Source organism: Streptomyces sulfonofaciens (assembly GCF_014656295.1).
GTDB lineage: Bacteria > Actinomycetota > Actinomycetes > Streptomycetales > Streptomycetaceae > Streptomyces > Streptomyces sulfonofaciens.
Window position 1 is genome coordinate 1 of the sequence record NZ_BNCD01000016.1, and the last position, 56,629, is coordinate 56,629.

The window sequence follows — 56,629 nt, forward strand, 5'->3', positions numbered from 1 at the left end:
GGCGTCGGCCTCGGCCTCGCCGTGGCCCGCGGCTTCACCGAGGCCATGGACGGCGCACTCGCCGCCGAGGACACCCCCGGCGGCGGCCTCACCATGGTCCTCACCCTCCGCGCCGCCCCCCGCCGAGCCCCGGCACGACCCGACCTGCCGGCCAGGGCCGTGCCGTGAGCCCGCACCGGCCGGATCCGTGGCCCCGGCCCGCGGACTCGGGTACAACAGCACCCTCACGACAGCGGAACGAAGGAACTGGTAGGTGACGATGACCCGGGTGCTCGTGGTCGACGACGAACCGCAGATCGTGCGCGCGCTCGAACTCAACCTCAAGGCGCGTGCGTACGAGGTGGACTCGGCCGGTGACGGTGCCACGGCGCTGCGGATCGCCGCCGACCGGCACCCCGACGTGATCGTTCTGGACCTGGGCCTGCCCGACATGGACGGGGTCGACGTGATCAGGGACCTGCGCGGCTGGACCAGGGTGCCGGTGCTGGTGCTGTCCGCCAGGCACAGCTCCGACGAGAAGGTCCAGGCCCTGGACGCCGGCGCCGACGACTACGTCACCAAGCCCTTCGGCATGGATGAGCTGCTGGCCAGGCTCCGTGCCGCGGTCCGCCGCGCGGAGCCGCCCGGCGGCGAGGGCGACTCGGTGGTGGAGGCGCACGGGTTCACCGTCGACCTGAACGCCAAGAAGGTGCACCGGGAGGGCCGCGACGTGCGGCTCACCCCCACCGAATGGCATCTGCTGGAGGTCCTGGTCAGGAACGCGGGCCGGCTGGTCGGGCAGAAGCAACTGCTCCAGGAGGTGTGGGGGCCCTCCTACCAGACCGAGACCAACTACCTGCGCGTGTACATGGCCCAACTGCGCCGCAAGCTGGAGGAGAACCCCTCCCACCCTCGGCACTTCATCACCGAGCCGGGGATGGGGTACCGCTTCGAGCGGTAGGCACGGGCGCGTGGGCGCGTGGCGCGTGGACGTACGGACGCCCCGACGGACCGTGCCCCGGTGGGCGGTTAGCGGTGCGCGGCGGACGGAGGTCCGTTCCCGGCCTCCCGCCGGGCCTTCCGTACCGGGCGGACCGTCCCCGGCGGCCGCCGCCCCGGGAGCCTTGCGGGCCGTGCGTCCCCGTCCCCCGTGGCACACCGCCCCGGGTACGCTTCCGGTATGAGTGCTGATCCCCCTTCCGGGAAGCGGGCGGGCCGGCTGCGACGGATGCTCGACCGGCTGGCCGACATCTCCGCCTCCCAGGAGGACCTGGAATCGGAGGAGCTGCGCGAGGACGCCGAGACCACGGGGTGCACCCGTATCGGTGACAGCCGGGACCGCCAGATCGTCACCGTAACTGGTACCTTGCGCACGGTCACCCTGCGGCCGCGGGCCGGTGTGCCGGCCCTGGAGGCGGAGCTCTTCGACGGCTCCGCCGCCCTGGACGTCGTGTGGCTCGGCAGGCGCTCCATCGTGGGAATCGAACCGGGGCGCAAGCTGATCGCTTCGGGCCGCGTCTCCATGAGCCGGGGGCGGCGGGTGCTGTTCAATCCGAAGTACGAACTCAGACCGCTCGGACGGGAGTAGCCGGTGACGTCCCTCGACAAGCCGACCGACCACGGATCCCCGGGGGACGACCGCGGGGACCCGCGGCCCACCACCGGGTCAGCCGACTCCGCGGGGGCCACCGGATCCGCCGAGGCCAGGGCCGTCACCGAGGCCGCGCTCTTCGAGGCGTTCGGCGGAGTCCGGGGCATGGTGGAGACCGTCATGCCCGGTCTGCTCTTCGTGGCGATCTACACGGTCGACAAGAACCTGAAGGTCTCGGCCATCGCGGCGCTCGCCGTGTCCGTCCTGCTGGTCGTCGTCCGGCTGGTGCGGCGCACCACCGTCAAGCACGCCTTCAGCGGCGTCTTCGGGGTGGCCTTCGGCGTGGTCTTCGCGATGATGACCGGCAACGCCAAGGACTTCTACCTCCCGGGCATGGTCTACACGCTCGGGCTCGCCGTCGCCTACATCGTCACCGCGCTGGCCGGGGTGCCGCTGATCGGGCTGATCCTCGGCCCGGTCTTCAAGGAGAACCTGTCCTGGCGGACCCGCAACCCGGGCCGCAAGCGGGCCTATGCCAAGGCGAGCTGGGCGTGGGGCCTGATCCTGCTCGCCAAGTGCGCCATCCTCTTCCCGCTCTACTGGTGGGCCGACACGACCCAGCTCGGCTGGGTGCTGGTGGCCCTGAAGATCCCGCCGTTCCTGCTGGCGGTCTGGCTGACCTGGGTGTTCCTGGTCAGGGCCCCGGCGCCGATCGACGTCTTCGCGGAGATGGAGGCGGAGGAGCAGGCGGAGAAGGAGCGCGAGCGGGCCCGGGCCGGCGAGCGCCGGGGGGAGCGTTTCGGCGACGTCGTGGAGCCGCAGGCCGACGAGGCGGCGGCCGCCCTGTCGCGCCCCGGCAGCGAGCAGCCCCAGGACGGCGCCGAGGCCCCGCACGGCGCCACCGCCATGGGCCACGCGCCCACCGCGGACACCGCGGGCAACACCGACGACCGGCCGGGCCGCCACCGCAGGCGCTGACGCCGCCGAGCAGGCCCCGGGCCCGGCGGAATCCCGCTCAGCCGCCGACAGGGGCACGCGGAGCCGCGGCACACTGAGCAGCCGCAGCCGCAGCCGCAGCCGCAGCCCCAGCCGCCACGACCGGTAGGCGGTGGCCAGTCGCGTGGTTTCCCCGCGCCTGAGGGGCTGTGCGTGGTTTCCCCGCCCCTGAGGGCTGTGCCCCCAGCGGCAGCCGCGCGCCCCGTCGGAGCCGGTCCCGGCTCGGGCGCTGCGCCCCGCCCGGGGCACGGGAGCCGCGCGAGCGGGCCCGGCGGCCCCGGGAGGGGTCGGCCGATCGGCCCGGCGTACCCGTCGTGCGGCGGCCCTCCCGGGCCGCCGGACCCGGTCAGGGCCGCCCGACGGCGACGCGGGCGTGGCGGACGCTCAGTCCGCCGTTTCCTCCTTGCGCACCGAAAGCAACTCCTCGAGCTGTCCCTCCCGCGCCTGCGCGGCCACGAACAGCAGCTCGTCACCGGCCTCCAGCGCGTCGTCACGGGACGGGACGAGCACGCGATTGCCGCGGATGATGGTGACCAGCGAGGTGTCCTCGGGCCACTGCACCTCCCCGACCTGCGTGCCCGCGAGCGCCGACTCGGGCGGCAGGGTCAGCTCCACCAGATTGGCGTCGCCGTGGCTGAAACGCAGCAACCGCACCAGGTCGCCGACGCTCACTGCCTCCTCCACCAGCGCCGACATCAGACGCGGCGTCGAGACGGCGACGTCCACGCCCCACGCCTCGTTGAAGAGCCACTCGTTCTTCGGGTTGTTGACACGTGCGACGACCCTCGGCACGCCGTACTCCGTCTTGGCGAGCAGCGAGACGACCAGGTTGACCTTGTCGTCGCCGGTCGCGGCGATCACGACGTTGCAGCGCTGCAGTGCCGCCTCGTCCAGCGAGGTGATCTCACAGGCGTCGGCGAGCAGCCACTCCGCCTGGGGCACCCGTTCGACGGAGATCGCCGTCGGCGCCTTGTCGACCAGCAGCACCTCGTGCCCGTTCTCCAGCAGCTCACCGGCGATGGAACGGCCCACCGCACCCGCGCCCGCAATGGCGACCCTCATCAGTGACCGCCTCCCTCGGGCCCCTCGGCGAACGCCGCCTCCACCTTGGAGACCTCGTCCGTGCGCATCATCACGTGCACCAGATCGCCTTCCTGGAGGACCGTCTGCGACGTCGGCAGCATGGTCTCGCCGAGCCGGGTGAGGAAGGCGACCCGCACGCCGGTCTCCTCCTGGAGCTGACTGATCCGGTGCCCCACCCAGGACGGCGAGGTGTGCACCTCGGCCAGTTGCACGCCGCCGGTCGGGTCGCGCCACAGCGGCTCGGCGCCCGAGGGCAGCAGCCGGCGCAGCATCTGGTCGGCGGTCCAGCGCACCGTGGCGACCGTGGGGATGCCGAGCCGCTGGTAGACCTCCGCGCGCCGCGGATCGTAGATCCGGGCCGCGACGTTCTCGACGCCGAACATCTCACGCGCCACGCGTGCCGCGATGATGTTGGAGTTGTCGCCGGAGGACACGGCGGCGAAGGCGCCCGCCTCCTCGATGCCCGCCTCGCGCAGGGTGTCCTGGTCGAAGCCGACCCCGGTCACCCGGCGGCCGCTGAAACCGGAGCCCAGACGGCGGAAGGAGGTGGGGTCCTGGTCGACCACGGCGACCGTGTGCCCCTGTTGCTCCAGGGTCTGGGCGAGAGCGGAACCCACTCTCCCGCAGCCCATGATCACGATGTGCACCAGCCTCTACCCCGCAGTCCTTCTCATCCGGCTGACCTGCGAAAACAACCTGCTCACCGTTCCTTCTGAAGTCTGCCAGGCCGTCACGAGGCATCCGCGTACGGCGTTGCCGGGAGACGAGCTTATGACGCCGGCACGTTGTTGCCGTCATCGGCGGGGCGGGGCGCGGGACCCGGCCGCGCCGCGCGGGCCGTCAGCGTCGCCGCGGCAGAGCGTGCAGGTGCACCTCGTCCAGCACTCCGTCGGCGACCCGCAGGGTCATATAGGTGCAGTACGGCTGCCGCCGCCGGTCGGTCGGCGACCCGGGGTTCAGCAGTCGGAGGCCGCCCGGCGCGACGGCGTCCCACGGGATGTGGCTGTGCCCGAAGACCAGCACGTCCAGGTCGGGGAAGCGCTCCGCACAGCGCCGCTCACGCCCCTGCGCGCCCCCGGTCTCGTGCACGACGCCGAAGCGCAGCCCGCCCAGCTCCGCGCGGGCCACTTCCGGCAGCCGCGCCCGCAGATCGGGCCCGTCGTTGTTCCCGTGGACGCCGATGACCCTCCGTGAGTGAGCGGTCAGCCGGTCAAGCACCGAGACGTCCACCCAGTCACCCGCGTGCAGTACGGCGTCGGCACGCGCGGCCTCGGTGAGGAGCGCGGCGGGCAGCTCCCGCGCGCGCTGCGGCACGTGCGTGTCGGCGGTCAGCAGCAGCCGCATGTGCGGCCACCTCCTTTCCGTCATCCCACTGTCACCCGTGAGCGGCGCACCGGCATCCGGATCCGCACGGCCCGTGCACCAGCATCCCGGAGACCGTGCGGGTCCGGTATCCCGGACGATGCCGGCGCCGGCGTGCGCGCGTCCTTTTTCCCGGGGGGCGTGCGCCCACAGGTGGTGATCCCATGGAGAGGGGGGAGGGGGTGTCCGGGCGCCCGTTCGAACGCATACGATCCTCTGCGTGTCCAAACTGACCGACGTGCCCAAACGGATCCTCATTGGGCGCGCACTGCGCAGCGACAGGCTGGGAGAGACCCTCCTCCCGAAGCGCATCGCCCTTCCCGTCTTCGCGTCCGACCCGCTGTCCTCAGTGGCGTACGCCCCCGGCGAGGTGCTGCTCGTCCTGTCCATCGCGGGTGTGTCGGCGTACCACTTCAGTCCCTGGATCGCCGTGGCGGTCGTGGTGCTGATGTTCACGGTGGTGGCCTCGTACCGCCAGAACGTGCGCGCCTACCCCAGCGGGGGCGGCGACTACGAGGTGGCCACCACCAACCTCGGCGCCAAGGCGGGCCTGACCGTCGCCAGCGCGCTGCTGGTCGACTATGTACTCACCGTAGCCGTCTCGATCGCCTCCGGCATCGAGAACCTGGGCTCCGCCGTCCCCTTCATCGTCGAGCACAAGGTGCTCTGCGCGGTGGTGGTGATCGTGCTGCTGACGCTGATGAACCTGCGCGGCGTCAGGGAGTCCGGCAAGCTCTTCGCGATCCCCACCTACGTGTTCGTCACCGGTGTCTTCGTGATGATCCTCTGGGGCGCCTTCCGGGGCCTGGTGCGCGGGGACACGATGCGGGCGCCCACGGCCGGCTTCCACATCGAGGCCGAGCACCACGGCCTGGCCGGTCTCGCCCTGGTCTTCCTGCTGCTGCGCGCCTTCTCCTCCGGGTGCGCGGCGCTGACCGGTGTCGAGGCGATCAGCAACGGCGTGCCCGCCTTCCGCAAGCCCAAGAGCAAGAACGCCGCCACCACGCTGGCCATGATGGGCCTGCTCGCCGTCACCATGTTCTGCGGCATCATCGCGCTGGCCATGACCACCGGCGTGCACATGGCCGACGACCCGGCGCACGACCTCCTCGACCACGGCGTGCCGCTCGGGGCCGGCTACGAACAGCACCCCGTCATCTCGCAGGTCGCGGCGGCCGTCTTCGGCGACGGCAGCTTCCTCTTCGTGGTGCTCGCCGCGGCCACCGCGCTGGTGCTCTTCCTCGCCGCCAACACCGCGTACAACGGCTTCCCGCTGCTCGGCTCGATCCTTGCGCAGGACCGCTTCCTGCCGCGCCAGTTGCACACCCGCGGCGACCGGCTCGCGTTCTCCAACGGCATCCTGGTGCTCGCCGGCGCTGCCACCCTTCTGACCGTGATCTACGGCGCGGACTCGACCCGGCTGATCCAGCTCTACATCGTCGGCGTCTTCGTCTCCTTCACCCTCAGCCAGACGGGCATGGTGCGGCACTGGAACCGCCACCTGCGCACCGAGAAGGACCTGGCGGCCCGCCGCCGGATGGTCCGGGCGCGCGCCATCAACACCTTCGGCGCCTTCCTCACCGGTCTCGTCCTGGTCGTCGTCCTGATCACGAAGTTCACCCACGGCGCCTGGGTCGCGGTGCTCGGCATGGTGATCTTCTACGCGACGATGACGGCCATCCGGCGCCACTACGACCACGTGGCCGAGGAGATCGCCGCTCCCGAGGGGCCCTCCGAGGACACCATGCGCCCCTCCCGGGTGCGCTCCATCGTGCTGGTCTCCAAGATCCACCGCCCCACGCTGCGCGCGCTCGCCTACGCCAAGCTGATGCGCACCGACAGCCTGGAGGCGCTGAGCGTCAACGTCGATCCCGAGGAGACCCGGGCGCTCAAGGCCGAGTGGGACAGGCGCGGCATCGACGTCCCGCTGAAGGTGCTGGACTCGCCGTACCGCGAGATCACCCGGCCGATCATCGACTACGTCAAGGGACTGCGGCAGGACTCGCCGCGGGACGCGGTCAGCGTGATCATCCCCGAGTACGTGGTGGGCCACTGGTACGAGCACCTGCTGCACAACCAGAGCGCGCTGCGGCTCAAGGGGCGGCTGCTGTTCACGCCGGGGATCATGGTGACGTCCGTCCCGTACCAGTTGGCGTCCTCCGAGGCCGCCCGGCGGCGGGCCCGCAGGCGCCAGGAGTGGAGCGCGCCCGGTGCCGTTCGGCGCGGGCCCGTGGAGAAGCGGCCCAGGGAGTCGACGAGGGAGACGACGGGCCGGCACTGAGGGACTTCCCGGCTTCCCCTCCGTTCTGTCCCTGGGCGGCTCCCCGTCTGTCCTCAGCTCCCGGGGCGCCCCTGTCCGTGCCCGGGCGCGTACCTGTGTCGCCTCGGGCACGCCCCTGCCCGGCCCAGGGCGCACACCTGTCCGACCTCGGGCATCCCTGTCCGGCCCCCGGTATGCCCCTGCGGTCGGGGCGGGGCCCGCCGGGGCCGTAGACTGGACGGCCGTTGCCCCTTCCCCCCTCAAGTGCTTGGAGCCGTCCCGCCATGCAGGCAGAACCGAAGACGTCGCTGGTGGGGGAGGAGTACGAGGTCGAGATCGGTCCCGTGGCCCACGGCGGGCACTGTGTGGCACGGACGGCCGAGGGCCAGGTGCTCTTCGTCCGGCATGCGCTGCCCGGCGAGCGGGTCGTGGCCCGGGTCACCGAGGGCGGCGCGGACTCGCGCTTCCTGCGGGCCGACGCCGTACAGGTCCTCGACCCGTCCAAGGACCGCATCGAGGCCCCCTGCCCGTACGCGGGCCCCGGCCGCTGCGGCGGCTGCGACTGGCAGCACGCCAAGCCCGGAGCGCAGCGCCGGCTGAAGGCCGACGTGGTCGCCGAGCAGTTGCAGCGGCTCGCCGGCCTCACCCCCGAGCAGGTCGGCTGGGACGGCACCGTCGTACCGGCACCCGGCGACAAGGTCCCCTCCGGCCAGGTGCCGGCCTGGCGCACCCGGGTGCAGTACGCCGTCGACGAGACGGGCCGCCCCGGCCTGCGCAGGCACCGCTCGCACGAGGTCGAGCCGATCGCGCACTGCCTGATCGCCGCCGAGGGCGTCAGCGAGCTGGGCATCGAGCGGCGCACCTGGCCGGGCATGGCCACGGTCGAGGCGATCGCCGCCACCGGCTCGGGCGACCGCCAGGTGGTGCTCGCTCCGCGGCCCGGCGCTCGGCTTCCGCTGGTCGAGCTGGATCGGCCGGTCTCGGTCCTGCGGGTCGACGAGCACGACGGCGCCGTGCACCGCGTCCACGGCCGCCCGTTCGTGCGGGAGCGTGCCGACGACCGCACCTGGCGGGTCGGCGCCGGCGGCTTCTGGCAGGTCCATCCGAGGGCGGCCGACCTGCTGGTGGAGGCGGCCATGCAGGGGTTGCTGCCGCGCAAGGGCGAGACCGCCCTCGATCTGTACTGCGGCGTGGGCCTCTTCGCGGGCGCGCTCGCCGACCGGGTGGGCGAGAAGGGCGCGGTGCTCGGCATCGAGTCGTCGAAGCGGGCGGTCGAGGACGCGCGCCACAATCTGCGGGAGTTCGACCGGGTCCGCATCGAGCACGGCAAGGTCGAGCAGGTGCTGCCGCGCACCGGGATCACCGAGGCGGACCTCGTCCTCCTCGACCCGCCCCGCACGGGCGCCGGCAGGGGCATCGTCACCCACCTCACCACCCTGGGCGCTCGACGCATCGCCTACGTCGCCTGCGACCCGGCGGCCCTGGCCCGCGACCTGTCGTACTTCCAGACGGCGGACCGACCGTACCGGGTGCGGACGCTGCGGGCGTTCGATCTGTTTCCGATGACGCACCATGTGGAGTGCGTGGCGATTCTGGAGCCCGTCGGAAAGGGTCGCTGACCTGCGGTTTCAGTGGGTGCGCATGATGTGCTTCATGTGCGTTGCGGGCGATTTCTTGACGCTGACGCTCTCAGAGGTATCTTGACGCTCGTCCTGATGGGGTGTCAGGTGGTTGGGGTGCTGGTCGGGATCCCTGGTGGTGCGCCCGATCGAGCAAGATCGCTCGGAATGTGCAGGACCATGCAATCCTGCCGTGCCCGGCACAGGGGCCCTTCACAGGGGAAGTGCACATGGCGTTTATGGTGCTTGCACCGCTGGAAGACGGTTCAGCTCGAAGCGGCCGCGGGTATGTCGGCGGCCGGACTCCTGGGGCTCGGCGTTGGTCCAGCGGCGGGAGGCCGCGAACACGTCGATCAGATCGCGGGGTGCTCCGCGGTGGGCGAGGGCACGGACCTTGGTCCCGATCCATTCTCCTCCGCCAGCACGGGCCCCTACGGGCTCTGGGCAACCGGGCGCCAGAGATCCAGAAGATCTCCCTCTGGATCGACCGGGACCGGCCCGCTGGCGATTGTCATCACCTCGCTGACAGATACCAGTGCGGTATCATCCCTGTATGGCGATGACACTCCGGCTTCCCGACGACCTTGACGCGAAGCTCACCGAGCGTGCTCGTCGTGAGCATCGCAGCAAGCAGGAACTCGCTATCGAGGCCATCCGCGACGCCCAGAATCGGGCCGAGCTGAACGTCGATGGCGTCTTGGCCGAGCTGATGGACAGCGATGCGGAGATCCTGGACTACCTGAAGTGACCGAGGTGCGTTACATCCAGATCGACGAGATCCTGGCGATCGCTCGCACGGTCAACGGTACCGAGCATGGCGTGCGTGACATGGGACTCCTGGTCTCAGCGATCGAACGGCCCCGGACCCACGTGTTCGGGGCCGAGCTGTATCCCACGCTGCACGAGAAGGCAGCGGCCCTGCTGCACTCCGTTGCCCGCAATCACGCGTTGATCGACGGCAACAAGCGCACCGCCTGGCTCGCCATGCGCGTCTTCCTGCGGTTCAACGGCGTCAGCGCCAGTATCGCACCGCCGCACGTCTCCCTTGCCGGTCCGTTCGTCGAGGAAGTCGCGCAGGACGACATCGACGTACCGGCCATCTCCAAGCGCCTTTCGGTCTGGTTTCCTGTCTCCTGAGGCTCGACGACGAGAGGATCGGGCGCGCGCGTGGCCGGCCCTCTCGCGCCGCCCGGCTTGGTCATGGACGCAGCCGGATCGGGCGGTACAGGACAGGGCCTCGCGCAGTCCTCAGGCCATGACGCACGTTTGACGCTCCAGGGGTCACCGGCGGTCAAATGCCTCGGAAACGTTATCTGACCTGGGGTTTCTTCCGTCTTCCGCTGCGGTGACACGATTGCGACGACGCACCATGCGGAGTGCGTGGCGATTCTGGTGCCGGTGAAGCAGGGCGTTCGACTGCGGGCCGGGCGCCCGCGAGTGCGCCGGTCCCGTGGTTCGAAGTCCGTTACGCACGTCCTACGACAAGTAGGAGGTGGGCGGGTAGCCTGTCCGCAACGACGGCGAAGGAAGGCGGACGGCGGGGTGGCGGGCCGAGGAGACGAGGGAGCCCAGGGGGCGTCCGGCAGGCGGGCGCGCGGGGAACTGGAGAGCGACGTGCTCGCCACGCTCTGGGCGGCCGGCGGTCCGCTGACCGCGCGGGACGTCCGGGAACGGCTGCCGGGGGACCTGGCCTACACGACCGTCCTGACCATCCTGTCCCGGCTGTACGACAAGGGCATACTCGTACGGCACCGCGACGGCCGCGGCTACGCCTATGAGCCGGCCCGCGACGAAGCGTCGCACACCGCCCAGCGCATGCACTCCCTGCTGGAGGGCGGTTCCGATCGTGAGGCGGTGCTGGCCCGTTTCGTGTCGGAACTGTCCGAGCAGGACGAGAACGTGCTGCACCAGTTGCTGTCCGGGCACGGCGGCACACCTCCCGAGGCCGAGAGCAAGCGCTCCCCCGGGAAGCGGTGAGCCGGTGCTGGTCAGCGTCTATGTCCCGTTCCTCGTCACCGCGGCACTCGCGGTGCTCGCGCCCCCCGTGGCGCGTCGGCTGCCCCCACGCCCGGCAGCCTGGGCGCTGGCCTGTGCCGCGCTGGTAACGGCAGCCGGATGGGCGGGGTCCCTGGCCCTGCTGGCCTTCACCGGCGTTGCGCAGATTCCGCAGATCGCGGCGGAGGGCCGCTGGTCCGTGGCCGTGCTGCGCTCCGAGGACCCCGTCTCTTTCGTTGTCGCGGCCGGCAGCACCCTGGTGCTCACCGCAGGCGTCGTCTCGCTCGGTGTGGCCGCCGTCCGGCAGGGGCGCCAGTTGGTCCGGGCCCGTCGCGAGTGCGCACGGTTGCCCGGGCGGACGGAGCTGGCCGTGATCGACGACGACGCCGCGCTCGCCTTCGCGCTGCCCGGGGCACCGGGACGGATCGTGGTCTCGCGCGGGATGCTGTGCTGTCTCGGCGACGAAGAGCGCACGGCCCTGCTCGCCCACGAGCGGGCGCATCTGCGAGGGCGTCACCACATCTTCCGGTGCGTGTGGCGGCTCACCGCCGCCCTGAACCCGCTGCTGAGGCCGGTGGCCGTTGCGGGCGATTTCGTCCTGGAACGCTGGGCCGACGAGGAGGCGGCCGAACGGGTCGGTGACCGTGCGGTCGTCGCCCACGCCGTCGGGCGTGCCGCCCTGGCGTCCGCCGGCGCGTCCCGTCCCGCCGCCCTGGCGGTGACCGGCGGGGCGGTGCCCCAGCGGGTACGGGCCCTGCTGGGCCCGCCCCCCGCTCGCCGGAGTCTGCCCCTGCTGGTGGGCGGCCTGCTGCTGGTCGCCTGCTGCGCGAGCCTGGCCAATGCCGCGTCCGACAGCGATCGGATGCTGGACAGCGCGCAGGGGGCGCTGTGCTCGGCGCATGCCGGTACCGCCACCGCGGCGCCGGCCGACCATGGGCATGGGACGGACGGCTGCCGCATCGACCGCGATCGCCCGGAAAGCGGAGAGCAGCGCTTCTGACCGGCTCGGAACCGACGCTCACTCCATCGTCGGAGAGGCGCCTTCGTGGTCGCCCGGGCGGGACCGGGAGGAGCAGGGCGAAGGCGGCCGGTGCACGGCGGGCCAGGAGGAGACGGCTGCCGGGCGAGAGGGCCGGTTCGCGGGCGGGCGCGAGCCCGATGCCCGCTCCCGGCCCGGCGCCGGTGTGCCACGGGTCGAACAGCCGCGCGAAGTCGCCCGCCACGGTCCCCGCGTCGCTCACGAACGAAGGCGAGGCTTCGTCGAGTCACGAAGGCGAGGGTTTCGTCGAGTCCCGTACCGACGGCCATGCGGTGCCGCGGCCGTGCACCAGCGCGTTGTCCAGCAGGACGCCGAGCACCTTGGACACCGGCCCGGCCAGGCCCCGGACGTCCGCGGGCAGGTCCCGGGTGCCGCACTCCGGACGTCGGCCCGCGTCGGCGAGCCACTCGGACGCCCACTCGCAACGCCGTCCAGGGCGCTGAAGGCGGGGATGCGGCGCCGGGGCATCTTCTTCAGGCGTCGGTCATCGCGGATCACCCGTCGAAGCGGCCTGCGGGGCGGGCCGAGTGGCGATGGCGGGTTCGGCCGTCAGCAGCGGCCGCAGCGCCCCATGGCTCAGGGAGCCGATCAGCGGGGTGGCCGAGCGGCGCAGCGCCAGGCTGACGAGGATGGCGATGGGGAACGCGAGGACGGCGGAACCGAGGACGTCGTGCGGGTAGTGGGCGCCGACGTAGACCCGGCTGAAGCCCTCCACCACGGCGAACACGGCAGCAATGGCGCTCAGACGGCGGTCCAGCAGGAGCAGCGCGGCCACGGTGGCGGCGGCCACAGTGCTGTGTCCGCTGGGGAAGGCGTAGTCCGAGGGCGCGGGGCAACTGTCGACGAGGTAGGCGTGGGGCATCGACCGGCAGGGCCGCACCTCGGTCACGATCTTCTTGACGACCTCGGCAGCGGCGAAGGCGGTCACGACGGCGATCGGCGCGGCCAACGCGAGGGCCATCGCCTGCGTGCCGCGGCGCCGCGCGGTCCACCAGCCTACGATCATGAGGATCGCGAAAACTCCCAGCCCGAGGTTGGTCCACACCTCCATCGGGGTGTTGAGCCACTTGGTGTCGCGGGCGAAGTCGGTGAACGCAGTGAACCACGCGCCGTCGATGCGGGATCCGTCGAAGGCCGGTTGCCCGGTTGCGGCCGCGGTCATAGCGAGACGTCCTTCCGTCTGAGCACGTCGAGCGCGTACGGGACGAGTACGAGGCGACCGCCGTTCAGACCTGCGCCACCGCGGGGCTCATACGTGCGCGATGGCGTATCGGTGACATCGCGGTGATGCCAAGGTGATCGCCCGGCAAATCTACTACATCTTGTAGATGTGGATGTGGGGGGGGTGCTGCCGAGTGGTGCGTGCAGGATCGGCGTCCGCCCTGATGGGCAGCCGGTCGGGGCGCCGGTGGACGGGCGCGCTGGCGGCAGGGGGTGGCGGCGTTGTGCCGGGCCGGATGGTGTGGGTGGTGGCGCGGCCGCCTGGTGGACTACTTGCTGAACGGTGTGGGGGCGGGGGACCCGGCGCGTTCGGCGCGCGGTGTGTGCCACGCGATGGCCCTGATCGGCGGGGAGCGTGAAATGACCGGCTGGGGCTGCTGCCAGGAGTGCGGCGATTGTGCCGCGGCGCACGGGGGCTGCCGTGCCGGCTCGCGGTGTCGCGGTGCTGTCGTCCCTCGGCTTGAATGCCACCGGTCATTGGCGCCTCGCCCCTCCGGGGTTCGGTGGGGACTGCGGCCCGTGTGTCGGCCGCAGGCGCCTCACGGTCCGCTCGACCGGGGTGCGGCCGTGCCCGGCGGGTGCGGAGTCGAGCGATGGCGGTAGGCGGCGGTCCGGTCGTGACGACCGCGACGATGGCGGGGCCTGGTACGCGACTTTGTCCAGCCCGCTTGCGCCGAGGGCCTATCCGGCAAGCACCGGCGAGTGTGGCGGGTGAGTCCGGCCCCTCCCTGTGCTGAGATGATCACTTCCTGAATTCTACATCATGTAGTAGCTTCGCCTTGCGGTGCCACCGCGGTCGAATCGTGGCCCGAGTTCGCGCACAGGCGCGGCCTGGGCCTGCCCGCGATGGCGTCTGGGCCGGGGCATGCTCGGCCGCTGCCCCCCTACTCCATCAGGAGGCTGATCGACCGTGCCCCACAGTGACGACCTGGCGCCGGAGTCGGTGGCTTCGCCGTCCGCCGCACCGCCGCAGGGCTCGTACGCTGGGCGGATTGCGATCATCTCCGCCGGTGTCGGCGCGGGCCATGACGGTGCGGCCGCGGGGCTGGCCGCGAGGCTGGCCGAGCACGGGTTCCTGCTGGACCGGCACGACTTCCTCGACCTGCTGCCCATCGGTGCGGGCCGACTGCTGTGCGGTGCCTACCGCTGCCTGCTGACCTGGGTGCCGGAGGGCTACCAGCGCCTGTACGCGGCCACCGACCGGGCTGCACGTCCTGGTGTGATGTGGCGGGTGCTGTTCCGCGCGGCCGAGCAGCGCATGCTGCGGGCGCTCGCGCCGGACACGCGCGCGGTCGTCTCGACCTACCCAGGGGCAGGCCAGGTACTCGGCGCGCTGCGCCGGCGCGGTCTGCTGACGGTGCCGGCCTTCACCTATCTGACCGACTTCTCCGTCCACGCCCTGTGGGTGGCCCCTGGCGTCGACGCTCACCTGGCCGTGCATCCCGTGCCCGCGGCCCAGGCTCACGCGCAGGGGGCGGCCGCTGTCACCGTCGTCGGCCCCGTCACCGATCCGCGCTTCACTCGGGCCACCGCCAGGCAACGCGCCGCCGCCCGCGAGCGGTTCGCCCTGCCCGAGCACGCGCCCCTGGCCCTGCTGGTGGCCGGCTCGTGGGGAGTCGGCCCGGTGCGGCGCGCGGCCGCCGAGATACAGGAGACCGGAGTTGCGGTGCCCGTGGTGGTGTGCGGCCGCAACCAGGCCCTTGCGGAGCAGTTGGGCCGGGACGGCATCGAGCACGCCTTCGGCTGGGTGGACGACATGCCCGGCCTGATGCACGCCTGCGACGTCCTGGTCCAGAACGCGGGCGGCCTGACCTCGTTGGAGGCGTTCGCCGCCGGCCTGCCGGTGGCCAGCTACCGCTGCATCCCCGGTCACGGCCACACCAACGCAGCCGCCCTGGACGAGGCGGGGCTGGCGGCCTGGGTCCGCGACCCGGCAGAACTCGGCCCGGTGCTGGCCGAACTCCTGCACGGGCCGCGTGGCCAGGGCCAGCGCGCGGCAGGGCTCGCCCTGCACCGCTCGGCCCCAGGACCGGTACCCGCCATCGCCGCCGGAACCGGGCTACGGCCCGCGCAAGGCGCGCGGCCCGCACCGGCGCGCTTCCGAGGCAGGCGTCGGATCGCCGTGACGGCGGCCGCAGTGGCGGCCACGGTCTCCCTGGGTGTCGCCGTCCCGCTCGCCCACGGTCACAACGAGACGCCCGCCCGCTTCACCGCTGTCACCCATTACCTGCACGGAGACAGATGATGATCCCGGCCCGCCTCGCCCGTGCCGGCGCGCTCGCCGGGGCCGCAGTTCTGCCCGCGCTCGCTGCACTGCACGCCGCACCCGTGATCTCCACGCTCGGCCCGCTGCGCAACACGGTCATGCCCCGCCTGGCCGGCCAGGGCCGGTCGGACCATGTCGCCCTCACCTTCGATGACGGCCCCGACCACCTGTCCACCCCGCACTTCCTCGCCCTCCTCGACGCGCGAGGGCTGCGTGCCACCTTCTTTCTGCTCGGCTCGATGCTGGTCCGTTCACCCGGGTTGGCGAAGGAGACGGCCGCCGCCGGACACGAGATCGCCGTCCACGGCTGGCACCACCGACCTCTGCTGCTGCGCGGCCCCCGCGCCACCTACGACGACCTCGCCCGCGCCCGCGACGCCGTGGCCGACGCCACCGGCAGGCCACCCGTGCTCTTCCGGCCGCCGTACGGGGTGATGACCACCGCCGCCCACCTGGCCTGCCGCCGCCTCGGCCTGACCCCACTGCTGTGGACGTGCTGGGGCGAGGACTGGCGCAGGCGGGCCACCGCCCGGTCCGTCCGGAACACCGTCCTGCGCGATCTGCACGGCGGCGGCACCATCCTGCTGCACGACTCCGACTGCACCTCCGCCACCGGCTCCTGGCGCACCACCCTCGCCGCGCTACCCCGCATCCTCGACACCTGCCAGGCGCGCGGATGGCAGGTCGGCCCCCTGCATGAGCACGGTGTCCCCGGCCTGCCCGGCCCAGTGAGTTCTCCGCTCGGCGAGACGGCGTCCCACGGCGAAGCCCACGCCGGTTCCGGCCGGAGCGTGTAGCCGGGATCGGGCACGGTGGGATGAGCGGTGCGGGATTCTTGTCGATCCTCTGTGCAGGTAGCCGATGTACAGAGCGACGACATGGGAGGTGTCGCCGCCGTCGTGGGACCAGGCCGGTTCGAGGATGCGGGCCGCGCTGTGCGGGCGGCCGACGTGGCGCACCAGGAGGCGCGAGAGGGCGACCTCGTCGGGGGAGAGGCTCGGGGGCCTGCCGTCGCGGGTGACCTTGCGCGCCGCCCGCCGATCAAGAGGTTCGAGCCCGCGCGGGGAGTCGGGGCAGGGGGCGGACCGGATTCGCGTTGGTCAGCGGGGGCCGCGGCGGGTCCCGTGACGGTGACGCCCACGGCGCCTGGGTCGCGGGCCTGTGCTGCGGGCACGGCGTGCGCGGCCAGGTGGACGTCGCTGCCGGGTGCGCCCCTCAGGTACGGGAGTGGGGCGACGGGTTCGGATGGGTGCTGGGGACATGGGTGCGCGGTCTCCTCCTGGGAGGTGCGGGTGTGGGGGCTGGGTGGCGCAAGACCGGCGGCGACCGTGCCGTCAGGCAGGTCCCCGTCCTCAGCCCGCCCGCAGCAGCCTGGCCGCCCGGCGTGCCACGCCCAGCAGGCGGGCCCGGTGCAGTAGATCGCGGGCGCGGCTGCGGGCGGCGGCGCGCCGCCGGGCGTGGGCGCGTGCACCGCGGGTCTCGCGCAGCGTGGCGAAGAGCAGTTCGTATTGCCGGGCGATGTGCGCGGGGTCGAAGCGTGCGGCGTTCTCCAGGGCGGCGGCGCCCATGGTGCGCCGCCCCGGCTCGTCCTCGACGAGGTGGAGCAGTGCCTTGGTGAACGCGGCCACGTCGCCCACCGGGACGAGCAGGCCGTCCACCCCGTCCCTGACGATCTCGGCGGGGCCGAGCGGGCAGGCGGTGCTGACCACGGGCACCCCGCAGCGCATGGCCTCCACCAACGTCATCCCGAACGATTCCGCCTCCGAGGTGACCGCGACCACGGACGCCCGCGTGAACTCCGGCTCGATCGGTGAACGCACCCCCATCAGCCGAACGGCGTCCGTCAGGCCCAGGTCGTCGATGAGCTGCGCGAGACCGTCGCGCTCGGGCCCGTGGCCGTAGATCCGCAGTCGCCAGTCCGGATGCTTCTCGGCGACTCCGGCGAACGCTTCGATGAGCAGGTCGTACCGCTTTCCCCGGGCCAGCCGGCCCGCCGCGGCCACCACCTTGGCGGTGCCGTCGGCCGTCGGCACCCGCGGCTCGGGGACACTGTTGGGCACCGACAGGACCCGTACGCCCGGGAGCGGCATCCGGCGGCGGTAGATGGCGGCGTCCGCCTCGGTCATGGTGACGAGGGCGTCCAGCGTGCGGTAGTGCGGCGCGAGCTGGGCGCGCAGCCGCTTGCTGTGCGCGTCGTGTCTGAGGTGTTCCTGGGCGATGCGCAGTGCTCCGCGCGGTCCGAAGCGAGCGAGGTAGACGTTGACGCCGGGCCGGGTGCCGATCAGCACGTCGGCATCGCTGCCGGACAGGTAGTCCGCCACCCGGTCGTCGATCAGCGCGTTGTACTGGCGGTGGCGCGACTCGGCGGCCGGGAACACCCCGGAAGGCCGGGTGTACCGCGGATCGCGCAGATCGGCGCTGTCCTTGCGGACGTCCACCAGCGGGACGAGCCGGATCCGCGGGTCGATCGCGAAGCGTGGCTCTGTGCGGTGCCGCCGCATCGAGACGATCGCCACCTCGTGGCGGTCGGCGAGCGCGGTGGCCAGGTTGAGCGTGGTGCGGATCGTCCCGCCGATGCCGTATGTGTCGTGCAGCAGGAATACGATCTTCATGGCCCTCTCCCGGCGGTGCTCCATCCGGGAGGCAGACGCTGCCCACCGGCTGCGCGCCACCTTGCGGCAGCGGGGTAAGCCGGCGGCGTGACCAGGGTGAGAAGAAGGTAAGAGGCCACCGTCACACCACCGGGAGGCCCCTGCACGACGGCCCGCCAGGGCAGACTGGCCGCGTGGAGAACACCGTGCTGCTGGCCGAGGACGACCGGGCGATCCGCACCTCACTCATGCGCGCCCTGGAACTGGAGGGCTACCGCGTGCTTGCGGTGCCCGACGGCATCGAAGCCCTTGCCACGATCCACCGGGAGCGGCCCGACGTGGTCGTGCTCGATGTGATGATGCCCGGGATCGACGGTCTTGCCGCATGCCGAGTGCTGCGCGCGGAGGGCGACCGCACCCCCGTGCTCATGCTCACCGCCCGAGTGGAGACGGCCGACCGGATCGCCGGGCTCGATGCGGGCGCCGACGACTACGTGGCCAAGCCGTTCGAAGTGGAGGAGGTCTTCGCCCGGCTGCGGGCGCTGCTGCGCCGCGCCGCACCGGATGCCGGTTCCGTCGATCACGGCCTCGTCGAGGCCGCCGACGTGCGGCTCGACCCGTCGGCGCGGCGTGCCTGGCGGGGCGGGCGGGAGCTGGATCTGACCCGTACCGAGTTCGACCTGCTGGAGCTGCTGGCGCGCAACGCCGGGATCGTGCTCGACCACACCACCATCTACCAGCGCATCTGGGGCTACGACTTCGGCCCCGGCTCGAAGAACCTCACCGTCTACATCGGCTACCTGCGGCGCAAGGTCGACTCGCCCTCCCTGCCGCAGTTGGTCCACACCGTACGCGGCGTCGGCTACACCTTCAGGGAGCCATGACAGTGACCGTTCCCCGCCTCAGCCTACGGACCAAGGTCGCCCTGTCCTTCGCCCTGCTGGCTGCCGCCGTCACCGTGCTCGTCGGCTACCTCGGCTACGAGGCGGCGGCCCGTCTCGTCCGCGTCGACCAGCAGAACATCTTCTCGAACGTCGTCCAGGACGTCCGCACCCAGGTCAGCCAGCAGTCACTGTCCGCGCGGGACTACGGCTCCGACGCCGACCACGACGGCCCCCGCGACGAGCTGAGCCGGCGGTTCCGCGCCGACGTCCAGGTACTGGGCCCCGGCGGTCGGACCGCCGACCGGGGCCAGCCGCCCCTTCCCGTGTCCACCGCCGATCGGGCCACGGCCCGCCAGGCCGCCGCCGGCCACACCACCCAATCGGAAACCGACATCCAGGACGAGCGGTACCGCATCGCCACCGTGTCGTTCGGCCAGGGCCGGGGCGCGGTGCAGGTCGCACAGCAGCTCAGCGACACCGAGGACCTGCTGAGCTCGCTCCTGCAGCGCACCATCCTCCTCATGACCGTCGTCGTGCTCGGCGCCGGCGCCGTGGGATGGTGGCTGGCCCGCCGCATCACAGGCCACCTGGTGCGGCTGACCGCAGTGGCGGAGGACGTCGCCCGGACCCGCCGGCTCGATGTCGCCGTACCGGTCGGCACCCAGGACGAGGTGGGCCGCCTCGGCCGCGCCTTCGACGACATGCTGGGCCGCCTCGCCCGCGCGGAGGACGACCAGAAACGCCTGATCCAGGACGCCGGACACGAACTGCGCACGCCCCTCACCTCACTGCGCACCAACGTCTCCCTGCTTCGCCGCCTCGACGAGCTGCGGCCGCGCGCACGAGCCGAACTCGTCGACGACATGGTGAGCGAGACCCGCGAACTCACCGACCTGGTCAACGAACTCGTCGAACTTGCCGCCGGACAGCGCGACGCCGAGGAACCGGTGGATGTCATCCTCGGCGACGTGGTGGCCGAGGCCGCGGCACGCACCCGTCGCCGCACCGGCCGCACCATCGTCATACGCGCCGACGACACCGTCGTCCGTTGCAGGCCCGCTGCCCTGCAACGCGCCGTCTCCAACCTTCTGGAGAACGCAGCCAAGTTCGCCCCCGCGGGCCACGACCCGATAGAAGCCGAGGTCAACGGCGGCGAGGTACAGGTCAAGGACCGCGGCCCCGGCATCCCCGCCTCGGACTTGGCCCGCGTCTTCGACCGCTTCTACCGCGCCCCCGAGGTCCGCAGCCTCCCCGGATCCGGCCTCGGCCTCGCCATCGTCCGCGAAGTCGCCCAGAGCCACCGCGGCACGGCTTTCGCACGCAACCGGGACGGGGGCGGGGCGGTAGTAGGTTTCACGGTGGGGAGCGAAGCGCGTTCTGACTGAGACAGGCGGAGCCCCGGATGATTCGCTGGGAGGGACGGGGGAGGCGGGCGGCCTGCTCGGCTCGTGCCGCCGTCAGGTGACGGTTCCCGGCTCCGCGCCCGCGGGTCGGCCCCGTATCGCTCGCGCGTCGTCGTGGGGGCTCCGTGCGGGCCGGGGTGCTGCCCGGTAAGGAGCACCATGGCCCGGTCCGGCAAGCGCCGCGTCGAAGGAGGCCATGAGCCGGCATCCGGGACGGGTCGCATCGGCCCGGCCCCCTTGCCCGCGGACCGCCGCACCTCCAGCACGCCCAGGCCCGCCGGCAGTCGGGCGTGGGCAGGGCAACCGGCAGCCTGTTCCGCCAGGTCGTCACCACCGACCCGGTACCGGCGAGTGCACCGTTTCTCGCGGGTGCCCGTTGTTGCGGAGCACGAGATGGGCATCGAACCGGCGCCGGCGTCCACGTCACGGGCCGGCAGCCCCGCGGCCTGCGGCCGGAAGTGCGCTGACTGCAGACCGGGTGACAACTCGTGCAAGACGGGTGTCAGGGGCCAGGGGGGACCGTGAAGGTGTTTACCAGGGACGTGATCTGGCCACTCTCATTGACTTCGGCGGTCTCGACACCTGCGACAGCGCTGATCGTGCCATCGGCGGCACGGCATGATGCAGCCCAGTCAGCGTGCAAGCTGCCATCCGGGTTCTCGGTGGTCTGCCAGACATGCCTCAATTCGGCGTACGTGCTGACGAAGTGACGGTAAAAAGAAAGCAGCGCCTCGCGGCCCCTGATCGTCTCGCCGAAGAGGTTGACGGTGGCGTCGCTTGCGAAGATCCGGTCGAATTCCTCCTCCAGGGCGGACGGGTCGGTGACCGCTCGTTCGGCGAAGGCGATATAGCGATCGAGAGGTGTGCCGAGTGTTGCGGGCATGCGGTGCTCCTTCGTTGTTTCCTCTTGGCCGGACAGAGGTCCTGTGGCTGCGAACCACGGAATGCAGGGTGCGCTCGTTATCCTCGTGTGTGCGTCGCGACCAGCTCTGATGACGTGGAGAGCCGCCCGGGAGGGCAAGCGATGTGCCGGTCGATGCTCAGGCGTGTCACCGCTGCGGGCGAGGAAGTCGATGGGGTCGGTGAAGGCGGCTCGTCATGGTGTCGATCGCGGAGTCGATCAAAAGCCCCGGGCGCGCTGCGGTGCAGCGCAAGAGCTCCGCTTCCCTGAGGAACGGCTTCCCGCCTGTCCGGGGCGGTCTGGTGGGAGTGTTTGTCCGTCATACCTTGGCGATATCTCTTTCCTTCATCTGGAATTCGGTTGCCCGCGTCTTCAGCCGCAGCGCGAGCGGCCCGATGAAAGGTAGGTTCCTGGTGAGCAGGCCCCGCAGGATCTTGCCGGTATGGCTCTGCGGAACGAACATGTTCAGGCCCAGCGGCAGTGAGTGCTGGTGGTACTCGATGAAGGGGCGCAGGTGCGCTTCCCACGCGCCCAGGGCGGCTTCGACGGAGTCGGGGTGGCGCTCGATCATGGTGCCGAGCAGATCGGCCCCGGCCAGCGCGCTGGATGCTCCCATGCCGGTGTAGAGCGTGGGGCACCAGGCGGCGTCGCCCACCACGACGACCCGGCGCGCGTGCCAGTGCGGGAGGACGGACTGGTGCACGCTGTCGAAGAGGAGGCCATCGGCGTGCTCGAACTCGTCGAGGAGCTGGCCCAGCACCGGCCCGAGGGGCTCGGGTCCGAAGGCCCGGCGGACGGAGTCGGCAGGTGGGAGCTTGAATTCCCGGTCGATGTCGGTGGTCCGATAGCTGAACAGGGCGGACGGGGGGCGGCCGGACAGGGGGAAGGTCCACGCCGACCGGCCCGGTTCCGTAAGGGCGATGGCTTCGTGCGGCTCGAAACCGTGCACGTGCTCCTTCATGAGGAAGGCTGCGATCATGTGGTTCACCGGCCGTAGGAATGCGCTGTGCGGGCCGAACACCAGCGATCGGACCGTGGAGCGCAGGCCGTCGGCGCCCACCAGCAGATCGAACCGCTCGGTGCGCACCGTGCCGGCCCCGGCGTCGCGGAGGGTGACACGGACGCCCCCGTCGTCCTGCTCCACCGCGGTCGGTGTGGTCGAGTAGCGGATCTCGGTGCCCGCAGGCAACGCCTGATGGAGCGCCGATTCCACATCGCCGCGCAGTAGCACACGGGGCTCGTGGGGGAGGTCCGTGAAGCCGAGGCCGGGCTTGCGCCGGGCGTGCCGGTCGATCTCCAGGCTCACCTGGTTCGCATGGGCCCGGCTCCTCAGCGCGTCGAGCACGCCAAGGCGCCCGGCCGGCGCGGCGCCGGCACCGAAGAGGGCGATGAAGTAGCCACCGTCCCGGCGGGCGGGCGCGCGCTCGATCACGACGGTTTCCCATCCGGCCTGCTGGAGGCGGATGGCGCTGGCCATGCCGGCGATGCCGAGCCCCACGATCAGGGCACGCCCTCGGTTCCTTGTCAGGGCTGTCACCGTGGAGTCCTCTCCTTGCTCTCGTGTCCGTGAGATTGGTCCCCCGGGCCGCGTCCACGGTGCGAGCCGGCAACGCCGCGTCCGCGTGTGTGCTGGTACGGCGGACGACGTCCGGAGCGTCAGGTCGGCTCTGCGGGTCCGGAATCCGGAGCCAACCTGACAGGCGTCAGATTACTCGTAATCTGACAGCCGTCAAGAATGAGGCGGAGTCAGTGCGATGCCGGGCCGGGCCACCGTGGGCATACCGTTCACGGACAGGGCGCGTTCGCCTCACGAACGACGGCGGAAGAGGCGGACTAGTCTCGGTGCGGACGACAGAGTGCAAGGGAGGGCCCAGTGATGCCGGAGGTGAAGGCGGGTGCGCGGCGGCCGGGCCGTCCGAGCGCGGACACGCCCCCCCTGCCGAGTGAGCGCGAGATCCTGGCGCGGGGGCTGGAGGCGTTCGCCGACCTCGGTTACGACCGGGCCTCCGCCCGGGAGTTGGCCAGGCGTCTTGGCGTGAGCCACAACTTCATCCACGACAGATACGGATCGAAAGCGGCCTTCTGGCGAGCGGTCGTGGACGACGCCTTGGGGGCGCAACTCTCGCTGCTGCCGTCCGACGACCCCGACGCAGACCCCGCTGATCGCCTGCGTGCGATCGTCGCGGGCTTCTACCGGACCACCGTGGACGCCCCCGGAATCGGCCGCCTGTGCGCGGACGAGTTCTCACGGGACTCGGAACGGCTGGACTACCTCTACGAGCGCTATGTCGCTCCCACCCTGGCCAGGATCAAGCTGATCGTCGACGTCCTCGCCGACGCCGGCCGCATGGCACGTCTCTCCATGGACGTGCTGTTCTTCGCCGTCGTCTCGCCTGCCTCGGCCATGGCCCAGATGCCGCTGGCCCACCGTCTCGGCAGGTCGACGCAGGCCCCGCGCGACGAGCGGGTCGCCATGGCGGAGACGCTGGCGGACCTGGCCGTGAACGCCCTCCTGGCGACGGGCGGGGAAGGCCGGCCCCGCCGGTGACGGCGGGCCCGGGTCTGTCACACGTTCACCCTGCCCCGTGATCGGTGGTAGCGCTGTGTGGCCATGGGAGGAACATCAGGTCGCGGAGCGGTTGCCAGGTGAGGGAACGGGCTCGGCCAACCCGGTTTCGGGCGGGTCGGCAGCGCGCCTTCTCGTCGATCGCGGCGACGGATCAGGGGCCGGTCCCGCATCATGTGTCCGGACTCGGCGAGAGCTGGGCCGATCACCTCTTCTGCTGCGATGCGCTGGGGCGGCGTCAGCGCGTCGACGGCCGAGAGGATCTGTTCCGGCCAGACCGGTTCTTTCATCGGTCAGTCAGCCGCCCGGCCTCCGGCGGGGGGCGTAAGCGCCCGTCCTGCCCGGTAGTGCCACCGACCGGGGCGCCCGGGCGGGCCGGTGCATAGAATTCGATTCCATGCCGAAGCCTGACGAGCTTATCGTTGACATCGCCGCCCTCGTGGAGACCGGGCAGAGCAGCCAGATGTCCTTGACCGTGGTCACCGGTGGTGCCGTCATCACCGGTCGCCTGGCTCCCGAAGCCATGTGGAGGCAGCGGGTGTGGGAGGTGCTCACGGATTCCGAGCACCTGGCCGAGTTCTCCCCTGTCTTCGCCGTCCCTGCGAAGAAGGACGGGCCGCCCACGCATCTGCACTTCCATGTTGCCCGGATCCTGCAGGGCACGGTGGGGATCCCGGAGACGGGCGGGATGTACCGCGTCGCGATCGAGGACGTCACCGCCTGGACCGTGGGTGACTTCAGCTACTCCGACCACTGACCCACTGACCCACTGACCCACTGACCCATTGACCCACTGACTCGCCGCGCCGAGAACGGCACGGCACGCGGTGAGGGCCCGCCCGGCGCTCGTCGGGCGGGCCCTCACCGCTCTGTTCGGCTCGCGCCTGTCCCGTCGGTCAGACGGACAGAGGAGTGCCGAGCATTTCGTAAGCCCGCTGGTACGGGCTGGCCGCGGGCGCAGGCGCGGCCACGGGGCTGGTGCGGCAGGTGAAGCCGAGTTGGGCCATAGCCCTCAGGACTTCGCCGGCGCTGAAATCGCGGGGGTCCTGGCGGGTGATGACCTGGCCGACTTGCTTGGCGGGGTAGTGGCGTCGTCCGATGATGACGCAGTCACTGGTGACCGGCTCGGGTTTGACGCCCTTCATCGATTCCAGCACGCCGCTTTTGGTCAGGTCGAACGGGAAGCGGGCGATGACGCAGCGCATGATGCCTCACAGGGAGAAGAGAAAACGGTGCCGAGGGTGGTGAAGTCGGTTCAGCGGGAGGGGGCGAGCACACCCGGATCGCTGCCGTGTTCTTCGGCCGTGGACAGGGTCCCGACCGGCCGGTGGCGCATCGCGTGCTCGGCTTCGGCCATCGTGTCCAGCGGGGCGGCGAAGGGCCCCGAGCTGCCGGCGATGTCGCGCAGGCGGACCCGGTCCGTGTATCCCGAGCTGTCACGGACGGCGGTAAGCCGGGGCAGGGTGACCAGGCCGGTGCACTGGCCGTCCTCGTCGCAGATGACCAGGTGACCCGTACGGGCGGCGGCCATGAGGGACAGCGCCACCTCGACGGTCATCGTGTCCCAGACCTGTGGTCCGGCCGCGCCCACGGCGTCGACCGCCGTCCTGTGCATGGGCCTTACGTTCGTCGAGCGGGGGTGCATCTGGACCAGTGTCAAGAAATTCCTCCTGCAGAGATGGGTCAGCTTCCTGATCGCACAAGTTCTAGGCTGCTGCGTCGGAGACGGACTTCCGTACGGGCGCGCGCCGGGTCGCCGAAGCGAGGCGGTGCCGGCCGCGTGAGGTGGTGCCACGCTTCTTGGGACGTTCGACCACGGGCGCGGTGATGACGACGGGGATGCCCGAGGGGGCCTGGGCGCCGGTGATGCGGTGCAGAACTTCTTCGCCGGAGCGGACCTGGGTCGTCTGCGGGACGATGCCGGCCGCTGCCATGAGGCGGGTCACACCGCGGCGCTGGTTCGGGGTGACCAGGGTGACGACGCTGCCGGACTCGCCGGCGCGGGCCGTACGACCGCCGCGGTGGAGGTAGTCCTTGTGGTCGGACGGCGGGTCGACGTTGACCACGAGGTCGATGTTGTCGACGTGGATCCCGCGCGCGGCGACGTTGGTAGCCACCAGCACGCTGACGTGCCCGGTCTTGAATTGCGCCAGTGTACGGGTGCGCTGCGGCTGCGACTTCCCGCCGTGCAGGGCAGCGGCCCGTACCCCGCTGCTCAGGAGATGTTCGGTGAGGCGGTCGACGGCGTGTTTGGTGTCGAGGAACATGATCACGCGGCCGTCGCGCGCGGCGATCTCGGTGGTGGCCGCGTGCTTGTCGGTGCCGTGCACGTGGAGCACATGGTGCTCCATCGTCGTGACCGCGCCGGCCGAGGGGTCTAGGGAGTGCACGACGGGGTCGCTGAGGTATCGGCGCACGAGCAGATCGACGTTGCGGTCGAGGGTGGCGGAGAACAGCATGCGCTGCCCCCCGGAGCGGACCTGGTCGAGCAGGGCGGTGACCTGCGGCATGAAGCCCATGTCAGTCATCTGGTCGGCCTCGTCGAGTACGGTGACGGCGACCCGGTCCAACTGGCAGTCGCCGCGGTCGATGAGGTCCTTGAGACGCCCGGGTGTGGCGACGACGACCTCCGCGCCGCCACGCAGCACGCCCGCTTGCTTGCCGATCGACATTCCGCCCACGACCGTGGCCAGCCGCAGCTTCACGGAGCGCGCGTACGGAGCGAGCGCGTCACTGACCTGCTGCGCCAGCTCACGCGTCGGTACGAGGATCAGCCCCAGCGGCTGCCTGGGCTCGGCACACTGCCCAGCCGTACGGGCCAGCAGCGCCAGCCCGAAGGCGAGGGTCTTACCGGAGCCGGTGCGCCCGCGGCCCAGGACGTCACGGCCGGCGAGGGAGTTCGGCAGCGTCGCGGCCTGGATCGGGAACGGAACGGTCACGCCCTGCCGTCCGAGCGCGGCCAGAAGCTCCCGGGGCATGTCGAGATCGGCGAAGCCCTCCACGGCGGGAAGCGCGGGAGTGATCGTCCTGGGGAGGGCGAACTCACCCTGCAATGCTGCGGGTCGGCCGCTGTGACCACCGGAACGGGCCGGCCCGCCGGTACGGCTCGGGGCCGACGAGCCGAATCGGCCGCCGCTCTTTCCTGAGCCGGCACTGCTGCCACGGGTGTGGGTGAAGCGGTTGCTCGTGCGTGTGCGGTTCATGCGGAACCTTCCTCGATGCGGCGCATAGCAAGGAATTTCCGCAGCCGTGATCGGCACGGAGAATTGCGAGAATGAGCCGAATGGAACGCGAGAGGGAATCCACTCGCGTACAGTCTGTGCAGGCTCCGGTACCGAGAGACCGCGATATGGATGCGATGTAAGGAGCTTCTGCCGCCGCGCAGCCAATGCGTGTAAACGCGTCCCTGACGGGGGCCCCGAGGCTGGGTGAGTACAGAACCCGGGGGCGTCTCCCCATGTGGAACCGCTACCGTGAGATGATGCAGATGGGGCCCGCACCCCGAAGGATGCGGGCCCCATCTGCACGTACGGGTCAGTCGCGTCAGGCAGGAACGATGTTCTCGGCCGTCGGGCCCTTCTGGCCCTGCCCGATGTCGAAGTTCACCTTCTGGCCTTCGAGCAGCTCGCGGAAGCCCTGGGCGGCAATGTTCGAGTAGTGGGCGAACACGTCAGCACCGCCGCCCTCCTGCTCGATGAAGCCGAAACCCTTTTCCGCGTTGAACCACTTGACGGTACCAGTAGCCATGTCATTCTCCTTCGGGGCAGTGCACCGGTATCCGCACCGTGCGGACACCGTGTCGCCGCGATGATTACCCCGCCCGGAAAAGACCGGAATTACACAAGTGCTGCCAGCGGCACGGAAGCCGGCTGGAACGCACCTGAAATTTTTGGGAACCACAACTGCAACTGGGATCGACAGTAGCACGTCGCAAGGGTCCGTGCGTGTTGAATAATTCCACTCCAGTCGCTGCGGCAATAAATCTGTGTACAGGTCTCGTTGAACCCTCACCTCGCGGGAACAGATATTGATGCAGCCGGAGCGCAGGGTTCCGGCTGTGCTCAGCGTTGTCCTGCTGAGACCGTACGCAGACCTTTCGACGACGCCCCGCCGCCGACAGACGTGGGGGCCTGCCGTCGATGGGGCGAAGTGCCTTGCCCCGGACGGGAGACCGCGCCCGGTCCCGCACCGTCCGCCCCATGCGATGCGCCATACGTGCACGTCGTGGCTGGTGCAGCAAGGCGTCTCCTCGTACGAGGTCCAGCACCTCCTCGGCCACGCCGGGCCACCACACGACTCAGCGATATGACTGGGTGCATTGGTGCTTCTGACCTGCAGGTCGCCTTGAACGGCTCAAGCTGCACACCGCCTGCGCCGCCGACGTAACCGCCAGGTCGCCGAAGCACTCCGGCGCTGCTTCGCCGGCACCGATCAGCGCGGCTACCCCGCCAGCCCGAACGGCACAGGCACTCGCCTCCCCCCTGGCTGGTCACCAGGGCCTCAACCGGCAGTGGCCACCCGGAGCCCCACCATGAGCGACACCACCGAGCACGAGCTCAGGGGACGCCCCACGAGGCCGGCGGTCCAGCGTGCTGCCTTGCTGCTACGCGGCCCGTCGCGCTCGCGGGCGTCGACCTCGGCCTGCTTGAGCGCGCCTCCCGTGATACTCGCCTCCCGTGATACTCGCCTCCAGTCCTTCGATGTTCTTGTATCGGTCTGCGCATCCCTGGGACGAGGCGGGGTAATCGTGCTTTATATGGAAAAAGGGAAAATAGGTCATGGAGAGGGGTGAAGTGTCATGGTCGACGTCACCACGCGGACCGGGGCGGAGGGCAGGGAGTCGGGGGCCGACAAACAGGCCGCCCGCCGCTCGGGAAAGCGCCCCGATGATCCCGGCGAGCGCGGGCGCACCACCATCGCCGTCGGCGTGGTCGAGAAGGTCGCGGGCATGGCTGCGCTGGAGGTCGTCGGGGTGCACGCGATGGGAAGCGGCATGGCCCGCACCTTCGGTTCTGTCCGTGAGCGCGTACCCGGTGGGGCGGGGTCCGTGGCCCGCGGCGTGAAGGCGGAGGTCGGCGAGGTGCAGACCGCGCTCGACCTCGACATCGTCGTCGACTACGGCGTCACCATGGTCGATCTCGCCCGCGACGTACGTGAGAACGTGGTGTCCGCGGTGGAACGCATGGCCGGTCTCGAAGTCACCGAGGTCAACATTGCCGTGGACGACGTGAAACTGCCGGACGAAGAGGAGGAACCCTGATCCGGATTGCAGTAGCGGTTCCTCGGTGACGGGACGGGCCGCCGGGAGCCCGGGAAACTCCCCGGACCGGTTGGGAGCGAAGCTACCGGGCCAGGCCGGGGGATCGGCGACCGTGGGCCCGGTCGGTCGGGGTCGGTTCAACGCCCGCTCGGCGGCACCTCGCCCACGCGAACTCCCGACGCGGACGACCGAGTCCGAGTCCCGGCCGACCGCTGCCGTGCCCACGGTTGTCCGTGCCGTGTCAACGGTCGTCCGTGGAGATCTTCACCGCTCCTCGTCTTCGTCTTCGTGCTCCTCTTCCTCTTCCTCTTCGTCCTCGTCCTCCACCGCGCCTTCCTCGTCGGTTCCCTCTTCCTCTTCGTCCTCCCGGTCGTCGCGCCCCTCGTCTTCCTCGCCGGCTTCCTCGTTGAGCGCGTCCTCGTGGCTGCGGACGACTTCGCCTTCGCGGATCTCGCCCCGCCATCCCTCCGCCTCTTCGCTCTGCAGGGTCACGTAGCGTTGGAAATGCTTGAGATCCAGCCGTAGACGGCGGCCCTGGGCCCGCCAGATGTTGCCGACCTTCTCGAAGAAGCCCGAGGGGTAGTACTCGACGACCACCACGACCCGGGTCAGGTTCTCCTCCAGGCGGTGAAAGCTGACCGCGCCGTGGGTCGTGCCCTTGGAACCTTCTGAGTTCCAGACGATGCGCTTGTCGGGAACCTGTTCCTCGACCGTCGCTTCCCAACTGCGGGTGGAGGGCCAGACCCGCACTTTCCATGTGGACTTGGTGTCGTCTTCCTCGTCCGGTCGTACGCTGCTCACGCCGTTGGTGAAGCTGCCGAAGTCCTCGAGTCGGGTCCACTGGTTGTAGACGACGTGCAGCGGCCGGCCGACATCAATATGCTCGATGATGTTGATGGCCTTCAGATCGCCGGCTTTGCCGTCGCCCCCGCCCATTCCGACCACCTCCTTGGCCTTGCCCACGACCTTGTCCTTGGCTCCCTTCGCCTTCTCGGTGACGAAGGCCTTCAGGGGATTCGCGCCCTTGGCGGCGCGCACGGCCGTTTTGGCCAGAGCGCCGTCTCCGTCCGGCATCAGTTTTCCGGGGTCCGCCACCTCCTTCAGTTTGTCGGTCATCTTGCCGACCATGTGCTGACCGAGCCCGCTCGTGTAGGCGAGGACCTCGTGGCGCAGCCGGTCCAGAGGGGATTCGTCGCTTCCCTGCCCGCTTCTCTGCTGTTCGGCCATGGCCGGTCACCGCCTCCCGGGGCCGGCGCTTCGCGCCTGTTCGTGGCGTCCTGCTCGGGGCCCGGTTCGCTCGGAGGACTCTTCCTCGCCTGTCCGACCTGCGCCTGGCTCCCCTTTTCCCGTCTTCTTCTCTTCACCGTCCCCCGGTTCACCCGTCCCGGGCCCGCGGCTCTCCTCGCCCCCTTCTTCCGGCTGGTCCTTGTCTTTTGCCGCTCCCAGGTTCTCGGTGCGTTCGTGGAGTGCATTGCTGAGGTTGTCGATGCGGCGGTTCACGATCGAGGTGGCTGCCGTGCGCAATGCCGTCATCAACTCCTCGCGCACTTGTTCGGTGAGATCGGCGAACTGCGGCAGTTCGGTGACCTTCTTGAGTAGTTCCTGCGGTCCGAGGCCGAGTCGGCGTCCCACGAGCACCGAGGCCAGGGCGAGGGCGAGCTTCCCCTTTTTCGTGCGACCGAGAAAGTAGCCACCGGCGACGCCCGCCAGCACCGCCGTCTTACAACTGCATTCCATATCTGCTCCCCTTGGCCTCGATGGCGTTCGCGAAACCAGCCGGCGGACGCGTTCCCTGACTGCTGTCTTTCGGGCGTGGACACAGACCAAAGGGTCTGGAGCGGTCGCTGGCCCGGAGCCGGTGGTAGAGCTCTCGGCGCGATTGGCGGGCCGGCACGTGCACCCTCGCTTGCCTCGTCATGTACGCAGTCTGTGTGCCGTGCATTGCCGACCGCACATGCTGATGACCTGTATGGGCCATGGGGCGCCGCGCCTGTCCCCCAAAGGGGCGCAGTGCGATTTCGGATCGACCGTGTGAAACCCCAGTGGCGCGGGTGTGGGCGGTGCCGGCCGAGCGCCGGGCGGTGTTTGCCGCTGTGGGCCATGCTGCCCTCGTGGTGGGGGGTGCCCCTCTCGGGGAGCCGCCGGGCCATCGCGTCACGCTCGGCCGTGGCCTGCCGGACGCGTCGGCGGCTCGTGCGCCGCTGTGCCCTGCGTTGCCGCATCAGCGAGGTGCCGCCCAGCATCATCGCGAGCCCGAGCCCGAGCCCGAGCCCGAGCCCGAGCCCGAGCCCGAAGAGCAGCGTCAGGCAGATGCCGTCCACGCATGCGCCGCCGAGCGTGGTGATCTTGAAGGGCTGGTCACCGAGCAGGCCCACAGTGCAGTCAGGGCCCCTGTGCAGTCAGGGTCGGCCCCCAGGCGAAGGAGATCAGCACTCTGGCGAAGGCGCCCGTGCGGGCCACCAGCAGGAGCCCCGGCAGAAGCCTGTCCTCACCTCGTCCCATGAGTGCACCGCACCCGGGTAACCCCTGAATGGTCGCCTCTCACGCACTCCCGGCCTGGTACGGCTCATCTGCCGGATGCGCTGTGGGTGGGCAGCCGGTGCCGAACCGTAGTCAGGACGTGCGTGCTACGGGCGGAGCACCTCGGCGACACGGCGGGCGACGTCCGGCGTCGCCGCGACGACGTAGACCTCGGCGACGTCCCCGGTGAGCGACGGCTTCCGATCCATGGACGTACCTCCAGTGGCACGGGCCCGGCACAACGAACGGCGGCACTACCGCACGCTGACCACCTCCGGTGCCGGCACGCTGCCAGACTGCACGCTTTGTCATGGTATGCCTGATCGTGAGTGCCCTGCGTGTCGAACGCAACGCTCTCCCTTGAGCGAGCCCTCCGGGCCCCCACGTACGAGGAGTAGCCTGGCGACAGGGTCAGTTCCCGAAGGACTTCCCGGAGGAGCGGAAAGCATGGCCGACTCCGACGTATCTGCCACTCACCGGCGTCTGCCGAGTGGTGTCCATGCGGCCGCGAAGCCGGGAACCGCACTCCTACGTCTGGAGACGACACGGTCTCGCGAGGGCATCCTCGACGGGGCGTGGTGGCCGCGCTCCCGTGTGGTGGGCACCGAGCTGCCTCCGCTGGTGAGCGCGCTCACCAGGTACACCGGCCCGATCACCCGCGTGGGGCTGGACGCGGCCTTCTGGGAAGAGCTGCCGACCCGCCTGGTCATCGACGACCGCGTCGTGAACCTCGACTCCTTCCCTGTCGGGGACGACACCGTCCTGATCACCCGCGGTGACCAGGACTACTTCTCGTTGCTGGTGATCCCGCCGAACGCGGAACCGGAGGCGGCGCGCGCCGCGATGGCCCAGGCGGTCCGGGCCGACAACGTCACCCAGGCCGAACAGATCCTCATCGACACCGGCACAGCACAGGAACCACCAGCCTGACCCCGCCGGTCATCCGTCCGCGGTATCGCCGGGCGCGGCGACGGGGCTCGCGGTGCCGGGGACCGCCGGCAGGCGGCCGCCCCCGGCGCGGGCCACCGGGGATCTCCACAGGAAGACGGCTCCTTGCCGTGCGGCGAACGGGAGCCGGCTGCTCCGGATACGTCAGGCTCCCCGCGAGACGGAGGTCGAGAGATGCGGACAGCGACCGGCGTCAACGATGGAAGCACTCCGTGCGTCCGCCGCTTGCCGGTTTGAAGCAGGCCCTCAGCCCGGTGAGGCTGCTGCCGTCGACCATGGGCGTGGAGAGGGGCTCCTCCGTTTCCAGCGCGTCGGCGACCTTGACCCGTTCCGGTCTGCGGTCGGGAACCGACACTTCGAGTACGTCTCCGACATGCGTGTCCCACACCAGCGCCCACGCGGTGTGGCAGCGCGCGCTGAAACTGAACGACAGCCGGGCTCCGGTGCGGGTCCGGTGTGACGTACCGAGGCTGTGAGCCTGCCCGGGCGTCGCGCAGCCCATCATCTCCGGGTTGCCGCCCGCACACGTACGGGCCCGGCACGCGGGTGCGGGCGATGCGGAGGCGGCGGTCCGCCCCGCGGTCTCCCCGTCCTGCGTGTCGAATGAGGTCGTCATCCATGTCGCGGCCGCAAGCGCGACCACACACCCGGCCGCGGCTGCGGCGAGCGCCCGCTTCCGCGGCCGGGTACGCCATCCGGCTGAGAGGAGACCCCCGGCCGTGCCGTGACTGCCTGGCGGGTCCTCGTGCGGCGGCGGCGCGGTCGATGTCCTGGTGCGTCCGCTCCATTCCAGCTCGGCCAGTTCCCACAACGCCACCATGCGCCCCGGCGGCTCCCCCGCCATGGTGCACAGTGCCTCGACGGCCTGGCGCGGGGCGAGTTGCGTGCCGTTGAGGTAGCGCCCCCACGAGGACCTGCTGTAAGCGGTGCGCTCGGCCAGCTCGGTCAGGCTCATGCCGGTCCGGGTCCGCAGCTCCTGCAATCCCGCGGCCAGGCGCCGGCACGCGGGCATGGCGGCAGGCGGTGAGGTGTCCGTCATCCGCGCAGTACCCGCCAGGTCTGCACGCCCACGACGCCGTCGGGTGCCAGGCCGGCCTTCTGCTGCAACCGCTTGACGGCCCGCGTGGTTCTCGGCCCGATGGCGCCGTCCACACCTCCCGGATCGAAGCCCAGGTGCCCCAGCAGGCACTGCGCCTCCACGACGTCCCACCCCGGCTTCCCGGAGAGCAGGGCGGTACGGGTGCTGCTGTAGCCCGCGTACAGGCGCCCCTTCTCGCGCCTGACCGTACAGGGGTAGGTCTGCCCCGCCCTGTAGGCGAAGGCTCCGCGCGACGCCGGGGCCGGACCGGGACGCGCTCCGGCCGCATGGTCCTGCCGCTGCCCCCCGTCACCCCAGGGTGCCGCGATCAGCAGTCCGGCGAGCAGGGCGCCGAGGACCACAGCCGTGCAGACCCCGATCAGCACCATCCGCCGGCCGCCCCTCGGCTCCGGCGTGTCCGCCTCCGGTGCCGTGGCGGCATCCTGCGTCCACGCCTCCTGGGCCACTTCGTGGAGCACCAGGAGCCGTGCCGGATCGCCCCCGGCCACGCGCGCCAGTTCCTCCACCGCCTTCCGCGGCGGCAGCGCCCTTCCGTTGAGGTAGCGCTCCCAGGAGGAGCGGCTGTAGCCCGTCTTGGACTGCAGCGACGCCAGGCTCAGCCCGCTCCGGTCCTTCAGCCGGCGCATCTGGACGACCAGATTCCGTACGCGCTCATCGAGCGAACTCGGCAGTTCCTTCCAACGCGGCATGTCCACCCCACACCCGTTGATCTCTCCGAGGCCTGTGTGCGCCTCCTGGCAGTGTCGTACGGCGTTGTACGGCCCCCTCGGACGCCGTTCCCGGCACGCTCGCCGCACGGAGCGCTTTTCAGCCGGTCCTCTTTGTATCGCCTGGGCCCGCCCACGTCCCAGAGTCTCGTCATGTCCGGCGACATCCCAGCAGATCGCAGCGTGGAGCGGACCACGAACACCTCGATCGGCGGGGATTGCTGTGAGGGAGCGCGACCGTCCCGCAATGTCGATGGTGCAAGCCGGGCGGCGCGGTCCACCCCGCGCCGCCCTCACCACCACGGGGAAGGAACCTGACGGATGAACGCTCGACAGCGCAGGACGACCCGGCTGCTGACCGTGACAGCGGCCGTTGTGAGCACGGCGGTGCTGGCGGTGGGACCCGCCCGGGCGGCCGAGGACAGCACCGCCATCACCACGCCCGAGGGCTGCGGTGGTCTGGACTACGACGACTACGGTCCGGGAGCCGCCGGCGGCGGGGACAACGACGACTACTTCGTGATCCACGACTACTGCGGTGACTACCACGGCGTGAAGGCCTGGGCCTGGCAGAACGGCACCTACCTGGGCGGCAGGTACAACGGCAACGGACTCGCCGGCGCTGCCGTCGTCTGGGACCCGTTCAAGGACGACAACGTCGCGCCGCACGACAGGATCGGTATGAAGGTGTGCCTCGTCGACGGCGACGACGGGGCGCCCTTCGCGTGCACCTCGTACACCTTCACCAGCATCGACGGCTGATCCCACCTGCTGGGCCCTCGGCCGTTCGTGCTCCGCGCCCGGCCCCGGCCGGTCCTCCGTCCCGGTGACGGAGGACCGGCCGGGGCCGCATCCTGAGCACCAGTTCGACGAGCGGGCGGGCGCCCCCGCCGAACCCTGCCCGCCGGATCCGCCGCCCGGCCCTGCCCTCCGCCGCCCGGCTGCCGGCGGCCCGGAGCGAAGGGGCGCACCCGGGTGGCCGGGCCGCCGGAGTCCGCCACGGCGCACGCGGGCATCCACGGGCCACCACGGCGGCTGATCGCGCCAAGTACCGGCCCGGCACCGCAACGGAGCCCGATACGGGGAATCAACCGAGGAGGCGTCATCAGGTCACCTCACGAGACGCCCACCGCGCATCCGCCGATGACCGGCCGGGCCTTAGGCCGCGGCCGTCCTGTACTGGAGGTGAAGTCCCATGACCGCGAACAGGGTCCACGTACTGGGCTGCGGGGCGATGAGCTGCGACCTGACGTGGCTGCTGCTCAAGCCCGGCCGTACCATGCGCGCCCGCGGCGAGCGCGACCGGCCGGCCGAGTGGTATCCCTGCACGACCCACTGCGTACTCGTCGAGACCCCCGAGGGGACCCTGCTGTGGGACACGAGCTGCCCCCGCGACTGGGAGACCCGCTGGGCTCCCACCGGGCTGCAGGAGTTCTTCCCCTACGACCAGGTGAGCGACGAGGAGTACCTCGACGCGCGGCTCGGCCAGCTCGGCGTGGAGCCGCAGGACATCGACTACCTGGTCCTGTCCCATCTGCACTTCGACCACGCCGGGAACATCGGCATGTTCGCCGGCACCGGCGCGAGGCTGGTGTGCAACGACAAGGAGAAGGAGTTCGCCTTCGGCTTCGAGGGCGCCTTCAGCGGTGCGCACCTCAAGGCGGACTACGCGGCGTGCGACTTCGACACCGTCAGCGGCGACACGGAGATCCTGCCCGGTGTCACCCTCATCGAGGCTCCCGGGCACACCCCCGGCACCATGGCGATGAAGGTCGACCTGCCGGAGACCGGGACGATGCTCTTCACGTCGGACGCCGTCTACATGGGCGACTCCTACGGCCCGCCCGCGGTCCCCGCCGCCATCGTCGACGACCTCCCCGCCTGGTACGGCTCGGTGGAGAAGATCCGCGGCATCGCCGAGAGGTCGAACGCCACCGTCGTCTTCGGCCACGACGCCGAGCAACTACGCTCGATGCGGCTCGCCCCCGGTGGCTTCTACGCCTGATCGGCCGCCCGGTCGGCCGCCATGTCAGTGCCCGGCACCGTCCGGCCGCGCCGCCGGGGACCGATCCGATCCCGAGGAGGGATGGGTATGCACAGCAGCGTTCCGACCGGATGCGAGTCCGTCTTCACCTACGGCGCCCCCGCGCTGAAGTTCGGGCCGGGAGCATCCGACGAGATCGGCTTCGACCTCGCCCAGCACGGGGTCCGCCGGGTGCTCGTGATCACCGACAGCGGCGTGGCCGCCACGGGCGCGCCGCACCGCATCGCCGAACGGATGACACCGTTCGGCATGGAAGCGCGCGTCTTCGACGGCGTGCACGTGGAGCCCACCGACGCCAGCCTGCGGCAGGCGGTCGACCACGCGCTGGCGTCAGGCCCGTGGGACGCCTTCGTGGCGGTGGGCGGCGGCTCCAGCATCGACACCGCCAAGGCCGTCAACCTGCTCACCACCAACCCCGGCGAGCTGCTGGACTACATCAACGCACCGGTGGGCAGGGCACGGGTCCCCGTGCACCCGCTCAAGCCACTCGTCGCGGTCCCCACCACCACGGGAACCGGCTCGGAGAGCACCGCCGTCTGCGTGCTCGACGTCCTCGACCTGAAGGTCAAGACCGGCATTAGCCACGCACGGCTGCGGCCCACGCTCGCGGTCATCGACCCGGAACTGACCTTCACCCAGCCCTCCGGGGTGACCGCCGCCGCCGGCATGGACATCCTGTGCCACGCACTGGAGAGCTACACGGCGCGCCCCTACGACGCCTACCCGCGCAAGCGCCCTGAGCAGCGCGTGCCGTACTGCGGCGCCAACCCGATCTCCGACGCGTGGTCGGAACGGGCCCTGGGCCTGCTCGCACAGTCCTTCCGCACCGCGGTACGCGACGGCGACGACCCCGAGGCCCGCTTCGACATGGCGCTGGCGGCGACCTTCGCCGGCCTGGGGTTCGGCAACGCCGGCGTGCACATCCCGCACGCCAACGCCTACCCGATCGCCGGGCGGGTGAAGGACTTCCACCCCGCCGGGTACCCCGCTCACGAGCCGATGGTGCCGCACGGCATGGCCGTCTCGCTCACCGCGCCGGAGGCCTTCCGCTTCACCTTCACCGCCCAGCCCGAGCGGCACATCCGGGCCGCGGAGCTGCTCGCCCCGCGGATGGCGCCTGCCGTCGCCCCCGCCGAGCGCCTGCCGACCGCCGTCGAGCAGCTCATGCGCGAGGTCGGCATGCCCAACGGGATCGGCGGTGTCGGCTACGGCAGGGGCGACATCCCCGCACTGGTGGAAGGCGCCATGAAACAGCAGCGGCTGCTGTCCACCGCGCCGCGCGCGGTCAGCGAGGACGACCTCGCCGGCATCTTCGAGCGCTCACTGTCTCTGTGGTGAGGTGAGGACGCCATGGCCATCTACGAACTCGCCTGCGCGAGGGGGCACCGCTTCGAGGTGATCCAGTCGTTCACCGCTCCGCTGCCGAGCTGCCCCGAGTGCGGCGGCGCGACCCGCAAGATCCCCAGCAGCTTCGCGATCGGCGGCACGGCCACCGTGCCACCGCCACCGGAGCGGATGCCGCAGACCTGGAAGGGGACCCACCGCGGCGACCGCGACTACGTCACCGCCCTGCGGTCCATGGCCGAGGCCCGGCAGAAGCTGGAGGACAAGCACCCCGAGCTCGCCGGCGACCGGCGCCCGATCCTCGCCCACGAAGGCAGGTACGAAGCGGCCCCCCTGCGCGCCGGTGACATGCCGCCCGCCCCCGCCCCCACCGGCACGGCCGGCCCCGGCGGGAGCCACGCTCATCAGCACGGGCACGGGCACGGGCACGGGCATGGGCACGGGCACGGGCATGGGTACGGGCACGGGTCCGGCGGGGCGGAAGGCCCAGCACCGGGTAACGGCCCGTCGGAGGGCGAGCGGCCCACGTGACCAGCGGCACCGCCGGGAGCGCCCCCTGCCCCTCGGCCGGGCGCGAACGGGCTCGGGCCGCGCCCTGGCCGACGGGCACGGCACGCCCCCTGCCGGCGCCGCCTCGTCCGCCGCGCCCTCCGCCGGGCTGGTCGACCTCTTTCCGGGCAGGCTGGGGGCCATGGACATCAACTGTGTGATCGTCGACTCCACCGATCCGGATCGGCTGGCGGCCTTCTGGAGCGCACTGCTCGACCGGCCGGTGGTCGGGAGGTCCGGACCGTACGTCTGGCTCGAACGCAGGAACGGGCTGGGCGTGGGCTTCCAACGCGCCGACGGTTCCAAGGCGGGGAAGAACCGGCTGCACCTGGATCTGGAGGCGGGGGACCCGGCAGCCGAGCAGGCCAGGGTGGAGGCACTGGGCGGGCGGCGGCTGGCCGAGTACGACCCCGGAGGCTTCCTCGTCATGGCCGATCCCGAGGGCAACGAGTTCTGCATCATCCCCAAGGGCTCGTTCGAGATCGACGACGAGGGCCGAGCCGACTACCTGACCGGGACCGCGGAGGCCACCTGACCCAGGCCGGCGGCCGGATGAACCCCGCCCTCCGGGCACGGGGACGGAGCTGAGAGTTCCGTTTCGTACGCTTTCGTCCTCTGGTGCCGCTGACGCCTCCGTCTCCGGCGCCGCGCTGTGCCCTGTGTGCCCTGACAAGCGGAAGGCGGCGGCTGTGGCAGACGAACAGGTTCTCAGAGCCCAGAAGTGGGTGAACGCCAACTACGGCGGCGTTGCCGGCTATGTGCGCTGCGCGGAGGACGGACAGACCGGCTGGGGGACCATGAACTCCCTGATCATGGCACTCCACCCTCAACATGGACGCCTACGTCGTCGTGGCCGGAGGCTCCGACGGGATCCGCGCGATCCAGCAGTGGCTCAACGGAGGCTACTGGACCCGCGACGCCTACAACCTCGGCCCCTGCGACGGCATCTACTCCCGCGACGTCCAGAAGTCGCTGATGATCGCTCTCCAGTACGAGCTGGGCATCTCCGCCCCCAACGGCAACTTCGGCCCCGCCACCCAGGAGGGTCTGAAGGCGCACACCCTCACCCAGGGCAACTCCGGGGTCTTCGTCCAGCTCTTCTCCGCCGCGTGCGTCTTCAACTCCCCGACCTACGACACGGAGGGCGACCCCGTCGAGACGACCTGGCGGTCGTCCTACGACTCGGGCCTCACCGAATGGGTCTCGGTCTTCCAGCGGTTCAACCTACTGACCGACAACGGCAGCGGCGACTACCGGACCTGGGCCCAGCTCCTGGTCTCCATGGGCGACCCCGACCGTCCCGCGACCGGATCGGACACACGGTTCGAGATCACCAGCTCCCGCGCCAAGTGGCTGTACGACAACGGTTACCGGTTCGTCGGACGCTACATCTACGACCCGCCCGGCTCCACCCTCGACAAGGAGATAAAGCCGGGTGAGCTGGACACCATCTTCAGCAACGGCCTCGCGGTCTTTCCGATCTACCAGGACAACGCACGCCAGCTCGCGGACTTCACCTACAGCAACGGCTACCAGCACGGTCTGAACGCACACAAGTGCGCCGCCGGCTACGGCTTCAACCGGGGCACCACCATCTACTTCGCCGTCGACTACGACGCGACCGGCGAGGAGATCAGAAGTGCCGTCGTGCCGTACTTCCACGGTGTGCAGGCCGCCCTCGCCGGCCAGGGCAAGGTGTACACGCACGGGGTGTACGGCTCCAGGAACGTCTGCAGCACGGTCAGCAACGAGACGTTCGCACGCTTCTCGTTCGTCTCCGGCATGTCGTGGGGGTTCTCTGGGAACCTCGGCTTCCCCATCCCGCGGAACTGGTCCTTCAACCAGATCAAGGAATTCCAGGTGGCCACCGGCTCCGACACGTTCGACCTGGACCGCGACGTCGTCTCCGGCATCGACCACGGCGTCTCCTCGGTGAAGGGCGCGGGTGGACCTGCCGACGACTTCATCGCCTACGTCCAACGGCTGTACGACCTTGCCGGGGCCTACGGGGCCGGCGGCCAGCGGCGCAGCCAGCTCGTCATGGAGTACATACGCCACTACACGTACGGGAACAAGGGCCCGTTGAACAAGTTCGGCTGGTGGTACCTCATCGGCGGCTACGACACCGGGTTCGTGGACTACTGCAACTCCAACGGCATGAAGATCAGGGAGTCCTTCACCGACCCCTACACCGGCTACCAACTCGGTGCCGAGCACATGATGGCCACGGCCAACGCGCACCTGCTGACCGACCAGCCGGCCGACAAGGGCACCGCCAACGGAGGGGACGTGGGCGGCTGGGCCGGTGACCTGATGACGTTCTGGGCCGACTGGCGCAACTCGGAAGAGCAGTACGCCGACCCCCTGCAGTTCGCCCACGACAAGCTCGCGGTCCCCGGTGTCGCCTCGTCATTCGGCTTCAACGACCTCATCGAGGACGCCGACGGGTATCATCTCGCCCGGGCCGTCCGGGGCGGCAGGAACATCGTCGACGCCGTGAAGGACCACTACAACGGTGGCCTCGGCCTCAGCCGCTTCAACGACTACTTCACCCGGAGGTGGGGCGGTGCCGCAGCATGCAAGTCCTCCGCCCACCAGGCCCTGACCACACTGGACGCAACCCTGTCAGCCGCCCAGGTCTACCTCATCACCGGTGCCGGAGCAGCACTCCCGGCGGACTACGCGAGCCTCCCCGGGGGCCCCGAGAAGCTCGGCAGTTTCGAGCAGGGCTTCGTCGACGCCCTACTGGCTCGCCTGGGGATGGAGAAGCGCAACGCGTCCCTCTACCGGGAGAACCACGAAAAGTACCTCACAGCGGCGCGCACACGCTCCGCCCGGACCTAGCAGGTAGAGCAGCGGTATGAAGCAAGCCGGGGCCATCGCCGTGGCGGTGATCCTTCTCGTGTGGCTGGTGTGGAACCTGTGGAACCTCTTGCGCATCGCGGGCGGTCTGCGAACCGGGTCCTGGCGGCGCCCGATGTGGTGGGCACGCGTGTGCTCCGTCTCGCTCCTCGCCGGCCTCGCGTCCTGGCTCCGGGGCGCGTTCAGCGGGGGCCTGGACATCAGGGAGGCATGCCAGTTCGTCCATCACGAGCACTACGACGCGGCCTACTGGCAGGCCCATGCCCGCGAGTTCCGGAAGCTGTTCCCGCTGCACAGCAAGTGCAACGCGCATGTCGACCTGGTCCCCGCATGGGTCAATCCGGCCGTCGTGAGCTGCGCCGCCGTCTCACTGGCCGCTGCCGCCGTCCTCCTGTGGTTCGCCGTCGCACCCCTCACCCGCGTGCCCCGGGGCAGGAACGGGGCCTGAACCCGGCCGGCCGGTCACGGCGTCCTGCCGCTGCACGCCACCGGCCCGCGCGGTGCGGGCCCGTGCCCAACCGGGCGGGCGGCCCCGGTGACGCCGTGTGATCCGGATGCGATGATGACCGGCGACAAGGCGACGGAGATCCGAGGCGGTCGGTGTGCGTCCGGTGCGGTCCCGTGCCCGTGCCCGGCGAGCGGCCCCGGCGGGCCGCTGCCCGCGGGCGGCGGGGGACCGGGATCGGCACGGCCCGGGAGCCGGGCGGCCCACGCGGTCGCCTCCTCGGCACACCCCGGGGGCGGATCTCCCGGGAGAGAGGAAGGGTGCGGCATGCCCGCGAGGCCGGCCGGAAGGGCGCGCGATCACGCGGCGCAGGGCGCGGGGGACCGCGCTGCACCGTGCCGGGTCGTCGTGTGCCGGGACTGCTGCTGCGGCAGCCCCAAGGTGGCCGGCGTCGACCACGCCGCGCAGACCGCGCGTCTGCGGGCGGCGGTCCCGGTGCGCGTCTCGGCCTGTCTGGACGTGTGCGAGCGGGCCAACGTCATCGTCGTGCAGCCCTCCGCCGCCGGCCGGGCCGCCGGTGCGCGGCCGGTCTGGCTGGGGCTGGTCAACGACCCGGACGCCACCGAGGACATCATCTCCTGGGTGGCCGCGGGCGGTCCCGGCGTCGCGCCGCCGCCGGAGATACTCGACCTGTACGCCTTCCCGCCGCCGCGGGGCCGCACGTCCCCCTGAGGCCACGCAGCCCCGGCGCACCCCGGTGCCCGCCGCAGGGCCGGGGCGAGGGGGCACCCCCCGGACTCCCTCCGGACCCACCCCAGCCGAACAGCTCAGGAGGACGCCCTCCCGCCCGGACCGGAAGACGCCATCCGCCCGGACCGGATGACGCCCTCCCGCCGAACCGACCCGGAGAAGGAGGCATCCCGACATGTCCGGATCCGCGCGGGCGACCACGGCGGCCGTGGCCGCGGCCCTGCACGACGTGGCGGCCCTGGGCGGTTTCTTCGCCCTGCGGGTCGCCGGTCCCGGCCGGGGCTGGCACCCCGTCCGGCAGTCCTACGCCCGCGGCTTCGCCGACATGGCCGGGGCCGTCACCGCCCGGTACGGCACCCGGGAACCGCGTGTCGGCGTCTCCATCGCCCAGTTGGGGCACGCCGCACGCCTCTGGTCGCCCGCGCTGGCCTGCACGCTGCTCCACGGCATCGTTCCCGACCTGACCGAGGTGCAGCGTGCCGACGACGGCCAGGACCTTCGGCTGCCCCGGCCGGCCGGCTGGCGCGCCGACCGGCTCCCGCACCTCGCCGGCGCTCTGAACGAGCAGGTCATGGGCCTGCTGGGCGCATTCGAAAGCGGACTCGGCGTCAAGATCGCTCCACGACTGCTGGACGGGAACGCCGCCTCCGCACTCGTCGGTTCCGCCGCGGTGCTGCTGGCGGCCCGCCCGAACCTGCGCGCCCCCCTCATCCGACTCACGACGGAGCTGCTCGGCACCGGACGGCTCGCGGGCACCGGCCACCTCACCGGCCCCGGCCTGGCCTTCCGCCGCCGGAGCTGCTGCCTATACTACCGCCTCCCGGGCGGTGGGAAGTGCGGGGACTGCTGCCTGACCGGCTGAGGGCCACCGGACGCGGCAGTACGCGCCGGCGGCCGCCGGGGTGCGCCGCGGGAGACCGGTGCAGGCCCGGCCGCCGCCGCCCGGGTGGGCATCACCTCACGGGCCCGTCGCGCCGGGGAACGGACGTGCCTCGGCCGCCGTCACCGCGTCCCCGGCCCGCACCCCGTGCAGGACCTGGGCCAGTACCTCCGCCCCGCGCACCACGCGGGGACCGGGACGGTTGAAGTAGGACGGCCCGTCCAGGACCCAGACGCGTCCGGACCGTACGGCGGGCAGGTCGGACCAGCCGGGCAGGCGGGTCAGCAACCCGGCCTCCCGCACGGTCCGCTCGGGCGGGAAGCCGCACGGCATGACCAGCACCACGTCGGGCCGCGCGGCGTGCACGGCGTCCCAGGTCGTCGACGCGGTGTGCTCACCGGGCGCGGCGAGCAGCGGATCGCCGCCGGCGGCGGTGATCTGCTCGGGCACCCAGTGCCCGGCCGGCCACAGCGGGTCGAGCCATTCGATGGCCGCCACCCGGGGCCGGGCACGGGCGGCCACCGACGCGCGGACCGCTTCCAGACGGGCCCGCAGCGCGTCCCGGCGCTGCTCGGCCCGCTCCCGTACGCCGAGCAGTTCGCCGACGGTGACCAGGCACTCCAGTACGTCGTCGAGGGTGCGCGGTTCGAGGCTGAGGACGCGGGTGTCGGAGTCCAGCAGTCGCACGGTGCTGCTGACCTTCTCGTAGGAGACCGCGCACACGTCGCACAGGTCCTGCGTGAGCACCACGTCGGGGGCGAGGGAAGCCAGGGCCCCGGCGTCGAGGGTGTAGAGGGACGAGCCGGAGTGCGCGGAGCCGCCGACCGCGTCCGAGATCTCCCGGCTGCTGAGGGCGTCCTGGTCGAGGCCGGTGCCGGTCACCACCGGCACCGACGCCACCTCGCGCGGGGGCCAGTCGCACTCGTGCGTGCGTCCGACCAACTGCGCGGACAGGCCGAGTTCGGCGACGATGTCGGTCGCGGCGGGCAGCAGGGACACGATGCGCATACCGTCAACTCTAGGGCCTGCCCGGCGTGCGGGACCCTGTGCGAGCGCGGTCCGTGCCCGCATCCGCCGGGCACCCTCGGCACCCTCGGCACTCTCGGTACTCTCGGTACTCTCGGCGCCCCGCAGCGGCCGCCGACGCCGCGGCCCGCGCGGTGCTGATGGCGGCCCGTCGCCGCGCAACCGCCACCCGTCGCCCGCCGGGACCCGCGCGCCGCCACCCGTCGCGCGCCGGGCCCGCGCGCCGGGCCCCGAGCGCCAGGACCCGCGCGCCGGCGCGCGGGTCCTGCGGGCAGGATGGACACATGAGCTTCCAGGTCTCCAGGATCCGTGACGACTTCCCCGCCCTCCAGGACGGCGTGGCCTACTTCGACGGCCCGGGCGGCACACAGGTGCCCCGGCAGGTCGCCGAGGCGATGGCCGCGGCGATGTGCTCGGGCGTCTCCAACCGCGGCACGGTGACGGCCGCCGAGCGCAGGGCCGAGGGGATCGTCACGGACGCCCGGCAGGCCATGGCGGACCTGCTCGGCTGCGATCCGCGCGGAGTGGTCTTCACCCGGTCGGCCACGCAGGCGGCCTACGACGTCTCCCGGGCGCTGGCCCGCGGGTGGACCGCCGGTGACGAGGTCGTCGTCAGCAGACTCGACCACGACGCCAACATACGGCCGTGGATCCAGGCGGCCGAGTCCTCGGGCGCGGTGGTGCGGTGGGCGGAGTTCGACCGTACGAGCGGCGAGCTGGGCGTCGACGCCGTCCGTGCCGTGCTGTCCGGCCGCACCAGGCTGGTGGCGGTCACCGGAGCGTCCAACCTGCTGGGCACGTGCCCCGACATACCGGCGATCGCCGGAGCCGTCCACGAGGCGGGGGCGCTGCTGTACGTCGACGGGGTGCATCTGACACCGCACGCGCCGGTCGACGTCGCCTCCCTGGGCGCCGACTTCTACTCCTGCTCGCCGTACAAGTTCTTCGGCCCGCACCACGGTGTGGTCGTCGCGGAGCCGGACCGCTGGGAGGAACTGCGCCCGGACAAGCTGCTGCCCTCGGCCGACGACGTGCCCGAACGGTTCGAGCTCGGCACCCTGCCGTACGAGATCCTCGCCGGCACCACCGCGGCGGTGGACTACATCGCCTCCCTGGCGTCGTCGGCGGCGGACCGGCGCAGCCGGGTGCTGGAGTCGATGCGCGCCGTGGAGGACTACGAGAGCGAGCTGTTCGCGGAGCTGCTGGAGGGTCTCTCCGGCATCCGGGGGGTACGGCTGCACGGTGCGCCGGACCGGCGCACGCCCACGGCCCTCTTCTCGGTGGCTGCGGTGCCCGGCAAGGAGGTGTACGAGCGCCTCTCCCGGCTCGGCGTGAACGCGCCGGCGGGCAGCTTCTACGCGCTGGAGGCGTCGCGCGCGCTGGGGCTCGGCGACACGGGCGCGGTACGGGCCGGTCTTGCCCCGTACTCGGACGACGAGGACGTCGAGCGGCTCATCGCCGGGATCGCGGAGATGGCCGGATGAGGCGGGGAGTACTGGTCACGGGCGCGTCCCGGGGCATCGGCCGCGCTGTCGCCGAGGCGTTCGCCGAAGCCGGGGACCGGGTCGCGGTGCACTGCAAAAGATCCGTGCGCGAGGCCGGGGAGGTGGCGGCGTCGCTGCCCGGCGACGGGCACCTGACCGTCCGGGCGGACATGGCCGACGCGGACGCCGTGCGGCGTGCCGTGGACGAGGCCGCCGAGCGCCTGGGGCGCCTGGACGTGCTGGTCAACAACGCCGGTGTGTTCCTGGCGCACCCGCCGCTGACCACCTCCTACGAGCAGTGGCAGGCGACCTGGTCGGAGACGCTCGCCACCAACCTCACCGGGGCGGCCAACGCCACGTTCTGCGCCGTGCCCCACCTCGTGGCGGCGGGCGGCGGAGCGGTGGTCAACGTCTCCAGCCGCGGGGCGTTCCGCGGGGAGCCCGACTGCCCGGCGTACGGCGCGTCCAAGGCCGCGCTGAACGCCTTCGGCCAGTCGATGGCGGTGGCGCTCGCCCCGCGGAACATCAGGGTGGGCACGGTCGCCCCCGGCTTCGTGGAGACGGACATGGCCCGCTCGGTGCTCGACGGGCCGGACGGTGATGCGGTGCGCCGGCAGTCGCCGTTCGGGCGGGTGGCCCGCGCGGCGGAGGTCGCGGCCGCCGTGCTCTGGCTCGCCTCCCGGGAGGCGGCCTTCGCCAGCGGCACCATCATCGACGTCAACGGCGCGTCCTACCTGCGCAGTTGACGACACGGCCCGCGACCGTCCGGGCGCACGAGCCGCCGGCGGCAGGACACGGGTGAAGCGCGCGGCTCCCCCCGGACAGGCACCGGCGGTGCCTGTCCGGGGGGAGCGTGTGCGGGGATTCGGGGTCAGCCGATGGACAGCAGGGTGCCGGCGCCGTTCGGGTAGCCGATGTAGGCCGTGGCGGGGCCCTCGGTGTCGACGCCCGTCCACGACGCGGTGACCGTCAGCGGGACGCCGGGGGCGCGGGGCGGATCGGTCGGCGAGACCGAGAGGGTCCCGGACGGGGTGGAACTGTCGCCCACGATGTTCGACTGGAAGGTGAACGGCGTGGACGTGGTCCCGGCGACGTCGCCGAGGTCGACGACGATGGCCACGTAGTCGCCCGGGGCCAGGGCGGGCAGGCTCACCCTCGCCTGGTGGGCGTTGTCGCTCAGCTCCCCGACCATCTCGAGCGGCTGCCCGCCGCCGGGAACGCGGGCGATCAGCATCGTCAGCCTGGCATCGGGATCGTCGGTCGTGGCGAAGAACTCGCCCGCCTTGGTGCCCTCGGGAGCGGTGAAGGGGAAGTCCTGCTCCGCGGTGCCCGACGCCGAGATGTCGGTCTTGACCCGCGGACCCGAGACGGGGCCGTACCCGTGGATCGTCAGATCGAGGTTGCCGGGCGTCACCTCGAAGGAGGTGCTGGAGGCCGCGCCGCTGCCGGTCACCCGGTCCGGTGCGAGCAGGGTCAGCGGAGTGACCGCGATCGGGCTGCGCACCGCGGTGTGGTCGCTGCTCGTCCAGGTGAGCGAACCGATCACCAGCTTGCCGGAGACCGCGGTGGTCTGCTCGAAGGTGATGCTGACCTTCGCCTTCTGGCCGGCCCGGGCGAAGTGCAGGGTGGCCGGCTCGACCGTTGCGCGGATCCCAGGAAGGTCGACGGAGGCACGGAAGGTCCCCGGGCGTTCGGCGGTCAGCGTCCGGGTCACCGTCTTTTGGCCGAGGAGGCGTCCGATGCCGATGGAGGGGTAGTTCAGGTCGCTCGGGTCGGCCGCCTTCACCCCGGAGCCGGTGTCGATGCCCTGGCCCTCCTCGTAGGCCAGCCAGTCCGTGCGGGAGGAGTCGTAGACCAGGCCGGGATCCAGCATCCGGGCCGGGTCGACCTCGCCGGAACCCTGCGCGAACACATCGGTGTTCACGGCGCCGGTGGCGGTCTTGGTGTTCACCGCCGTCGTCATCATGGCCGACTTGACGGCCATCGGGGACCACTTCGGGTGCAGCCCCAGGTAGAGCGCGGCCAGGCCGGAGATGTGCGGGGTGGCCATCGACGTGCCGGACAGGAAGTCGAAGGCGTGACCGGAGTTGGACGCGGGCGCCACGGCGGCGAGCACGCCCACGCCGGGCGCGGCGATGTCCGGCTTGATGAGGGCGCCGTTGTTCCGCGTCGAGGGGCCCCGCGAGGAGAACGAGGCGATCTGCGGGTACGGCTCGTCGGACGTGCCGCCCGGCACCAGCGTGGCGGTGGCGTCCGGGGTGCCCGCGTAGTCCCGGACGGTGGTCGCGTCGGGCGTGTTCAGGTGCACCGTCGGCACGGCGTGCAGGTCCGCGTCGGTGTCGAGGTCGCTGGTGTTCACGAGCACCAGGCCGGCGCCACCCGCGCGCGCCACCTCCTGCGACTTGCTGACCCGGGTGTTGACGCCGCGGTCGCACACCACGACGCTGCCCGCGGCCTTCGCCGGGTCGAGCGTGCCGGGCTGGCAGAGCGCGGCGTCGGCGGCGCTCGCGTCCGCGTTCCTGACGTTCTCGGCGAGGACCAGCGGCTTCGGGCCCACCTGCTCCGTCACCGTGGTGCTGACGCCGGTGAACTCGCGCCCGTCGCCGAGCCGCACCCTCGCCACATGGGGCTTGATCGTGCTGGCGGCCACCGTGGTGGTCCAGGGAGCGGTGTTGTCCAGGGACTGGGCGTCGGGGCCGGAGTTGCCCGCGGCGGTCGCCACGAAGACACCGGCGGCGGCGGCGTTCTGGAATGCCTGCTGCACCGGTGCGTCCAGGCCGGATTCGAGGATGGAGCCGACCGAGTAGTTGATCACGTCGACACCGTCGGCGACGGCCTGGTCGATGGCCGCGACGATGTCGGAGTCGAACCCGCCCGAGCCCTTGCCGTCCTTGCCCGTCCAGAGCGCCTTGTAGACGGCGATCTTCGCCGCGGGAGCCACACCGCTGATCGTTCCGTAGTCGGTGCCGTTCACGGTGGCGTCCACGTCGGCGTCGCCGGCGGCCGTGGACGCGGTGTGGGTGCCGTGGCCCTCGCCGTCCCGGGCGGAGACGTAGTCCGCACGTGCCTCAGGCGGATTGAACGACAGCCATGTGTCACCGAAGTACCGGGCGCCGACGATCTTCGTGTTGCACAGGTCCGCCGTGAACTGCTCGCCGGTCTGGCACGTCCCGTTGAACGTGGCGCCGTCGGCCTTGCGCATCACGATGGACGAGCCCTTGCGGTACGGGCGGTAAGGGTCCTTCGCCGTCGGCGGCTCGGTGCCCAGCGCGGGGGCCGCGAACGACGCGCTCTCGGGCCAGATGCCGGTGTCGATGTCCCCGATCACGACGCCCCGGCCGGCCTTCGCGGTACCGCCGAGCGCGGACCACAGCCCCTTGCGGCCGGACAGGCCGAGGAAGTCGGTGGACCTCGTGTCGTCGGCGATCCGGTTCAGCCGGTCCGGGGCGACCGACAGCACGCCCTTCTCCCCGGACAGCCGCACCACCTGCGCCGCGCTCAGCTCGGCGGTGAAGCCGTTGGACGCCACGGAGTAGCGCTTGCGCACCTTGGCCCCCACGGACGCGGCGATCTCGCTCTGCCGGTCGGTGAGGTAGTCGCGGTAGCGGCGCGCGGCGGCGCCCGTCGTGTCCACCTTCGCGCCGGGGGCCGGGGCGGTCGCGGGTATGCGGTCGACGCCGCCCCGGTAGGCGGCCACGGGGGCGTCCGCCAGGGTGACGACGTAGCGGCCGGCGGTGAGGTGGCCGGATGCCGGCACCGGGGCCGGCGCCCCCGCGGCCCGGGCCGGTACGCCCGCCGCGAGGGTGATCAGGACGGCTGCCGCCGCCACGGCTCCGCGGCCGAGGGCCATGGCGGCCGTGCCGGCTCCTCTGCCTGTTCGAACGGTGTGTCTTCGTGACGTCGAGGTCACGTGGTCCTCCTCTGGGCATGGCCCGGCCGCGTGCTTCGACCGCTCGGTGGCACCGTGCTCCGCACGTCGACGCGCGGGGCAGGGGGGAGCGGGGGACGGGGGCCGGGGAAGGAAAGGACGGGGAGAGGCGGGGTGGTGGGGGCGCCACGGCCTCCTCGTCGCGGCGTGGAAAGTGAACATCGATTGACCGAAAGCTGTCCAGATACCCTGGTGGCGTATTTGGCCAGTTGGCGGAGATCGCCACGCCGCGGGAGGCTTCACCATGCGCGATGCGGAGGACAAGCCGTGCTGACGGCCCTGGGGATCTCCCCGTCCGACGAACGCATCTACCGGTTGTTCCTGGACGGTGCCGACCTGACCGCCCGGCAGGTGGCGGAGGCCAGCGGGCTGACCGAGGGCCGGGTACGGGGATGCGTGGCCCGTCTGACTGGCCTCGGGCTGCTGCGCAGGACCGGCCCCGGCCGGTACCAGGCGGTGAACCCGGAGACCGCGTTGCTGCCGCTGCTGAGCAGGCGGCGGCTGGAGGCGGAGGCAGCCTTCGGCGCGGCCCGCACGGAGGTCGACGCCATCGCCGACACCTACCGTGCCGGACAACTGCGGACCGACCCCGGCAACCTGGTGGAGGTGCTGTCGGGCCGGGAGGTGGTCACGGCCCGGGTCGAGGAGCTGACCAACTCGGCGAGCAGCCACATATGGGCGCTGGACAGGCCGCCCTACCTCGCTCGGGCGGACGGCGCGCAGCACAGCAACGACGACGAGCGCGCCGCCACCCGCGCCTGGCTGGCGCGGGGGATCGAGGTCCGCTCCATCTACTGCCCGCAGTCCATGGAGCGGCCCGGGCGCTTCGAGACCCTGATGGAACTCGGTGCCGAGGGCGAGCAGTCCCGGATGCTGCCCACCCTGCCGTTCAAACTGCACATCATCGACAAGCGCGTCGCACTGGTGTCCCTCGTCGGAGGCGTCTACGACAGTCTGGCCGTCGTCCATCCCTCGGGTCTGCTCGACGCCCTGATCGAGCTGTACGAGGCGTACTGGGAGCGGGCCGAGCCGATCGGCGCCCCGTCGCCGGAGGTCTCGCGGGCGGCGGGGTTCAGCCATGACGAGGTGGTGCTGCTCGGCATGTTGAAGGCGGGGCTCAAGGACCAGGCCATCGCCCACCAACTGGGCACGAGCACCCGTACGGCCACCCGCCGGATCGCCTCCGTGCTGGCCAGGCTGGGCGCACGGAACCGCTTCCAGGCCGGCTTCGAGGCGGCCGTCCGCGGCCTGGTCTGACGGGTCCGCGGCACGGCGGTGTCCGTCCCGGCGGACGACGCGGCCCGCGCCGGACCCGCCCGCGCCGGACCGTGCCGGCCCCGCGGGCGCGGGACGGGCACGGACCGGCCGGAGTGCGCCGCGCTCACGCCGGCGCACCGGCGTGACGGTGCCCGCAGGCCGTCAGCCGGTGGTCAGCACCTGGGACGCGGCGCTGACCGTGGCGTAGTCGAGCGTCCGGCGGCCGCCGACCACGTAGAAGCCGGATCCGTCCGGGGCCGAGCCGCTGCGCGCCGCCGGGGCGGGCGCGGCCGGCAGCGCGGTCCACGCGCCGGTCGCCGGGTCGAAGGACCAGCCCCGGTCGGTCACCGTCAGGCCGTTGTCGGCGAAGCCGCCCTGGACCAGGAGGCGGCCGTCCACCGCCGCGGAGGCCGAGGCCGACAGGTCCTCGGGCAGGTCGGTGGTCCTCGACCACCTGTTCCTGCCCGGGTCGTAGGCGTAGGCGCTGGACAACTGGGCCGTGCCGGTGTTGCCGCCCGCGCAGTAGATCGTGTCCGCCATCGCGGCACAGGCGATGTAGGCGGCCTTGACCGGGTAGTTCGCCTTACTGGTCCAGGTGTCGGTCGCCGGGTCGTAGGCCGTCACCGCGTCGGTCGTGGTGCAGCCGGTTCCGGTGCAGCCGCCTATGGTGTACAGCGACCCGTCCAGGACCGCCGTCGCGGCCGCGGCGGCCGGTGCCGGTGCGGGCGCCGCGGTGGTCCAGGCGTCGGCGGCCGGGTCGTAGACGTTCGTCGCGGCGGCCGGCGAGCCGTCGGGGCCCCAGCCGCCGGTGACGTAGAGCCTGCCGCCGAGGAAGGCGCCCGAGCCGTTCTCACGAGGGACCGGGATGTTCGCCCGCTGCTTCCAGGCCCCGCCGGGGGTGTAGGCGTACACCTCGGCCGTTCTGGACCTGCCGTTGAAGCCGCTCACCGAGTAGAGGGTGCCGTCGTTGTCGGCAACGACGTTGTCCTCTATGGGGGTCGGATACGCGGGGATGGCGGCCCAGGCACCCGCGGCCGGTTGTGCGGGGGTTCCGGTGGGCGCCACCGCCCGCTGGTCCTGACCCGGTGTCAGATGGGTGCTCCGCGCTCCCGGGGGCAGGAGCGCGTGCTGGGCGGAGCCGGCGGCGAGGGCGGGCGTACCGGGGCCGGCCAGGGCGAGGGCGGCGGCACACGCCGCGACACCGAGGCAGAGGGAGCGTGCGCTGCGGAGCGTGGTGACTTTTCGCAACGGAGGGCCTTTCACGCGGAAGTGGTCCGCGAGTCCGCACGAGGCGGAGACGCGGATGCCGGAAGGAATCTGACGGTGTGTTCCCCTGTATCACCATCAGCCCCCTGCACCATTTCCTGTGCCTGCCGATCCCAACCGCGAGGGGTACGAAGATCGGCCATTCCGCGATCGGCCATTCCGGGGACCGCCATTCCGCGGACGGCCATTCCGCGGACGGCCGATCCGCGAACGTCCGTCGCGACGGACGGCCGTGCGGACTCCGCGGCACGGCACGTCCCCGCCGGGCCGGTGCCAAGGTACGGGCCCGGCGGGGACGCGGTGGATCCGTCAGTTCTGCGGGGACCGGGTCAGGACATCGGCCCCGGGAGGTGGCGGGCCGGTCCGGTGCCGTGCGGGGCGGTTCACGGAGCGGCTCGCAGCGTGAGGTCCCTCCGCGTCGTCAGGTCCGCGTACACCTCGGTCCGCTCGGTGAGGGTCGCGTAGCCGGGTGCGGTGGCACGGATGTCGTGGGCACCGGCTCCCGCGCAGAAGAGCACGTAGAAGCCGTCCCCGACGGCCGGGTCGTCCGGTGTCGCGGTCGTGACGGTGGTCGCGGCCGCGTCCCGCGGGTCGGACACCGTGGCGCCCACCAGGCCCGTGCGGGTGCCGGCCGCCCTGACCGTGCCGGCGGTCAGCCCGCCGGGAACGGGCAGGAGGGTGCGCGTGGCGACGTGGACGTCGTCGACCGACCAGTGGTAGCCCCAGTTGGCGACGAAGTGGAAGCGCAGCCGCACGTCCCCCTGGCCTGCGTACCGGCCGAGCGGCACGTGCACGGTCAGGTGGTCCCGGGTGTCACTGACCTTGGGGGAGGCCCAGACGTTCTCCCAGGTGGCGCCGTCGTCGGTGCTGGCGTCCACGCTCATCTGCTGGTTGTTGGGGTTGTACCCGTACTCGGTTCTGAAGCTGAGCTCCGCCGACTGCCCGGCCGACAGGTCGTAGGCGGGACTGATCAGTTGGCTGTCCTGGTGCGGGCCGATCGGGCCGTTGTCGCTCTCGGCGACGGCGAAGCCTCCGCTGCCGCCGGTCAGGTTGCCGCGCTGCAGCGGGTCGTCGAACTCCCAGCCGCTGTCGGTGCCCGGGGCGTCGATCACGGTCCAGTCCTGCGGGGCCGCGGTGGTGGAGTCGAACGCCTCGGTGCCGCCGTCGACCTCCAGCCGGTATCCCGCGGCCGTGGCCGCGTCCGGGTCGGCGGTGAGTGCGAAGTCCTCCTTGACCGGCTTGCCGCCGACCGCCACCGTGTTCTCCTGCCGCACGTAGCCGGTCAGCTCGCTCGTGACGTCCAGGGTGTAGTCGGCCCCGGTGGGCAGGGACAACTCGTAGGCACCGGTGACCGGGTCGGTGAAGACGGGGGCCTCGGGGGAGCCGGTCACCGCGATCCTGGCGTAGAGCGGCCAGCCGTGGCCGGAACCGTCCCGCACCTTGCCGTGCACGCGCTCGCGCGGGATGGGGGAGAGCGTGAAGTCGCGGGTCAGCGACTGGCCGTCCGCGATGCCGAGCGTGACGGGCGCCGTGGTGGTGTAGCCGAAGGCCCTCACGGTGAGGTCCTTGACCGTGCCCGCGGGCAGGTCCAGCGTGTACGCGCCCTTGTCGTCGGTGGTCGTGAGGTCGAGGCCGGAGCCGACGGTCGCGTGGCCGACCGGCTCGCCCGTGGCGGCGTCCGTGACCGTGCCGGACAGGGTGCCGTGCGGGCCGCTGCGGAACGCGGCCAGCCCCGCCGGGGTGCCGAGCCCGGTCGGGCCGTCGTAGCCCACCCCGGCGTTGCACAGGTAGGCGGTGGCACAGGTGCCGTTGGAGCCGGTGGTGACGTCGTTGATGCCGGCGCCGCCGGCCGCGTAGGGGTAGGTGTTGGGCCGGGTACCGGGGCGAGGCGTGCCCGCGAGCGCGTAGAGCGAGGTGATCAGCGGGGTGGACGCGCTGGTGCCGCCGTAGCGCTGCCAGCCGGTGCCCCCGGAACCGAAGGTCGAGTAGACGGCGAGGTTGTCGGCCACGGCGGAGACGTCCGCGACGCTCCGTCCCGAGCAGCCCGCGTCGTGCTGGAAGTCCGGCTTGGCCTGGTTCTGCGCGCAGCCGGAGCCCGGTGCGTAGGCGTCCCTGGTCCAGACCGTCTCCGACCAGCCGCGGGCGGTGCCCGGGTCGGCGGTGAGCGCGGTGCCGCCGACGGCGGTCACGTAGGGCAGCGTCGAGGGGAACGAGACCCCGTACCCGTAGTCACCGCTCGCCGCCACCACGGCCACGCCCTGGTGGTCGTAGGAGGCGCCGTAATCGGCCAGGTCGGTGCCGAGGTCGCCCATTCTGCCGTAGGAGTTCGAGACGTACTTGGCGCCGAGGGCGACCGCCTCGTCCACCCCGGCGGCCAGGTTCCGCAGGTCGTCGTTGTCCGTCTCCACCAGCAGGATGTGCGCCGCCGGGGCCGCCGCGGAGACCATGTCCGTGTCGAGCGAGATCTCCCCGGCCCAGGTGTCGCTGGAGCGGGGGTAGGAGACCCCGCCCCGCTGGTCGACCTTCCTGAAGCAGCCGTTGGCGGTGGTGCAGGGCGGCAGGCCGTACTGCTGCCGGTAGACGGCGAGGTCCGCCTCCGCGTCGGGATTGTCGTAGGCGTCGACGATCGCGATGGTCCGGCCCTCGCCCCCGTCGGCGGGCAGGTTGTAGGCGCTCTGGATGTCCTGGGGGCCGAATCCGGCGGGAGCGGCCGACTTCATGAGCCCCGTGAGGGTCGGCTGGCCGGTGGCGCGCAGTGCGTAGCACATCGCACGGTTCTTGCCGGGAGTGCCGCAGACGGGTTCGAGGTGCAGCGGAGCGTCCTGTGCGGACGCCGCCCGCGGTGCCTGCGCGGGCAGTGCCCCCGACGCCGTGCGGACGGCGGCGGGAGCCGGTGCGGGGAGCGGCGCGGCCTGCACGGCCGGTTCGACGCCCAGCACCATCAGGACGGCGGCACCCAGGGCCACCGAGCCGCGTCTGAGGAGGCGAGAAGCACGGGGCGTGCTTCTCGCGGAGGGATGTGTCAACACCTTGACCAATCGATACGGGCCCCGGGAAGGGGCCGCAATCAGGGATTCGTGAATCCACGGGCGATCAATTACCCGACATGAAATGAGACGTGTCAATACTGTGATTGTTTCGAAGCGGTGTCGTGAAATCCCAAAGAGTTCCTGATCAAGACATAACGATCCAAACCGCCGTACTTATGTCTGTTTCCGTGCAGGTGGGCGTGGTGGGGAGGCGTTTGCCGGTGTCCCGTTCTCGCGAATTCGCGCGTACCTTGCGCATATGCGGGACGCTGTCGTACTTGTGTGGTCGAATTTCGCTCCGCTCGAATTCCAAATTCTCTGCCGGACCCATTTCAGGACTCCGTGGGAAAACCTGTGCGTCGTTTTTCGCAGGCGATGTCGTCCGTTCCGCTGCGGCTTTTCACGCGGCGGTCGTACCGGTGGTGGCGGCGGTGTGCCCGACCTGCTGTTCCGCCCCGCGGGCAGCGACGACCCGTTCCGGGACAGCGCTCTCGTTACGCTGGGAGACGGGAGCGGCGGTCGCCGGGGGGCCTGCCGGGAGCGAGAGGAAGCCACGAAGGGCAACGGCATGGCGTGCAAGCTCGGGTCCGCCACCGGCACGGGGCGGGTCGCCTCCGGCTTCGCACACAGCGCACCTGGTGTCCCCGCGCCCGCCCTCGCCCTGATCGACTCCGACGGGACGGTGCTGGAGTGGGGTGACGGCGCACGGCTGCTGCTCGGTCACCGTGCGCAGGACGTCGTCGGCCGCTCCGTGCGGCGGATCCTGGCGCACCCGGCCGACCTGGCGCCGCGGTCCGCGCCGCTGCGGCCGTCGGCGACCGGGGCCGCGCCTGCCGGATCCTCGCCCCTCGCGTCCCCCGGGCGCCGGGACCGTCGGCAGTACGCGAGCACGGTGGTGGCGGTCAGGCACCGCGACGGCAGGGTCCTGCGCCTGAACGTGGACGTCGTCCCGCTGACCCGTGCGGGCGACGAGCGGTGCTGGTTCGTCGCCGCCACGGGGCTGCCGGACGGTGCCGGGCCGGGCGGGGGTCAGGCGGCGCTCCTCGACAGGTCGGCGCTGGCGGTGGCGGTGTGGGACACCCGGCTGCGCCTGGTGTGGGCGAACCGGGCCGCCAAAGAAGCGGTCGGACTGCCCGGCTCGGGCGGGTCCGTACCGCCCACGCGCCGGATCCTGCGGGGTTTCGACCGGACCACCACCGAACCGGTGATGCGGGATGTGCTGGACTCCGGGGAGGCGATCGTCGACCACCTGGTGCGCTGGGTGTCGCCCGAGGACGGCCGGGAGGCCGTCTTCTCGTCCTGCCTGTTCCCCCTCGCCCGGCGGGAGGGCGGCCCGCTGGGCGTCTGCACGGTCTCGCTGGACATCACCCGGACCTGGGAACGCGAGCGACTGGCGCTGCTTGGCCGGGCGGCCCAGCGCATCGGCACCACCCTCGACGTGACGACGACGGCACAGGAACTCGCCGACACGGCCG

At 71.7% G+C, this 56,629-nt stretch carries 50 protein-coding genes and 1 pseudogene (1 of these 51 cut by a window edge); 31 read left to right on the top strand and 20 right to left on the bottom strand.

The window, feature by feature from the left end; translation table 11 throughout:
* Positions 1-259: 259 nt before the first annotated feature.
* From IE313_RS24030 to IE313_RS24040, 3 genes are all read left to right on the top strand, one after another.
* A complete protein-coding gene (locus IE313_RS24030; protein WP_189935894.1) occupies positions 260-940 on the top strand; it encodes a response regulator in 681 nt (226 codons plus the stop codon).
* Between the two features lie 219 nt (positions 941-1,159).
* A complete protein-coding gene (locus tag IE313_RS24035; RefSeq protein ID WP_189935700.1) occupies positions 1,160-1,567 on the top strand; it encodes an OB-fold nucleic acid binding domain-containing protein in 408 nt (135 codons plus the stop codon).
* Positions 1,568-1,570: 3 nt separating this feature from the next.
* Positions 1,571-2,548, top strand: coding sequence for a DUF3159 domain-containing protein (locus tag IE313_RS24040; protein WP_373317049.1), 978 nt, complete (start codon positions 1,571-1,573; stop codon positions 2,546-2,548).
* Positions 2,549-2,950: 402 nt separating this feature from the next.
* Here IE313_RS24040 and IE313_RS24045 read toward each other — a convergent pair whose 3' ends face one another.
* From IE313_RS24045 to IE313_RS24055, 3 genes are all read right to left on the bottom strand, one after another.
* On the bottom strand, positions 2,951-3,628 hold the full coding sequence (locus IE313_RS24045; RefSeq protein WP_189935702.1) for a potassium channel family protein: 678 nt from the start codon (positions 3,626-3,628) through the stop codon (positions 2,951-2,953).
* Positions 3,628-4,296: a potassium channel family protein gene (locus tag IE313_RS24050; RefSeq protein WP_189935704.1), complete on the bottom strand. Its 669-nt coding sequence runs from the start codon at positions 4,294-4,296 to the stop codon at positions 3,628-3,630. The genes IE313_RS24045 and IE313_RS24050 overlap by 1 nt, the downstream gene beginning before the upstream one ends.
* A gap of 193 nt (positions 4,297-4,489) precedes the next feature.
* Positions 4,490-4,993 (bottom strand): metallophosphoesterase family protein, encoded by a 504-nt coding sequence (locus IE313_RS24055; protein ID WP_189935706.1) that lies wholly within the window; start codon positions 4,991-4,993, stop codon positions 4,490-4,492.
* A gap of 238 nt (positions 4,994-5,231) precedes the next feature.
* On the opposite strand from IE313_RS24055, the gene IE313_RS24060 reads away from it, so the two are divergent.
* Together IE313_RS24060 and IE313_RS24065 are read left to right on the top strand one after the other, a co-directional pair.
* Entirely contained in the window at positions 5,232-7,292 is a 2,061-nt protein-coding gene (locus tag IE313_RS24060; RefSeq protein ID WP_189935708.1) for an APC family permease, read from the top strand.
* 263 nt (positions 7,293-7,555) lie between these two features.
* Positions 7,556-8,890 (top strand): class I SAM-dependent RNA methyltransferase, encoded by a 1,335-nt coding sequence (locus tag IE313_RS24065; RefSeq protein ID WP_189935710.1) that lies wholly within the window; start codon positions 7,556-7,558, stop codon positions 8,888-8,890.
* Positions 8,891-9,142: 252 nt separating this feature from the next.
* Here the strand turns inward: IE313_RS24065 and IE313_RS36225 are convergent.
* Positions 9,143-9,351, bottom strand: a pseudogene (locus tag IE313_RS36225) (hypothetical protein); the annotation flags it as partial.
* 92 nt (positions 9,352-9,443) lie between these two features.
* On the opposite strand from IE313_RS36225, the gene IE313_RS24070 reads away from it, so the two are divergent.
* From IE313_RS24070 to IE313_RS24085, 4 genes are all read left to right on the top strand, one after another.
* Positions 9,444-9,638 (top strand): ribbon-helix-helix protein, CopG family, encoded by a 195-nt coding sequence (locus IE313_RS24070; protein ID WP_189935712.1) that lies wholly within the window; start codon positions 9,444-9,446, stop codon positions 9,636-9,638.
* Complete coding sequence (locus tag IE313_RS24075) at positions 9,635-10,027, top strand: type II toxin-antitoxin system death-on-curing family toxin (RefSeq protein WP_189935714.1); 393 nt, start codon at positions 9,635-9,637, stop codon at positions 10,025-10,027. The genes IE313_RS24070 and IE313_RS24075 overlap by 4 nt, the downstream gene beginning before the upstream one ends.
* 405 nt (positions 10,028-10,432) lie before the next feature.
* Entirely contained in the window at positions 10,433-10,867 is a 435-nt protein-coding gene (locus tag IE313_RS24080) for a BlaI/MecI/CopY family transcriptional regulator (RefSeq protein ID WP_189935716.1), read from the top strand.
* A 4-nt stretch (positions 10,868-10,871) separates the two neighbouring features.
* Entirely contained in the window at positions 10,872-11,885 is a 1,014-nt protein-coding gene (locus tag IE313_RS24085; RefSeq protein ID WP_189935718.1) for a M56 family metallopeptidase, read from the top strand.
* A 523-nt stretch (positions 11,886-12,408) separates the two neighbouring features.
* Here IE313_RS24085 and IE313_RS24090 read toward each other — a convergent pair.
* A complete protein-coding gene (locus IE313_RS24090; protein WP_189935720.1) occupies positions 12,409-13,086 on the bottom strand; it encodes a phosphatase PAP2 family protein in 678 nt (225 codons plus the stop codon).
* Between the two features lie 969 nt (positions 13,087-14,055).
* On the opposite strand from IE313_RS24090, the gene IE313_RS24095 reads away from it, so the two are divergent.
* Positions 14,056-15,390: an MGDG synthase family glycosyltransferase gene (locus tag IE313_RS24095; protein ID WP_229924901.1), complete on the top strand. Its 1,335-nt coding sequence runs from the start codon at positions 14,056-14,058 to the stop codon at positions 15,388-15,390.
* Positions 15,390-16,208 carry a polysaccharide deacetylase family protein gene (locus tag IE313_RS24100; protein WP_189935896.1) on the top strand — a complete coding sequence of 273 codons (819 nt, stop codon included), beginning with the start codon at positions 15,390-15,392 and terminating at the stop codon, positions 16,206-16,208. Before IE313_RS24095 ends, IE313_RS24100 begins: the two co-directional genes overlap by 1 nt.
* Positions 16,209-16,763: 555 nt before the next feature.
* Here the strand turns inward: IE313_RS24100 and IE313_RS24105 are convergent.
* Positions 16,764-18,023, bottom strand: a complete 1,260-nt coding sequence (locus IE313_RS24105) for a glycosyltransferase family 4 protein (protein WP_189935722.1) — start codon at positions 18,021-18,023, stop codon at positions 16,764-16,766.
* Between the two features lie 173 nt (positions 18,024-18,196).
* On the opposite strand from IE313_RS24105, the gene IE313_RS24110 reads away from it, so the two are divergent.
* Both IE313_RS24110 and IE313_RS24115 read left to right on the top strand, forming a co-directional pair.
* The gene (locus IE313_RS24110; RefSeq protein WP_189935723.1) at positions 18,197-18,886 is read left to right on the top strand and encodes a response regulator transcription factor; all 690 of its coding nucleotides are present in this window, start codon (positions 18,197-18,199) and stop codon (positions 18,884-18,886) included.
* Complete coding sequence (locus tag IE313_RS24115) at positions 18,883-20,271, top strand: sensor histidine kinase (protein WP_189935724.1); 1,389 nt, start codon at positions 18,883-18,885, stop codon at positions 20,269-20,271. Before IE313_RS24110 ends, IE313_RS24115 begins: the two co-directional genes overlap by 4 nt.
* A gap of 520 nt (positions 20,272-20,791) precedes the next feature.
* Here IE313_RS24115 and IE313_RS24120 read toward each other — a convergent pair.
* A complete protein-coding gene (locus IE313_RS24120; protein WP_189935725.1) occupies positions 20,792-21,172 on the bottom strand; it encodes a nuclear transport factor 2 family protein in 381 nt (126 codons plus the stop codon).
* 337 nt (positions 21,173-21,509) lie between these two features.
* On the bottom strand, positions 21,510-22,727 hold the full coding sequence (locus tag IE313_RS24125; protein WP_229924902.1) for an FAD-dependent monooxygenase: 1,218 nt from the start codon (positions 22,725-22,727) through the stop codon (positions 21,510-21,512).
* Positions 22,728-23,066: 339 nt separating this feature from the next.
* Here IE313_RS24125 and IE313_RS24130 point away from each other — a divergent pair, with 339 nt between their 5' ends.
* Complete coding sequence (locus IE313_RS24130; protein WP_189935726.1) at positions 23,067-23,738, top strand: TetR/AcrR family transcriptional regulator; 672 nt, start codon at positions 23,067-23,069, stop codon at positions 23,736-23,738.
* A gap of 415 nt (positions 23,739-24,153) precedes the next feature.
* Positions 24,154-24,513 (top strand): hypothetical protein, encoded by a 360-nt coding sequence (locus tag IE313_RS24135; protein ID WP_189935727.1) that lies wholly within the window; start codon positions 24,154-24,156, stop codon positions 24,511-24,513.
* 139 nt (positions 24,514-24,652) lie between these two features.
* Here IE313_RS24135 and IE313_RS24140 read toward each other — a convergent pair whose 3' ends face one another.
* From IE313_RS24140 to IE313_RS24155, 4 genes are all read right to left on the bottom strand, one after another.
* The gene (locus tag IE313_RS24140) at positions 24,653-24,961 is read right to left on the bottom strand and encodes an SCO5918 family protein (RefSeq protein WP_189935728.1); all 309 of its coding nucleotides are present in this window, start codon (positions 24,959-24,961) and stop codon (positions 24,653-24,655) included.
* A gap of 50 nt (positions 24,962-25,011) precedes the next feature.
* Positions 25,012-25,416 (bottom strand): CBS domain-containing protein, encoded by a 405-nt coding sequence (locus IE313_RS24145; protein ID WP_189935729.1) that lies wholly within the window; start codon positions 25,414-25,416, stop codon positions 25,012-25,014.
* 46 nt (positions 25,417-25,462) lie between these two features.
* Positions 25,463-26,959, bottom strand: a complete 1,497-nt coding sequence (locus IE313_RS24150) for a DEAD/DEAH box helicase (RefSeq protein WP_189935730.1) — start codon at positions 26,957-26,959, stop codon at positions 25,463-25,465.
* A gap of 340 nt (positions 26,960-27,299) precedes the next feature.
* Positions 27,300-27,503, bottom strand: coding sequence for a cold-shock protein (locus IE313_RS24155; protein ID WP_189935731.1), 204 nt, complete (start codon positions 27,501-27,503; stop codon positions 27,300-27,302).
* 457 nt (positions 27,504-27,960) lie between these two features.
* Here IE313_RS24155 and IE313_RS35430 point away from each other — a divergent pair, with 457 nt between their 5' ends.
* Positions 27,961-28,065 (top strand): hypothetical protein, encoded by a 105-nt coding sequence (locus IE313_RS35430; protein ID WP_229924903.1) that lies wholly within the window; start codon positions 27,961-27,963, stop codon positions 28,063-28,065.
* Positions 28,066-28,554: 489 nt separating this feature from the next.
* Positions 28,555-29,016: an Asp23/Gls24 family envelope stress response protein gene (locus IE313_RS24165; RefSeq protein ID WP_189935732.1), complete on the top strand. Its 462-nt coding sequence runs from the start codon at positions 28,555-28,557 to the stop codon at positions 29,014-29,016.
* Between the two features lie 264 nt (positions 29,017-29,280).
* Here IE313_RS24165 and IE313_RS24170 read toward each other — a convergent pair whose 3' ends face one another.
* Both IE313_RS24170 and IE313_RS24175 read right to left on the bottom strand, forming a co-directional pair.
* Complete coding sequence (locus IE313_RS24170) at positions 29,281-30,243, bottom strand: SRPBCC family protein (protein ID WP_189935733.1); 963 nt, start codon at positions 30,241-30,243, stop codon at positions 29,281-29,283.
* Between the two features lie 6 nt (positions 30,244-30,249).
* Positions 30,250-30,753, bottom strand: a complete 504-nt coding sequence (locus IE313_RS24175; protein ID WP_189935734.1) for a hypothetical protein — start codon at positions 30,751-30,753, stop codon at positions 30,250-30,252.
* Positions 30,754-31,983: 1,230 nt separating this feature from the next.
* Here IE313_RS24175 and IE313_RS24180 point away from each other — a divergent pair.
* The gene (locus IE313_RS24180) at positions 31,984-32,466 is read left to right on the top strand and encodes a DUF5994 family protein (RefSeq protein ID WP_189935735.1); all 483 of its coding nucleotides are present in this window, start codon (positions 31,984-31,986) and stop codon (positions 32,464-32,466) included.
* A gap of 211 nt (positions 32,467-32,677) precedes the next feature.
* On the opposite strand, the gene IE313_RS24185 is transcribed toward IE313_RS24180, so the two are convergent.
* Both IE313_RS24185 and IE313_RS24190 read right to left on the bottom strand, forming a co-directional pair.
* Positions 32,678-33,523, bottom strand: a complete 846-nt coding sequence (locus IE313_RS24185; protein WP_189935736.1) for a helix-turn-helix domain-containing protein — start codon at positions 33,521-33,523, stop codon at positions 32,678-32,680.
* The gene (locus IE313_RS24190) at positions 33,520-34,272 is read right to left on the bottom strand and encodes a peptidoglycan-binding protein (RefSeq protein WP_189935737.1); all 753 of its coding nucleotides are present in this window, start codon (positions 34,270-34,272) and stop codon (positions 33,520-33,522) included. The genes IE313_RS24185 and IE313_RS24190 overlap by 4 nt, the downstream gene beginning before the upstream one ends.
* Before the next feature lie 339 nt (positions 34,273-34,611).
* On the opposite strand from IE313_RS24190, the gene IE313_RS24195 reads away from it, so the two are divergent.
* The 9 genes from IE313_RS24195 to IE313_RS24235 all read left to right on the top strand — a co-directional run bounded on the left by IE313_RS24195 (position 34,612) and on the right by IE313_RS24235 (position 43,146).
* Entirely contained in the window at positions 34,612-35,052 is a 441-nt protein-coding gene (locus IE313_RS24195; RefSeq protein ID WP_189935738.1) for a hypothetical protein, read from the top strand.
* Positions 35,053-35,485: 433 nt separating this feature from the next.
* On the top strand, positions 35,486-36,295 hold the full coding sequence (locus IE313_RS24200) for an N-acyl homoserine lactonase family protein (RefSeq protein WP_189935739.1): 810 nt from the start codon (positions 35,486-35,488) through the stop codon (positions 36,293-36,295).
* Positions 36,296-36,382: 87 nt separating this feature from the next.
* Complete coding sequence (locus tag IE313_RS24205) at positions 36,383-37,672, top strand: hydroxyacid-oxoacid transhydrogenase (RefSeq protein WP_189935740.1); 1,290 nt, start codon at positions 36,383-36,385, stop codon at positions 37,670-37,672.
* Positions 37,673-37,684: 12 nt separating this feature from the next.
* Positions 37,685-38,209 carry an FmdB family zinc ribbon protein gene (locus IE313_RS24210; RefSeq protein WP_189935741.1) on the top strand — a complete coding sequence of 175 codons (525 nt, stop codon included), beginning with the start codon at positions 37,685-37,687 and terminating at the stop codon, positions 38,207-38,209.
* A gap of 160 nt (positions 38,210-38,369) precedes the next feature.
* Positions 38,370-38,762 carry a VOC family protein gene (locus IE313_RS24215; RefSeq protein WP_189935742.1) on the top strand — a complete coding sequence of 131 codons (393 nt, stop codon included), beginning with the start codon at positions 38,370-38,372 and terminating at the stop codon, positions 38,760-38,762.
* 296 nt (positions 38,763-39,058) lie between these two features.
* The gene (locus IE313_RS24220) at positions 39,059-41,071 is read left to right on the top strand and encodes a glycoside hydrolase family 25 domain-containing protein (RefSeq protein ID WP_506005235.1); all 2,013 of its coding nucleotides are present in this window, start codon (positions 39,059-39,061) and stop codon (positions 41,069-41,071) included.
* Positions 41,072-41,087: 16 nt separating this feature from the next.
* Positions 41,088-41,537 carry a hypothetical protein gene (locus IE313_RS24225; protein WP_189935744.1) on the top strand — a complete coding sequence of 150 codons (450 nt, stop codon included), beginning with the start codon at positions 41,088-41,090 and terminating at the stop codon, positions 41,535-41,537.
* A gap of 324 nt (positions 41,538-41,861) precedes the next feature.
* Positions 41,862-42,266, top strand: a complete 405-nt coding sequence (locus tag IE313_RS24230; protein ID WP_229924905.1) for a (2Fe-2S) ferredoxin domain-containing protein — start codon at positions 41,862-41,864, stop codon at positions 42,264-42,266.
* A gap of 193 nt (positions 42,267-42,459) precedes the next feature.
* Positions 42,460-43,146: a (2Fe-2S)-binding protein gene (locus IE313_RS24235; protein ID WP_189935746.1), complete on the top strand. Its 687-nt coding sequence runs from the start codon at positions 42,460-42,462 to the stop codon at positions 43,144-43,146.
* Positions 43,147-43,242: 96 nt separating this feature from the next.
* Here IE313_RS24235 and IE313_RS24240 read toward each other — a convergent pair whose 3' ends face one another.
* Positions 43,243-44,172 (bottom strand): cobalamin-binding protein, encoded by a 930-nt coding sequence (locus IE313_RS24240; protein ID WP_189935748.1) that lies wholly within the window; start codon positions 44,170-44,172, stop codon positions 43,243-43,245.
* 302 nt (positions 44,173-44,474) lie between these two features.
* On the opposite strand from IE313_RS24240, the gene IE313_RS24245 reads away from it, so the two are divergent.
* Together IE313_RS24245 and IE313_RS24250 are read left to right on the top strand one after the other, a co-directional pair.
* Entirely contained in the window at positions 44,475-45,674 is a 1,200-nt protein-coding gene (locus tag IE313_RS24245; RefSeq protein ID WP_189935750.1) for a cysteine desulfurase-like protein, read from the top strand.
* On the top strand, positions 45,671-46,420 hold the full coding sequence (locus IE313_RS24250; RefSeq protein ID WP_189935752.1) for an SDR family NAD(P)-dependent oxidoreductase: 750 nt from the start codon (positions 45,671-45,673) through the stop codon (positions 46,418-46,420). The genes IE313_RS24245 and IE313_RS24250 overlap by 4 nt, the downstream gene beginning before the upstream one ends.
* A 125-nt stretch (positions 46,421-46,545) precedes the next feature.
* Here the strand turns inward: IE313_RS24250 and IE313_RS35435 are convergent, their stop codons facing one another.
* Positions 46,546-49,524, bottom strand: a complete 2,979-nt coding sequence (locus IE313_RS35435; RefSeq protein ID WP_229924906.1) for a S8 family serine peptidase — start codon at positions 49,522-49,524, stop codon at positions 46,546-46,548.
* A 345-nt stretch (positions 49,525-49,869) separates the two neighbouring features.
* On the opposite strand from IE313_RS35435, the gene IE313_RS24265 reads away from it, so the two are divergent.
* A complete protein-coding gene (locus IE313_RS24265; protein WP_189935756.1) occupies positions 49,870-50,859 on the top strand; it encodes a helix-turn-helix domain-containing protein in 990 nt (329 codons plus the stop codon).
* Positions 50,860-51,021: 162 nt separating this feature from the next.
* On the opposite strand, the gene IE313_RS24270 is transcribed toward IE313_RS24265, so the two are convergent.
* The gene (locus IE313_RS24270; RefSeq protein ID WP_189935759.1) at positions 51,022-52,107 is read right to left on the bottom strand and encodes a Kelch repeat-containing protein; all 1,086 of its coding nucleotides are present in this window, start codon (positions 52,105-52,107) and stop codon (positions 51,022-51,024) included.
* A 401-nt stretch (positions 52,108-52,508) separates the two neighbouring features.
* Positions 52,509-55,091, bottom strand: a complete 2,583-nt coding sequence (locus IE313_RS24275) for a carboxypeptidase regulatory-like domain-containing protein (protein WP_189935761.1) — start codon at positions 55,089-55,091, stop codon at positions 52,509-52,511.
* A gap of 631 nt (positions 55,092-55,722) precedes the next feature.
* On the opposite strand from IE313_RS24275, the gene IE313_RS36030 reads away from it, so the two are divergent.
* Positions 55,723-56,629: the start of a SpoIIE family protein phosphatase gene (locus IE313_RS36030; RefSeq protein WP_189935763.1), read on the top strand. 1,247 nt of this gene lie beyond the right edge of the window; only the first 907 of its 2,154 coding nucleotides appear in the window; it begins with the start codon at positions 55,723-55,725; its stop codon lies off the right edge, out of view.

Excerpts from the sequence above, each read along its gene's own strand:
- IE313_RS24030 (WP_189935894.1), top strand. The coding sequence starts at position 260 with ATGACCCGGGTGCTCGTGGTCGACGACGAACCGCAGATCGTGCGCGCG.
- IE313_RS24035 (WP_189935700.1), top strand. The coding sequence starts at position 1,160 with ATGAGTGCTGATCCCCCTTCCGGGAAGCGGGCGGGCCGGCTGCGACGG.
- IE313_RS24045 (WP_189935702.1), bottom strand. The coding sequence starts at position 3,628 with ATGAGGGTCGCCATTGCGGGCGCGGGTGCGGTGGGCCGTTCCATCGCC.
- IE313_RS24055 (WP_189935706.1), bottom strand. The coding sequence starts at position 4,993 with ATGCGGCTGCTGCTGACCGCCGACACGCACGTGCCGCAGCGCGCGCGG.
- IE313_RS24065 (WP_189935710.1), top strand. The coding sequence starts at position 7,556 with ATGCAGGCAGAACCGAAGACGTCGCTGGTGGGGGAGGAGTACGAGGTC.
- IE313_RS24070 (WP_189935712.1), top strand. The coding sequence starts at position 9,444 with ATGGCGATGACACTCCGGCTTCCCGACGACCTTGACGCGAAGCTCACC.
- IE313_RS24090 (WP_189935720.1), bottom strand. The coding sequence starts at position 13,086 with ATGACCGCGGCCGCAACCGGGCAACCGGCCTTCGACGGATCCCGCATC.
- IE313_RS24100 (WP_189935896.1), top strand. The coding sequence starts at position 15,390 with ATGATCCCGGCCCGCCTCGCCCGTGCCGGCGCGCTCGCCGGGGCCGCA.
- IE313_RS24105 (WP_189935722.1), bottom strand. The coding sequence starts at position 18,023 with ATGAAGATCGTATTCCTGCTGCACGACACATACGGCATCGGCGGGACG.
- IE313_RS24115 (WP_189935724.1), top strand. The coding sequence starts at position 18,883 with ATGACAGTGACCGTTCCCCGCCTCAGCCTACGGACCAAGGTCGCCCTG.
- IE313_RS24120 (WP_189935725.1), bottom strand. The coding sequence starts at position 21,172 with ATGCCCGCAACACTCGGCACACCTCTCGATCGCTATATCGCCTTCGCC.
- IE313_RS24130 (WP_189935726.1), top strand. The coding sequence starts at position 23,067 with ATGCCGGAGGTGAAGGCGGGTGCGCGGCGGCCGGGCCGTCCGAGCGCG.
- IE313_RS24135 (WP_189935727.1), top strand. The coding sequence starts at position 24,154 with ATGCCGAAGCCTGACGAGCTTATCGTTGACATCGCCGCCCTCGTGGAG.
- IE313_RS24140 (WP_189935728.1), bottom strand. The coding sequence starts at position 24,961 with ATGCGCTGCGTCATCGCCCGCTTCCCGTTCGACCTGACCAAAAGCGGC.
- IE313_RS24150 (WP_189935730.1), bottom strand. The coding sequence starts at position 26,959 with ATGAACCGCACACGCACGAGCAACCGCTTCACCCACACCCGTGGCAGC.
- IE313_RS24155 (WP_189935731.1), bottom strand. The coding sequence starts at position 27,503 with ATGGCTACTGGTACCGTCAAGTGGTTCAACGCGGAAAAGGGTTTCGGC.
- IE313_RS35430 (WP_229924903.1), top strand. The coding sequence starts at position 27,961 with ATGCGCCATACGTGCACGTCGTGGCTGGTGCAGCAAGGCGTCTCCTCG.
- IE313_RS24165 (WP_189935732.1), top strand. The coding sequence starts at position 28,555 with ATGGTCGACGTCACCACGCGGACCGGGGCGGAGGGCAGGGAGTCGGGG.
- IE313_RS24170 (WP_189935733.1), bottom strand. The coding sequence starts at position 30,243 with ATGGCCGAACAGCAGAGAAGCGGGCAGGGAAGCGACGAATCCCCTCTG.
- IE313_RS24175 (WP_189935734.1), bottom strand. The coding sequence starts at position 30,753 with ATGGAATGCAGTTGTAAGACGGCGGTGCTGGCGGGCGTCGCCGGTGGC.
- IE313_RS24180 (WP_189935735.1), top strand. The coding sequence starts at position 31,984 with ATGGCCGACTCCGACGTATCTGCCACTCACCGGCGTCTGCCGAGTGGT.
- IE313_RS24185 (WP_189935736.1), bottom strand. The coding sequence starts at position 33,523 with ATGACGGACACCTCACCGCCTGCCGCCATGCCCGCGTGCCGGCGCCTG.
- IE313_RS24190 (WP_189935737.1), bottom strand. The coding sequence starts at position 34,272 with ATGCCGCGTTGGAAGGAACTGCCGAGTTCGCTCGATGAGCGCGTACGG.
- IE313_RS24195 (WP_189935738.1), top strand. The coding sequence starts at position 34,612 with ATGAACGCTCGACAGCGCAGGACGACCCGGCTGCTGACCGTGACAGCG.
- IE313_RS24200 (WP_189935739.1), top strand. The coding sequence starts at position 35,486 with ATGACCGCGAACAGGGTCCACGTACTGGGCTGCGGGGCGATGAGCTGC.
- IE313_RS24205 (WP_189935740.1), top strand. The coding sequence starts at position 36,383 with ATGCACAGCAGCGTTCCGACCGGATGCGAGTCCGTCTTCACCTACGGC.
- IE313_RS24210 (WP_189935741.1), top strand. The coding sequence starts at position 37,685 with ATGGCCATCTACGAACTCGCCTGCGCGAGGGGGCACCGCTTCGAGGTG.
- IE313_RS24215 (WP_189935742.1), top strand. The coding sequence starts at position 38,370 with ATGGACATCAACTGTGTGATCGTCGACTCCACCGATCCGGATCGGCTG.
- IE313_RS24220 (WP_506005235.1), top strand. The coding sequence starts at position 39,059 with ATGGACGCCTACGTCGTCGTGGCCGGAGGCTCCGACGGGATCCGCGCG.
- IE313_RS24225 (WP_189935744.1), top strand. The coding sequence starts at position 41,088 with ATGAAGCAAGCCGGGGCCATCGCCGTGGCGGTGATCCTTCTCGTGTGG.
- IE313_RS24230 (WP_229924905.1), top strand. The coding sequence starts at position 41,862 with ATGCCCGCGAGGCCGGCCGGAAGGGCGCGCGATCACGCGGCGCAGGGC.
- IE313_RS24235 (WP_189935746.1), top strand. The coding sequence starts at position 42,460 with ATGTCCGGATCCGCGCGGGCGACCACGGCGGCCGTGGCCGCGGCCCTG.
- IE313_RS24240 (WP_189935748.1), bottom strand. The coding sequence starts at position 44,172 with ATGCGCATCGTGTCCCTGCTGCCCGCCGCGACCGACATCGTCGCCGAA.
- IE313_RS24245 (WP_189935750.1), top strand. The coding sequence starts at position 44,475 with ATGAGCTTCCAGGTCTCCAGGATCCGTGACGACTTCCCCGCCCTCCAG.
- IE313_RS24250 (WP_189935752.1), top strand. The coding sequence starts at position 45,671 with ATGAGGCGGGGAGTACTGGTCACGGGCGCGTCCCGGGGCATCGGCCGC.
- IE313_RS35435 (WP_229924906.1), bottom strand. The coding sequence starts at position 49,524 with ATGGCCCTCGGCCGCGGAGCCGTGGCGGCGGCAGCCGTCCTGATCACC.